The 57671-nt window shown below is 40.9% G+C and carries 56 protein-coding genes and 1 other RNA gene (1 of these 57 only partly in view); 30 read left to right on the plus strand and 27 right to left on the minus strand.

From position 1 onward, the window contains the following. The first annotated feature begins 119 nt into the window (after positions 1-119). On the plus strand, positions 120-542 hold the full coding sequence (locus tag NPE20_RS01625) for a BLUF domain-containing protein (RefSeq protein ID WP_256536847.1): 423 nt from the start codon (positions 120-122) through the stop codon (positions 540-542). 80 nt (positions 543-622) lie between these two features. On the opposite strand, the gene NPE20_RS01630 is transcribed toward NPE20_RS01625, so the two are convergent. From NPE20_RS01630 to NPE20_RS01655, 6 genes are all read right to left on the minus strand, one after another. After that, the gene (locus tag NPE20_RS01630) at positions 623-2002 is read right to left on the minus strand and encodes a sigma-54-dependent transcriptional regulator (RefSeq protein WP_256536848.1); all 1380 of its coding nucleotides are present in this window, start codon (positions 2000-2002) and stop codon (positions 623-625) included. Between the two features lie 129 nt (positions 2003-2131). Then, positions 2132-2512: RNase P RNA component class A (gene rnpB / locus NPE20_RS01635), an RNA gene on the minus strand. Positions 2513-2616: 104 nt separating this feature from the next. Beyond that, positions 2617-3039 (minus strand): c-type cytochrome, encoded by a 423-nt coding sequence (locus NPE20_RS01640; RefSeq protein ID WP_256536849.1) that lies wholly within the window; start codon positions 3037-3039, stop codon positions 2617-2619. Beyond that, positions 3039-3698: an SCO family protein gene (locus NPE20_RS01645; protein ID WP_256536850.1), complete on the minus strand. Its 660-nt coding sequence runs from the start codon at positions 3696-3698 to the stop codon at positions 3039-3041. Before NPE20_RS01645 ends, NPE20_RS01640 begins: the two co-directional genes overlap by 1 nt. Then, positions 3695-4105: a hypothetical protein gene (locus tag NPE20_RS01650; protein ID WP_256536851.1), complete on the minus strand. Its 411-nt coding sequence runs from the start codon at positions 4103-4105 to the stop codon at positions 3695-3697. The genes NPE20_RS01645 and NPE20_RS01650 overlap by 4 nt, the downstream gene beginning before the upstream one ends. 17 nt (positions 4106-4122) lie before the next feature. Beyond that, positions 4123-4587, minus strand: a complete 465-nt coding sequence (locus tag NPE20_RS01655) for a DinB family protein (RefSeq protein ID WP_256536852.1) — start codon at positions 4585-4587, stop codon at positions 4123-4125. A gap of 337 nt (positions 4588-4924) precedes the next feature. Here NPE20_RS01655 and NPE20_RS01660 point away from each other — a divergent pair, with 337 nt between their 5' ends. Beyond that, positions 4925-6280 (plus strand): GH1 family beta-glucosidase, encoded by a 1356-nt coding sequence (locus NPE20_RS01660; protein WP_256536853.1) that lies wholly within the window; start codon positions 4925-4927, stop codon positions 6278-6280. Here the strand turns inward: NPE20_RS01660 and NPE20_RS01665 are convergent. Together NPE20_RS01665 and NPE20_RS01670 are read right to left on the minus strand one after the other, a co-directional pair. Further along, the gene (locus NPE20_RS01665; protein ID WP_256536854.1) at positions 6248-8389 is read right to left on the minus strand and encodes an ATP-binding protein; all 2142 of its coding nucleotides are present in this window, start codon (positions 8387-8389) and stop codon (positions 6248-6250) included. The two genes, NPE20_RS01660 and NPE20_RS01665, sit on opposite strands and share 33 nt — an antisense overlap. A gap of 78 nt (positions 8390-8467) precedes the next feature. After that, positions 8468-9649, minus strand: a complete 1182-nt coding sequence (locus NPE20_RS01670) for an acyl-CoA dehydrogenase family protein (RefSeq protein WP_256536855.1) — start codon at positions 9647-9649, stop codon at positions 8468-8470. Between the two features lie 390 nt (positions 9650-10039). Here NPE20_RS01670 and folB point away from each other — a divergent pair, with 390 nt between their 5' ends. After that, positions 10040-10396, plus strand: coding sequence for a dihydroneopterin aldolase (gene folB, locus NPE20_RS01675; protein WP_256536856.1), 357 nt, complete (start codon positions 10040-10042; stop codon positions 10394-10396). 7 nt (positions 10397-10403) lie between these two features. Continuing rightward, complete coding sequence (locus NPE20_RS01680) at positions 10404-11801, plus strand: FAD-binding oxidoreductase (protein WP_256536857.1); 1398 nt, start codon at positions 10404-10406, stop codon at positions 11799-11801. A gap of 175 nt (positions 11802-11976) precedes the next feature. On the opposite strand, the gene NPE20_RS01685 is transcribed toward NPE20_RS01680, so the two are convergent. Then, positions 11977-12423, minus strand: a complete 447-nt coding sequence (locus tag NPE20_RS01685) for an acyl-CoA thioesterase (protein WP_256536858.1) — start codon at positions 12421-12423, stop codon at positions 11977-11979. 137 nt (positions 12424-12560) lie between these two features. Here NPE20_RS01685 and NPE20_RS01690 point away from each other — a divergent pair, with 137 nt between their 5' ends. Beyond that, positions 12561-12998, plus strand: a complete 438-nt coding sequence (locus tag NPE20_RS01690) for an Hsp20/alpha crystallin family protein (protein ID WP_256536859.1) — start codon at positions 12561-12563, stop codon at positions 12996-12998. 101 nt (positions 12999-13099) lie between these two features. Here the strand turns inward: NPE20_RS01690 and NPE20_RS01695 are convergent, their stop codons facing one another. Then, complete coding sequence (locus NPE20_RS01695) at positions 13100-13546, minus strand: DUF1572 family protein (RefSeq protein ID WP_256536860.1); 447 nt, start codon at positions 13544-13546, stop codon at positions 13100-13102. A 40-nt stretch (positions 13547-13586) separates the two neighbouring features. After that, complete coding sequence (locus tag NPE20_RS01700) at positions 13587-14078, minus strand: YajQ family cyclic di-GMP-binding protein (protein ID WP_256536861.1); 492 nt, start codon at positions 14076-14078, stop codon at positions 13587-13589. 176 nt (positions 14079-14254) lie between these two features. Between NPE20_RS01700 and ppk1 the strand changes: the two genes are divergently transcribed. The 6 genes from ppk1 (at position 14255) to NPE20_RS01730 (ending at position 22039) form a co-directional block, all read left to right on the plus strand. Continuing rightward, positions 14255-16306, plus strand: a complete 2052-nt coding sequence (ppk1, locus tag NPE20_RS01705) for a polyphosphate kinase 1 (protein WP_256536862.1) — start codon at positions 14255-14257, stop codon at positions 16304-16306. Beyond that, a complete protein-coding gene (locus NPE20_RS01710; protein WP_256536863.1) occupies positions 16303-17190 on the plus strand; it encodes a Ppx/GppA phosphatase family protein in 888 nt (295 codons plus the stop codon). The genes ppk1 and NPE20_RS01710 overlap by 4 nt, the downstream gene beginning before the upstream one ends. A gap of 162 nt (positions 17191-17352) precedes the next feature. Next, positions 17353-17919, plus strand: coding sequence for a UbiX family flavin prenyltransferase (locus tag NPE20_RS01715; RefSeq protein WP_256538661.1), 567 nt, complete (start codon positions 17353-17355; stop codon positions 17917-17919). Between the two features lie 637 nt (positions 17920-18556). Then, a complete protein-coding gene (gene mtaB / locus NPE20_RS01720; RefSeq protein ID WP_256536864.1) occupies positions 18557-19876 on the plus strand; it encodes a tRNA (N(6)-L-threonylcarbamoyladenosine(37)-C(2))-methylthiotransferase MtaB in 1320 nt (439 codons plus the stop codon). A 30-nt stretch (positions 19877-19906) separates the two neighbouring features. After that, positions 19907-21076, plus strand: coding sequence for a prolipoprotein diacylglyceryl transferase (locus tag NPE20_RS01725; RefSeq protein WP_256536865.1), 1170 nt, complete (start codon positions 19907-19909; stop codon positions 21074-21076). A gap of 156 nt (positions 21077-21232) precedes the next feature. Continuing rightward, positions 21233-22039 (plus strand): inositol monophosphatase family protein, encoded by an 807-nt coding sequence (locus NPE20_RS01730; RefSeq protein WP_256536866.1) that lies wholly within the window; start codon positions 21233-21235, stop codon positions 22037-22039. A gap of 582 nt (positions 22040-22621) precedes the next feature. Here the strand turns inward: NPE20_RS01730 and NPE20_RS01735 are convergent. Both NPE20_RS01735 and purB read right to left on the minus strand, forming a co-directional pair. Next, the gene (locus NPE20_RS01735) at positions 22622-23173 is read right to left on the minus strand and encodes a NifU family protein (protein WP_256536867.1); all 552 of its coding nucleotides are present in this window, start codon (positions 23171-23173) and stop codon (positions 22622-22624) included. Positions 23174-23369: 196 nt separating this feature from the next. After that, the gene (purB, locus tag NPE20_RS01740) at positions 23370-24716 is read right to left on the minus strand and encodes an adenylosuccinate lyase (protein WP_256536868.1); all 1347 of its coding nucleotides are present in this window, start codon (positions 24714-24716) and stop codon (positions 23370-23372) included. 107 nt (positions 24717-24823) lie between these two features. On the opposite strand from purB, the gene NPE20_RS01745 reads away from it, so the two are divergent. From NPE20_RS01745 to NPE20_RS01760, 4 genes are all read left to right on the plus strand, one after another. Beyond that, positions 24824-25450 (plus strand): TetR/AcrR family transcriptional regulator, encoded by a 627-nt coding sequence (locus tag NPE20_RS01745; protein ID WP_256536869.1) that lies wholly within the window; start codon positions 24824-24826, stop codon positions 25448-25450. 100 nt (positions 25451-25550) lie between these two features. Next, positions 25551-26897 carry a TolC family protein gene (locus NPE20_RS01750; RefSeq protein WP_256536870.1) on the plus strand — a complete coding sequence of 449 codons (1347 nt, stop codon included), beginning with the start codon at positions 25551-25553 and terminating at the stop codon, positions 26895-26897. 31 nt (positions 26898-26928) lie between these two features. Continuing rightward, complete coding sequence (locus NPE20_RS01755; RefSeq protein ID WP_256536871.1) at positions 26929-28020, plus strand: efflux RND transporter periplasmic adaptor subunit; 1092 nt, start codon at positions 26929-26931, stop codon at positions 28018-28020. Positions 28021-28060: 40 nt separating this feature from the next. Beyond that, complete coding sequence (locus tag NPE20_RS01760; protein WP_256536872.1) at positions 28061-31477, plus strand: efflux RND transporter permease subunit; 3417 nt, start codon at positions 28061-28063, stop codon at positions 31475-31477. 87 nt (positions 31478-31564) lie between these two features. On the opposite strand, the gene NPE20_RS01765 is transcribed toward NPE20_RS01760, so the two are convergent. Next, positions 31565-32074, minus strand: a complete 510-nt coding sequence (locus tag NPE20_RS01765; RefSeq protein WP_256536873.1) for a hypothetical protein — start codon at positions 32072-32074, stop codon at positions 31565-31567. 122 nt (positions 32075-32196) lie between these two features. On the opposite strand from NPE20_RS01765, the gene NPE20_RS01770 reads away from it, so the two are divergent. After that, entirely contained in the window at positions 32197-32682 is a 486-nt protein-coding gene (locus tag NPE20_RS01770) for a DUF4126 family protein (RefSeq protein ID WP_256536874.1), read from the plus strand. A 93-nt stretch (positions 32683-32775) separates the two neighbouring features. Beyond that, positions 32776-33393, plus strand: coding sequence for a TetR/AcrR family transcriptional regulator (locus tag NPE20_RS01775; RefSeq protein WP_256536875.1), 618 nt, complete (start codon positions 32776-32778; stop codon positions 33391-33393). 4 nt (positions 33394-33397) lie between these two features. Here NPE20_RS01775 and NPE20_RS01780 read toward each other — a convergent pair whose 3' ends face one another. The 3 genes from NPE20_RS01780 to NPE20_RS01790 form a co-directional block, all read right to left on the minus strand. Then, positions 33398-33811: an OsmC family protein gene (locus tag NPE20_RS01780; protein WP_256536876.1), complete on the minus strand. Its 414-nt coding sequence runs from the start codon at positions 33809-33811 to the stop codon at positions 33398-33400. 24 nt (positions 33812-33835) lie between these two features. Next, the gene (locus NPE20_RS01785; protein ID WP_256536877.1) at positions 33836-34243 is read right to left on the minus strand and encodes a hypothetical protein; all 408 of its coding nucleotides are present in this window, start codon (positions 34241-34243) and stop codon (positions 33836-33838) included. Positions 34244-34399: 156 nt separating this feature from the next. Then, on the minus strand, positions 34400-35638 hold the full coding sequence (locus tag NPE20_RS01790) for a nucleoside recognition domain-containing protein (RefSeq protein ID WP_256536878.1): 1239 nt from the start codon (positions 35636-35638) through the stop codon (positions 34400-34402). A gap of 150 nt (positions 35639-35788) precedes the next feature. Here NPE20_RS01790 and NPE20_RS01795 point away from each other — a divergent pair, with 150 nt between their 5' ends. Both NPE20_RS01795 and NPE20_RS01800 read left to right on the plus strand, forming a co-directional pair. Next, positions 35789-36163, plus strand: a complete 375-nt coding sequence (locus NPE20_RS01795; RefSeq protein WP_256538662.1) for a DinB family protein — start codon at positions 35789-35791, stop codon at positions 36161-36163. Then, the gene (locus NPE20_RS01800) at positions 36160-36579 is read left to right on the plus strand and encodes a DUF3052 family protein (RefSeq protein WP_256536879.1); all 420 of its coding nucleotides are present in this window, start codon (positions 36160-36162) and stop codon (positions 36577-36579) included. The genes NPE20_RS01795 and NPE20_RS01800 overlap by 4 nt, the downstream gene beginning before the upstream one ends. On the opposite strand, the gene NPE20_RS01805 is transcribed toward NPE20_RS01800, so the two are convergent. Continuing rightward, on the minus strand, positions 36576-37052 hold the full coding sequence (locus NPE20_RS01805; protein ID WP_256536880.1) for a hypothetical protein: 477 nt from the start codon (positions 37050-37052) through the stop codon (positions 36576-36578). The two genes, NPE20_RS01800 and NPE20_RS01805, sit on opposite strands and share 4 nt — an antisense overlap. A 111-nt stretch (positions 37053-37163) precedes the next feature. Between NPE20_RS01805 and NPE20_RS01810 the strand changes: the two genes are divergently transcribed. The 3 genes from NPE20_RS01810 (at position 37164) to NPE20_RS01820 (ending at position 40051) form a co-directional block, all read left to right on the plus strand. Beyond that, a complete protein-coding gene (locus NPE20_RS01810; protein ID WP_256536881.1) occupies positions 37164-37592 on the plus strand; it encodes an OsmC family protein in 429 nt (142 codons plus the stop codon). Positions 37593-37607: 15 nt separating this feature from the next. Further along, positions 37608-38444 carry a maleylpyruvate isomerase N-terminal domain-containing protein gene (locus tag NPE20_RS01815; RefSeq protein WP_256536882.1) on the plus strand — a complete coding sequence of 279 codons (837 nt, stop codon included), beginning with the start codon at positions 37608-37610 and terminating at the stop codon, positions 38442-38444. 257 nt (positions 38445-38701) lie between these two features. Then, a complete protein-coding gene (locus NPE20_RS01820; protein ID WP_256536883.1) occupies positions 38702-40051 on the plus strand; it encodes an OmpA family protein in 1350 nt (449 codons plus the stop codon). Positions 40052-40184: 133 nt separating this feature from the next. Here NPE20_RS01820 and NPE20_RS01825 read toward each other — a convergent pair whose 3' ends face one another. Both NPE20_RS01825 and NPE20_RS01830 read right to left on the minus strand, forming a co-directional pair. After that, positions 40185-40568 carry an SRPBCC domain-containing protein gene (locus NPE20_RS01825; protein ID WP_256536884.1) on the minus strand — a complete coding sequence of 128 codons (384 nt, stop codon included), beginning with the start codon at positions 40566-40568 and terminating at the stop codon, positions 40185-40187. Between the two features lie 492 nt (positions 40569-41060). Continuing rightward, positions 41061-41648 carry an acetate uptake transporter gene (locus tag NPE20_RS01830; protein ID WP_256536885.1) on the minus strand — a complete coding sequence of 196 codons (588 nt, stop codon included), beginning with the start codon at positions 41646-41648 and terminating at the stop codon, positions 41061-41063. A gap of 103 nt (positions 41649-41751) precedes the next feature. Between NPE20_RS01830 and gpmA the strand changes: the two genes are divergently transcribed. Further along, positions 41752-42441: a 2,3-diphosphoglycerate-dependent phosphoglycerate mutase gene (gene gpmA / locus NPE20_RS01835; protein WP_256536886.1), complete on the plus strand. Its 690-nt coding sequence runs from the start codon at positions 41752-41754 to the stop codon at positions 42439-42441. 128 nt (positions 42442-42569) lie between these two features. On the opposite strand, the gene NPE20_RS01840 is transcribed toward gpmA, so the two are convergent. The 3 genes from NPE20_RS01840 to lepB all read right to left on the minus strand — a co-directional run bounded on the left by NPE20_RS01840 (position 42570) and on the right by lepB (position 47086). Further along, the gene (locus NPE20_RS01840; RefSeq protein ID WP_256536887.1) at positions 42570-45380 is read right to left on the minus strand and encodes a S9 family peptidase; all 2811 of its coding nucleotides are present in this window, start codon (positions 45378-45380) and stop codon (positions 42570-42572) included. A gap of 97 nt (positions 45381-45477) precedes the next feature. Next, positions 45478-45798: a hypothetical protein gene (locus tag NPE20_RS01845; protein WP_256536888.1), complete on the minus strand. Its 321-nt coding sequence runs from the start codon at positions 45796-45798 to the stop codon at positions 45478-45480. A 187-nt stretch (positions 45799-45985) separates the two neighbouring features. Then, the gene (gene lepB / locus NPE20_RS01850; protein WP_256536889.1) at positions 45986-47086 is read right to left on the minus strand and encodes a signal peptidase I; all 1101 of its coding nucleotides are present in this window, start codon (positions 47084-47086) and stop codon (positions 45986-45988) included. Between the two features lie 246 nt (positions 47087-47332). Between lepB and NPE20_RS01855 the strand changes: the two genes are divergently transcribed. The 7 genes from NPE20_RS01855 to NPE20_RS01885 are packed head-to-tail and all read left to right on the plus strand — an operon-like array spanning position 47333 to position 55880. Next, a complete protein-coding gene (locus NPE20_RS01855) occupies positions 47333-48580 on the plus strand; it encodes an efflux RND transporter periplasmic adaptor subunit (RefSeq protein ID WP_256536890.1) in 1248 nt (415 codons plus the stop codon). Positions 48581-48584: 4 nt separating this feature from the next. Next, positions 48585-50042 carry a TolC family protein gene (locus NPE20_RS01860; RefSeq protein ID WP_256536891.1) on the plus strand — a complete coding sequence of 486 codons (1458 nt, stop codon included), beginning with the start codon at positions 48585-48587 and terminating at the stop codon, positions 50040-50042. Between the two features lie 24 nt (positions 50043-50066). Further along, positions 50067-50732 (plus strand): ABC transporter ATP-binding protein, encoded by a 666-nt coding sequence (locus NPE20_RS01865; protein ID WP_256536892.1) that lies wholly within the window; start codon positions 50067-50069, stop codon positions 50730-50732. A 25-nt stretch (positions 50733-50757) separates the two neighbouring features. Further along, the gene (locus tag NPE20_RS01870) at positions 50758-51999 is read left to right on the plus strand and encodes an ABC transporter permease (RefSeq protein ID WP_256536893.1); all 1242 of its coding nucleotides are present in this window, start codon (positions 50758-50760) and stop codon (positions 51997-51999) included. A 29-nt stretch (positions 52000-52028) separates the two neighbouring features. Continuing rightward, positions 52029-53207 (plus strand): ABC transporter permease, encoded by a 1179-nt coding sequence (locus NPE20_RS01875; protein WP_256536894.1) that lies wholly within the window; start codon positions 52029-52031, stop codon positions 53205-53207. A gap of 17 nt (positions 53208-53224) precedes the next feature. Next, entirely contained in the window at positions 53225-54598 is a 1374-nt protein-coding gene (locus tag NPE20_RS01880; RefSeq protein ID WP_256536895.1) for a sigma-54-dependent transcriptional regulator, read from the plus strand. Further along, positions 54582-55880, plus strand: a complete 1299-nt coding sequence (locus tag NPE20_RS01885; protein WP_256536896.1) for a sensor histidine kinase — start codon at positions 54582-54584, stop codon at positions 55878-55880. Before NPE20_RS01880 ends, NPE20_RS01885 begins: the two co-directional genes overlap by 17 nt. Here the strand turns inward: NPE20_RS01885 and NPE20_RS01890 are convergent. From NPE20_RS01890 to NPE20_RS01905, 4 genes are all read right to left on the minus strand, one after another. Then, positions 55877-56617 carry a heavy-metal-associated domain-containing protein gene (locus tag NPE20_RS01890; RefSeq protein WP_256536897.1) on the minus strand — a complete coding sequence of 247 codons (741 nt, stop codon included), beginning with the start codon at positions 56615-56617 and terminating at the stop codon, positions 55877-55879. The two genes, NPE20_RS01885 and NPE20_RS01890, sit on opposite strands and share 4 nt — an antisense overlap. 78 nt (positions 56618-56695) lie before the next feature. After that, the gene (locus NPE20_RS01895) at positions 56696-57256 is read right to left on the minus strand and encodes a helix-turn-helix domain-containing protein (protein WP_256536898.1); all 561 of its coding nucleotides are present in this window, start codon (positions 57254-57256) and stop codon (positions 56696-56698) included. A 53-nt stretch (positions 57257-57309) separates the two neighbouring features. Further along, positions 57310-57651 carry a TfoX/Sxy family protein gene (locus NPE20_RS01900; RefSeq protein WP_256536899.1) on the minus strand — a complete coding sequence of 114 codons (342 nt, stop codon included), beginning with the start codon at positions 57649-57651 and terminating at the stop codon, positions 57310-57312. Between the two features lie 11 nt (positions 57652-57662). After that, positions 57663-57671, minus strand: partial view of a GH92 family glycosyl hydrolase gene (locus NPE20_RS01905; RefSeq protein WP_256536900.1) — the 3' end only. 3030 nt of this gene lie beyond the right edge of the window; the window shows 9 of its 3039 coding nt (coding positions 3031-3039); its start codon lies off the right edge, out of view — the gene reads right to left on this strand; its stop codon occupies positions 57663-57665.

Genomic DNA, 57671 nt, shown 5'->3' on the forward strand with positions numbered 1-57671 from the left:
AAAAGCCCAGCGAGAACTAAACTGGTAATATTTTTGACTTATAAAATTTTGCTATATAACTTAGTGTCATTGTACTATTATGATATGCAAACAGTACATAGCAACAATCTACCCAATTGATGAAAAATATAGTTTACGTAAGTACCGCTGTTAAGTTAATGCACGAAAATCAGTTGCTTGACATTTTACACAACTCAAGGCTGCATAATGCGGCGCTTAATATTTCGGGCGTTTTACTTTACTCCGATGGGACGTTTATACAGGTTTTAGAAGGCAAAGACACAGTTATTGATGCGCTTTACTCCAGGATAAAAGCCGACCAGCGCCACAAAAATATTATCACAATAATTGATGAACCCATAGTTGAAAAAAGCTTTGGGCAGTGGCTTATGGGCTTTGCTATAACAGATAGTAAAAAAACAGAGAAGCTGCTGGGCTATTTAACATCCATCAGCGAACTGGATTTAAACAACGATAATAGCCCGGCAGTTGCCGCAATTAAAACCTTCATCGAGACCAATAAATTAGATATCAATTATTAATTAAACAGTTTAAATGCAAAAGCCGGATAAGGTTATGACCCGATCCGGCTTTTGTATGATGTGCCTGGTAAACCAGTAATTTATTCCCCTCTCTTCAAACCAAACTTCTCGATCTTGCTGTAAAGGTGACTTCTTTGTATATCAATATCGTCAGCGGTTTTTGATACGTTCCAGTTGTTTTTTTCCAGTTTAAATTTAATGTATTCGCGTTCAGCGTAGTCTTTATACTCTTGGAAGTTAGTGAACTGGTCAAAATCTGTTTGCGGTGTTGCAGCAGCGGCTGCTGTAGCGGTTACCGGTGCCGATGGGTTGGCAAATGCCTTAACATCGTTATCAGTAATTATTTTATCACTCAGGATTATTAAACGCTCCACCATGTTGCGCAATTCGCGGATGTTACCCGTCCACGGCAAGGCTTTAAGGGCATCTATCGCGGCATCAGAGATCTTCTTTACGGGCATACCGTACTCATTGCAGATCTCGTCTAAAAAGCTTTGTGTAAGCAGGCCAATATCATCACGGCGTTCGGTAAGCGGTGGCACGTGTATCAATATAACACTAAGGCGGTGGTATAAGTCCATACGGAAGTTACCGGCCTCAATTTCTTTAAGCAGATCTTTGTTAGTAGCCGCTACAACACGCACGTCTACATCAATTTCTTTTTCGCCGCCTACCCGGGTAATTTTACTTTCCTGTAAGGCACGTAATACTTTAGCTTGTGCCGACTGGCTCATATCACCAATCTCGTCAAGGAAAAGGGTACCCCCGTTGGCAGATTCAAACTTACCTATACGTTGTTTTATAGCCGATGTAAATGAACCCTTTTCATGGCCGAACAACTCACTCTCTATCAACTCTGATGGGATAGCCGCGCAGTTCACCTCAATGATAGGGCCGTTAGACCGGTTTGATTTTTCGTGCAGCCATCGGGCAACAAGTTCTTTACCGCTACCATTGGCACCGGTAACCAGCACGCGGGCATCTGTAGGTCCAACACGTTCTATCGTTTCTTTAATTTTTAAAATAGCTTGCGACTCACCCAAAATAGGGCGCACTTTTGATACTTTACGCTTTAATACCTTGGCTTCAACAACCAAACTTCCGCGGTCGAGCGCATTACGTACAGTAATAAGCAAGCGATTCAGATCGGGTGGTTTGGATATAAAATCGAACGCGCCCTTTTTACTGGCCTCAACAGCGGTTTCAACCGTGCCGTGGCCGGATATCATAATGAAAGGAAGGTCGGGTTTAATAGCAAGTCCCTCGGTAAGTACTTCCATACCATCCATGCGGTTCATTTTAATATCGCACAGTACCAGGTCGTAATCGTTTTTTTGAATAAGCTCCAGGCCGTCTACACCGTTATCTACATCCTCAACAATATAATCTTCATATTCTAATATCTCTCGCAGGGTACTACGGATAGACCGTTCATCATCAATTATTAAAATTTTTGCCATGTGTTTTTTAAACTGAAAAAGGGTAGAATGTTTGAAGCGATAAATATATAAATTGTATAGTATATAACACACTTTTAATTTATTAGAAAAAAAAATAACCCCTTGCTGTAAACAGCAAGGGGTATATTGTACAGCAGCAAATCTGTAAGCCGGGTTTTGTACTCCCCAAGGGGAACTTCTATCATTAATCTGGCCCTGCCATTGCTGACAGATTCAATCAACCTACCCATTCTGACGGCCGACGAATCGACACGGAAGCGAGCAGCTCCGCTTTCAGAACCTATTTGGTTTTTCAACTCCTGAGGTTTACCGCGATCCCAGTCGCCCGGAAAAGCCGTGAGCTCTTACCTCACGTTTTCACCCTTACCTCTAATAAATTAAAGGCGGTATATTCTCTGTGGCACTTGCTGTCGCCCGCTGCGGGCGCCTTCCCGTTAGGAAGCAGGATGCTCTGTGTTGCCCGGACTTTCCTCTGCAGAACAAGCCTGCAGCGATAGAACGTTTTGCAATTACAAAGATAAGGATTTAGTCGGGAAGTTCGTAAAACCGGAGAGTCCGTAAGATAACTAGAGTAAAAAAATAACTTTCGGACTTGCAGATATCATACTTTCAGACTACTTACACTTCTCTAGGTCCGCATTCACTTCATCAACCGTAATAGTCCCCATTTTGTTACCGAATGAATTACCTATGTAGGTGAGCACCTCGGCAATATCAATAGCCGGCATATCAACATTAGCCGGCATAGCGCCTTCATAAGCTTTGCCATTTATGGTAGTAATGGTTTCCTTTATGCCGTATTTTACAAAACAGGCCAGTTGGGCTTTATTTTTCTTGAGATAAGCCGTATCTGTAAGCGGGGGGATAAGGTTAGATAAACCTTCGCCTTTTTCGCCATGGCAGTTTTGGCATTTGGCCTTATATACAAGGGTGCCGCTGCCGTAGTAACGTTTATATTCCTGCTCAGCTTCGCTTTGGCATGATACAATTATCACACAAAGCATTACTGCAATAAAAGCGATTACCTTTAATTTCATTATTGCGCTATTTCGGTGTTAACCTCGGCACGCAGTATTTTGATATCACCAATCATTTTGGCAACTTGCTTTTCATCGGTGCCATCATAATAGCCACGTATGCGTTTCTGCTTATCAACCAACACAAACCATCCCTGGTGAACATAACCGCCGGGTGTACCATCATCTTGTTTAATAGCTACGAGATAGTTTTTTTGACCCAGATCATAAGTTTGTTCTTTATTGCCTTGCAGCAACCACCAACTGTTACCAGTAATACCCAACTTATCGGCATACTTTTTCATTACGGCAACGCTATCGTGTTTAGGATCTATAGTATGCGATATGATCTTAAAATCTGGTACGTTTTTAAACTCGTTATATACCGTAAGCATATTGCGGTGCATTATTGGGCAGATAGAAGGGCAGGTAGTGAAAAAGAAATCGGCTACGTAAATATCACCCTTCAGGCTTTTTTGTGTAATGCTATCGCCGTATTGGTTCACAAACTTAAAATCGGGTATGGTTTGATAAACGGTATCGGTTACCTGTTTGCCATTAACGGTTTTTGTTACAGCATCGCGGTTACCCATGATAGGTAGCCTGGGTTTATCGGCGTCGTTAAATTTACAGGCAGCAAATGCTAATATGATAAGAATTAATCCCGCGAACTTTTTCATTTGGTTTTGTTTTGTTTAATAAACTTGCTTGCATTTGCTACAACAACGTTAAAATTGCTGTCGATGGCATTTATCTGTTTCTTTTGACCGGTAAGGTAGGTCATTATCTCTTCGTGGCTTTTACCTTTGTTTTCGGCATCAAAATTATGCATCCAGTTTTCCATATTGGTATCGGCGCTATCTAAAGCCTTGCTATGCTGCGTAGCTACAGCAATAATTTCGGGCGATCTATTTTCCTTTATTAATGTATCCAGCTGCATTTTGTTGGTCATTATCAGGTCTTCCTTACCCATTACACGGTCGTGCACCTTAATAACTTCATCAAAAAGGTCTTTCTCTTGTTTCTTTTTATCGGTACAGCTAAATAATACGAAGCTTAAAAACAGGGCGGCAATTATTCTTTTCATAGTTATTAATATAAGTGTTACAGGGCTTTGTTTAAGTTTCTGATATAAAGTATGTAATCCAATCCGGGCAGTTCGGCCCCGTTCATTTTCAGGTATTGCCCAATTTGAGCCCGGTGATGTGTGCCATGGTTTACCAAATGGGCGAGGATATCGCTCAGCGTATTTTCGAACTGACCTATTGAGCTTTTGTAGGTAATTTTTCTATCAAAATCTTGCGGCTGCAGGGTTTCCAGGTAGGCTATAATGGCTTTATGATTTTCATCAATAATGCTCATAAAATCCTCGGCAGGCCATTGGGGCCATAGCGGAGTGGTAGGGGCGGGAAGTGCCATACAACGCTTTAACCAGGTTTGTTGTGCTACCAGCAGGTGGGCCATAATATCTAACGGTTTGCCCGACGCCCCGGTTTTTAATATAAGATCGGCCATTTGCCTGTTAGCAAACCGGTCATAATTAAACAGGCTTATAAAGTAGCTTTTCATAGGTTGTAAAAGTAAACATAAGCGCTTAATTCATGAAGAGTTTAAGATGCGATTTGGCCAAAATATGTTTAACCATGTAAAACCATGACACAGAAATGATGTTAACAATTAAATAACCCGGTACTCATTATAAGTACACATAGCTGCCATACATTTGAGTAAACAAAAACTAAGTACCATGAAGATCATCACAAAATTAGCTGCCATTGTAAGCGACTTTCGCGAATGGTTGTTTTTAAAAAGCATGCGCTCGTCATTCATGCACTAAGATTTTTAAAGTAACGCTTTATTTATACAATAATAATGTACATTTTGGGCTTTGGATCAGCTCAAATTAATGGATACAGATAACCTGGATATAGTTCTTTCTAAACAACTTTTTGGCGATGATTTTGCCTGGGGAGTTTCTACGGCTGCCCTGCAAATTGAAGGCTCGTGCGATGCCGATGGTAAAAGCCCATCTATATGGGATACTTTTAGCGCAAGAAAAGGAAAAATACTTAATGGCGATAAACCTGCGACAGCCTGCGATTTTTATAATCGTTACGAACAGGATATTGACCTCGTTAAAGAACTTAATATACCTAATTTTCGTTTTTCTATAGCTTGGAGCCGTATTTTGCCTGATGGTACCGGCCGTGTTAATCAGGCTGGAATTGACCATTATAACCAGGTTATTAATTACTGCCTTAAACAAGGCATTGAACCCTGGATAACCCTTTACCACTGGGACCTGCCACAAGTACTTGAAGACAAAGGCGGCTGGACCAATCGTGAAATTGTTAGCTGGTTTAGCGATTTTGTAACTGTTTGCGCCAAAAACTTTGGCGATAGGGTAAAATACTGGATGGTAATGAACGAGCCTGCTGTATTTACCGGTGCCGGTTATTTCCTGGGGATACATGCCCCGGGCAGGATGGGTTTGCGCAACTTTTTGCCTGCCATACACCATGTTGTTTTAAGCATTGTTGCAGGAGCCAGGATATTACGTGAGCTTGTGCCCGATGCGCAGATAGGCAATACCTTTTCTTGCTCGCATATTGAGCCTTACGCCGATAAACCCAAGCATATTAATGCCGCGAAACGAGCCGATGCATTAATAAACAGGTTATTTATTGAACCCATTTTAGGTTTAGGATACCCAACGGAGGAAGTTACTGCCCTAAAAGGTATCTATAAATATCACCAACCCGGCGATGAGGATAATATCAGTTTCGATTTTGATTTTATAGGTATACAAAATTATACGCGCGAGATTGTTAAATACTCCTTTTTCACACCCTACATTGGCGCCAGCCTGGTGAAGGCCGAAAAACGTAATGTGGAGCTAACCGATATGAAATGGGAGGTATACCCACCGGCAATATACCATATACTGAAAAAGTTTAACGCTTATCCGCAGATAAAGAAATTGATCATTACCGAAAATGGCGCCGCTTTCCCGGATGAAGTGGTAAATAACAAAATTGAAGATACCAAACGGGTTAAATATCTGCAAACACACTTACAGCAAGTATTAAAAGCCAGGCAGGAGGGGTGTAAGGTTGATGGTTACTTTGTGTGGACCCTAACCGATAATTTTGAATGGGCCGAAGGTTATCACCCCCGGTTTGGTTTGGTACACGTTGATTTTGAAACGCAGCAGCGCATTATTAAATCATCAGGCCATTGGTACGCTAACCTGCTGAAGTAGATCGGTTGGTATGTTATGCCTGGCTAGCCGCAAACTAATAAAAAAGGTAGTTCCTATATTAGCATCACTCTCAAACCAGATCTTACCGTTATGCTTTTCCATTATTTGGCTGCAGATAGACAAGCCCAACCCAAAGGATTTTTCTCCGGATGTGCCGGGCCTTTGCGCGCTGGTAAACATGTTAAATACCTGGTCTTTTAACTTGTCGGGTATGCCAATGCCATTATCTTTTACGGCAATAATTATTTTCCCGTTTATCTCGGCAACCTTTACATAAATAGTGCCCGAAGTGGGGCTGAATTTGATGGCATTACTAATTAAATTACTTATAACCCGCCATATCTTTTCCCTGCTAATGTGCAGTTCCTGCTGTTTATCTAAAGTCTCCAGCAGTATGGTCTGTCCCTTTTCGGCAGCTTTAAAACGGAGCAGTTCTACACTGTTGCTCACTAACGAATTGATCTCTACCAGCTCTAAGTTCAACTCAACGGATGTTAGATTTGTGGCCTCTAATATTTCGTTGATCAATTCGAGCGAGTTATAGGAAGTTTCTTTTACGAGGTTAATAAGTTCCTTTTGATCCTCAGTATAGTCATCAGCGGCCATCATAGTGGTTAATGATGCTATACCGCCAATAGGGTTGCGCAGGTCATGGGCAACAGTACGCAAAATGCGATCTTTTTCCTGGCTGCTAACGTTTAGTTCATTTAAAGCCTTTTCTAAAATGCTGTTCTGCTCGTTTATCTGTTGGTTTAATACATGTACGGTTTGTACATCCTTTTTTGATCGTTTCCAGTTACGGTAAACCAGGAAAACGATAATTAAAGCCATAACTGCAAAAAATATGCTTACGTACAAGTAAATAACCTGCAGCTTATTATCGTTACTCAGGGTGTCAATTTCGTGCTGTTTTTCATAATTGGCCAGTTGCTGGTTCACATCGGTTTCCATTAACAGGCTTGCCCTTTGTAAAAGCGAATCTTTTAATACATTATAACGCTGTATATGGGTGATGGCCTTTTTTAGCTCATTCTTTTTTACGTAATAATTGCCAAGCAAGCGGTAATAGTCTGCCTCGGCATCCGGATTTTTAACCGTATCCAGTTGATTGCGAAGGTTGCCCAATAAATTATATAACAGATCATCCTGATGGGTTGCCAGATATAACTGGCCCAATTTTACCTCAGATAATTCTGCATCATGGTTATCATAGCCTTTTTGCAGGTTTATAGCGATGCTTTTCTTTAAAAGAGCAATTGCTTCAGCGTTTAAACCTTTCTGAACATAAGTTTCAGACATATTACCATAAACAACCCCGCGTGCCATATCTAAATGCAGCTTTCTATCAGGAAAGTATCTGGCGTTTTCTTCTATAAATTTTAATGCTTTATCAAAGTATACAATAGCACTATCATTCTCGTTATTGTGCTTATAACTTAACCCGATATTATCCAAAAGTTCCTGCCGGCGATAAAAGTTTACAAAATCGGGTTTTGCATTCAGGTGTTCGGTTTCGTTGTTTTTGTAGCTGTCTTTAAAATAATTGGCGGCGAGCTTATAATGACCTTTTTTATACATGATCATACCCATACGATAGGTATAATCGGCAAGTGCCCTTAAATTCACATAGTTTTTGCCGGTAAGGTACCCCTGATAATAAGATTGATAGGCGTCAGTAAATTGCTTCAATTCAAAATACGAGTCGCCACGGGCAAAGTTAGCCTCGGCAAAATTCATTGAATACTGTTTGGGGGTTACACTGCTTTTAGCCATTGCAAGCATGCTATCGGCATATAAAAGGCCCTTATCAAAATTGAATTTTAGTTTCTGATAATACAGGTAGTTAAAAGCGTAAAAGCGAAAACGATCATTAATGGTAGGGTTGGGCAGGCGGCGAAATGCCGAATCCATAAAATGCAAACTCTCATCAATCTTGTTTTGCGCCCAGATCTTATCTGCCTGCGTTTGCACGGCTAAATACTCATCAGAATATTCTCCTGTATCTTTACGGGTATTTTTTTTATCGCACGAAACTAAAATTATCAGAAAAGCATAAAGCCAAACATGCCTTGTTAATATCTTTACACGATGGGCTTTAATTAGTTTCAAGGTCAGTGAATAAGGTGTTGCAACAAATATAATATTCGCGAACTACTTATATCACTTATAACTGCATTTTGCTATAATTTATTTAAAAGCGTTTTCGCCCGTAACATCCATCCCTGTAATTAAAAGATGAATGTCGTGTGTGCCTTCATACGTAATTACCGACTCAAGGTTCATCATATGGCGCATTATTGGGTATTCACCGGTAATTCCCATCCCACCAAGCATTTGGCGGGCTTCGCGGGCTATAGTTATAGCTACCTCAACACTGTTACGTTTAGCCATTGATATTTGAGCGGCGGTAGCACGCCCTTCGTTTTTTAAAGTAGCCAAACGCCAAACAAGTAGCTGGCCTTTGGTTATTTCGGTTATCATTTCGGCAAGCTTTTTCTGCTGCAGCTGGAAACTCCCGATAGGCCTGCCAAATTGTACACGCTCTTTTGAATAGCGCAGGGCGGTATCGTAACAATCCATAGCAGCACCTAGTGCACCCCATGCAATACCATAACGCGCCTGGTTTAAACAACCGAGCGGGCCTTTTAAGCCAGATACGTTTGGCAATATATTTTCTTTGGGCACTTTAACATTATCAAATACCAATTCGCCGGTGGCCGATGCTCTAAGCGACCATTTATTATGCGTTTCCGGCGTGGTGAATCCCTCCATACCGCGCTCAACAATAAGCCCTCGTATTTTTCCACTTTCGTCTTTAGCCCAAACAATGGCAATATCGGCAAAAGGAGAGTTAGAGATCCACATTTTTGCACCATTTAGAACATAATGATCGCCGGCATCCTTTATATTGGTAACCATGCCACCCGGATCCGAGCCATGGTCTGGTTCGGTAAGGCCAAAACAGCCCATCAATTCGCCCGAAGCTAACTTGGGTAAATATTTAAGTTTCTGTTCTTCGCTGCCATAAGCATATATCGGGTACATTACTAACGACCCCTGTACCGAAGCAGTAGAGCGGATCCCCGAATCGCCACGTTCAATTTCCTGCATAATAATGCCGTAGGCCATATAATCTAATCCTGCACCACCATATTCAACCGGGATGGTTGGGCCAAAAGCACCTATTTCGGCCAGGCCTTTTAATAATTGTTTAGGGAACTCGGCTTTTTGGGCGTAATCCTCAATAATCGGACTCACTTCTTTCTTCACCCAATCGCGTACACTCGCGCGTATTAGTTTGTGCTCTTCAGATAAAAGCTCGTCTAAAAGGTAATAGTCTGGTGCTTCAAAAAGATCGGTCTTAGCCATTGCATTTATAAATTGGTTGCTCAAATATAGGGCATTAAATGGGAGTTAAACAAAGCCTAAATCCTTGTTTTTGAATACCACAAGGCACTTTATGCCAAAAAGTGGGTTTAAACTGTTTAAACATATTTTTTGGAGGAAATCTTTTTTTGAGAATTTCAATCACCCGACAAAGAGGATTAAGAAAGTTTCATTGCCGTTGGCTTTAGCCAACGGATAACGAACGAGCTATTTTCCGGCTTTAGCCAAATAGTTTAGCAGAATTTGGCTAAAGCCACCTAAGCCGCTTGCTATTCCGTCCCTTTCAAGGGACGGCAATGATTTTATAGATAGTTGGGGAGTTAATTAATCATCATTGCTTTTCAAAATCAAATATTCCACTACTTTTGAAACATGATAAAAGTAGCTTTAGAAGGTGCTGAGTTTTATGCTTACCATGGGTTTTATCCCGAGGAACAGGTAATAGGCACCCGCTTTTTGGTAGATGTACAAGTTGGTTTTACGGCCGAAACAGATATAGAAAAAGATAATTTGCACAATACCGTAAATTACGAGATACTATATGCCATTATTGAGGAAGAGATGAAGCATCCCCGTAAAGTATTAGAAACTGTGGCCCAGGCTATACTTAACCGTGTAAAAGCGCAGTTTATATTTATAGATACAGCCGAGGTAACTATTAAAAAACAGAACCCGCCATTTAGCGGCCCTATCAAGCAATCTGTTATTACCATCTGCTATAATAAATAACACCCTCATGACCTACAATAAAATAACAGCCGATATAGTTGCTCAATTAAACGCCATTGTTGGTGCTGATGCGATATTAACTTCAAGTGCAGAAATTGAAAGTTATAGTCACGATGAAACAGAAGACCTGGTATATTATCCGGAAGTTGTTGTAAAGCCGCAAACTGTTGAGCAGGTTTCGCAGCTGATGAAACTTTGTAATGAACATTTAATACCGGTAACCCCACGTGGCGCAGGTACAGGTTTAGCTGGTGGCGCATTGGCTATAAAGGGTGGGTTAATGATATCTATGGAGCGTTTTAACAAGATTCTGGATATTGATGAGCAAAACCTGCAGGCTACCGTTGAACCGGGTGTTATTACCGAGATATTTATCAACGCTGTCGCCGAAAAAGGGCTACTGTACCCTGTTGACCCGGCAAGTAAAGGCAGTTGCTTTATTGGTGGCAATGTAGCCAACTGCAGTGGCGGGCCAAGAGTGGTAAAGTATGGCACCATTCGCGAGTATGTATTGAATTTAGAAGTTGTTTTGCCATCCGGCGATATTATATGGACGGGCGCAAATACCTTAAAATATGCGTCGGGTTATAATTTAACGCAATTGCTAATAGGATCGGAAGGTACATTGGGCATCGTTACCAAAATAGTTACCAAGTTGATCCCCAAACCAACACTCGATGCTTTAATGCTGGCATCGTTTAGTACCAATGAGGATGCCTGCGCGGCGGTATCTGCCATATTTAGGGCAGGTGTGGTGCCTTCTGCGCTGGAGTTTATGGAGCGTAGGGGTATTGAATGGGTGATAGAACATGATGGCATTGCCTTCGACCTGAAGGATGGGATAGGGGCTTTCCTGTTGATTGAGGCCGATGGCACCAATCAGGATGTGATATTTGCCGACTGCGAAAAGATAAACGAGGTTTTAGAACAACATAATTGCCAGGATGTATTGTTTGCAGATTCATCGGCACAAAAGGAAGAACTTTGGCGCATCAGGCGCACCATGGCGGTATCGGTAAAATCAAACTCTGTTTATAAAGAGGAAGATACCGTAGTACCCCGTGCCGCTTTACCCCAACTAATAAAAGGCATTAAAGATATTGGCGCTAAATATGGTTTTGAATCTGTTTGCTACGGCCACGCCGGCGATGGTAACTTGCACGTGAACATAGTAAAAGCAGGCATGAGCGATGCCGACTGGAACAGTAAGCTAAAAGACGGTATTACCGAAGTGTTTGAATTAACCATTGCCTTAGGTGGAACCCTATCAGGCGAGCATGGTATTGGCTTAGTGCAAAAAAAATATATGCCGCTTAAGTATACTCCCATGCATTTTGCGATCTGGAAAGGAATTAAAGGTATTTTTGATCCTAACGGGATATTGAATCCGGGAAAGATATTTTAGGGAAGTTAGTTCCTGCGTCATTGCTTCGTACCTCAATGACGGGTAGGAATGGATATCCACTCACCCTGTCATGCTGAACGATAGTGAAGCATCTAATCGCCGACATGTAATTTCGATAGGCAAAGTTCGCTAGTAGCCCCTTCGCTATCGCTCAGGGTGACAAAGAAGTTGAGCTTTAATTCGTATTCAATATTAACCTTGGTTCATCATACTCAATCATTTTATTGCGGCCTTCTTTGGGGATAGAGATAGATTTATTTGTGGCGTAATCATAACTAATGCATACCGTTTTGCAGGTGGTGCATATTTCCTGGCCCTTATCTGTAGTTTTAGTAAGCACGTGCATTACATCAAAGCTACTGTTACCAATGCGGGTAACGCGTACATAACAAACCAAGGTATCATCAATGGTAACGGGCTTTAAATAGTGTATTTCCGACCGCCCAATTACTATCCCAATTTCTTTTAAATTCCAGTGGGCAACATCACGCCAGTAATTAAAACGGGCAACTTCAAAATAAGTAAGATACACTGCATTGTTTACATGCCCTCTTGCATCAATATCCGAAAAACGAATAGCTATATCAGTTTTGAATTTATAATCAGTTAGTTTTTCAGCCATGCTATGACGTTTTGTCTGTTAGAAATAAATTAATAAGACATAATGTCTTGTTTGTGTATCAAAATGTGCGTTGGTACAACAGTTGAATATAAGTTTACGAAGTTAATAAAAACAAAAACTTAAGGAGATATAAAACCATGACACTAGTAAAATTTAACAACGGACTAAAAAACAACGCTCATCCATTCTTTAACGATGTGTTTGATTCTTTATTGAATGATTCATTTATCGGAGGCAAATTAGTAAGCCGCGTACCTGCAGTTAACATTGCCGAAAACGATAACGAATTCCACATTGAGTTAGCTGTACCTGGCTTAAAGAAAGAAGACTTCAAGATCAACCTGGATAAAAACATCCTAACCGTATCTGCCGAAAAGAAAACAGAAAACACCGCCGAAACTAAGAAATACAGCAAACGCGAATACAGCTACAGTTCGTTCGTAAGGTCATTCACCTTACCAGATTCTGTAGATCATTCAAAAATTGAAGCTGATTATACCGACGGTATATTGAAACTAACCGTTGCAAAAAGAGAAGAAGCTAAATTTCAATCAAGAGAAATAGCTGTAAAGTAATTAATAAGTGTTTTCATAAGTTGGTTTAGTTAAAGGCCGCTTCCTTAACAGGGGCGGTCTTTTTTATACTAAAATATCGGGAATGATTTTTCTTTCCGCGATTAATTATCCAGCAACCGCCGATGATAGTTTACCTGCCCCAAATGATAGCTTAGGTGCATAGCCAGGTGGACAAAAAAGTATTCGTTAGATACATCTTTCAAGGAGTGCTCAACCCGGGAAATTTTGTTTAGCTGCTCTTCCGAGATCATATCAAAGGTTTTCCCGATCATGATTATCGTTTTTTCTATTTTATCTACCAACTCCGTACGCGGTATATTTTTTAATGCAAATTCATCCGGGCGGTTCCTCACATAACCGGTTTCGCCAAATTCTGCACCAAAATAGGTATTTAGGTTGCCAACCAAATGTAAGCAAAGGTTGCCAGCCGAATTCAATATCCCCTTTTCGATATACCAAAGCTTTTCCTCGTTTTGGTAAGCCTGTATCTCCCGCTTTAACGTTTCAAGGTCGCGGATGATGAGGTTTTTCAATGTGTCTTTTATCATATGTTTTGATATTGCTGTTGCTAAATATGGTGCAGGGATATTAGTTGCGCATATTTATATACTGCAATGGCTGGCCAAAATCTTCGGTACGGCAAAGGCTGATAACCGCTTGCAAGTCGTCTATTTTTTTAGCGGTAACACGCACCTGGTCGTCCATAATAGATGCCTGTACTTTAAGGCTGCTATCTTTTATCTTCTTCACTATCTTTTTAGCGGCTTCTTTATCAATACCCTCTTTAATTTCTATCTCTTTACGTATCATATTGCCAGATGCGTATTCGTCCTTACCAAAATCAAGCGCCTTTGGGTCGAGGCCTTGCTTAACCATGCGGCTTATTATCGAATCTTGAATGGCTTTAAGGCGCATATCATTTTCGGTAACAACAGTAACCTCGTTGGTTTTCTTATCCAGCTCAATGGTGCTTTTTGAGCCATTAAAATCGTAACGGTTCAGTATTTCCTTTTTTGCAACGTTGATAGCGTTATCCAGTGTTTGTCCGTCTATCTTACTTACTATATCAAATGAAGGCATAATATTGGTTTTTGTAATTGGTACAAAGCTACTGTAAGATTTGCATAAGCCGTAAATAATTAATGGGGATATTTGGCTTTACATTCAAAACACATTAATATACCAATAAGTTAATATAAACTTAACAAATAAATAAGCAGTTTTGTAACTGTAGCTGTAAATTACGGCACATTTCTATGGATACTAAAAACATTCCTTTAATAAACAGGGAGATTAGCTGGTTATATTTTAACGACAGGGTGCTGCAGGAAGCTGCCGACCCAACCGTGCCCCTTATTGAAAGAATAAAGTTTCTGGCTATATTTTCATCCAATCTAGATGAATTTTACCGTGTAAGGGTAGCCACGCTTAGCCGCCTGAGCAACCTGAACGAAAAGGCTAAAGAAATATTAGGCTACAACCCCAAAAAGATATTAGGCCAGATAAAAACCACAGTTGTAAAGCAGGAGAGGAAGTTTCATAACCTTTACGAAAACATAATTGTAAAACAGCTTGCCGAAGAGAAGATCTTTATTCTGAATGATAAACAGCTGAATGTAACTCGTGGCGAGTTCGTAAAAAGCTTTTTCAGGGATAAGCTGCTATCTACACTGGTACCTATTATGCTGGATGATAACCTGCCGCTGCCCGAACTGCGCGACAGGGCCATCTATTTCTTTGTAAGGCTTACCAAAAATAAAAAATCGCGTTACGCGCTTATCGAGTTCCCAGATAACTTATCAAGGTTTTTGGTATTGCCGGAAACACATAACCTGAAGTTCATTATCCTGCTGGATGATATTATCAGATATAATCTGGAGGACATCTTCTTCATTTTCGACCATGATTCTATTGAAGCTTACTCCTTGCAGCTTACCCGCGATGCCGAACTTGACCTGGATAAAGAAGTTAGCGTGAAATTTGTTGACGCGCTAAGCAAAAGCCTTCAAAAACGACGCAAAGGTAAACCCATGCGTTTACTATATGATAGTGAAATGCCGCCGGATATGGTTGGTTATCTAATGAAGAAGATGAAGCTGGAAAAAGGTAGCCTTATCCCGGGCAACCGTTATCATAACTTCAAAAACTTTATCTCGTTCCCTAATGTGGGGCGGCCAGATCTGGAGTACAAAAGAAATACCCCTTTGCCGGTTGAGGGCCTATCGTTTGGTAAGAGTTTAATGGAGCTGATAGCTAAGAAAGATTTTCTAATCAGCACGCCATACCAATCGTTTGATTATGTGATCCACTTTTTACGCGAGGCCGCTATCGATCCAAAAGTAAAAGAGATAAGCATTACGGTTTATCGCCTGGCCGAGAACTCCAAGATCATTCACGCGCTGATAAATGCCGCTAAAAATGGTAAAAAAGTGAATTGCCTTGTTGAGCTGCGCGCCCGTTTTGATGAGCAGAACAATATATTTTGGAGCAACAGGCTTGAAGAAGAAGGGGTGAACGTTCTTTACGGTATCGATGGTTATAAGGTACACTCTAAAATATGCCTGGTTACCCGTATGGAAAAAGGCAAACCGGCCCATTATGCCTGCTTATCTACCGGGAATTTTAACGAAAAAACAGCTGCGATATATGCCGATCATACCATACTTACGGCAAATAAAAAAATAACAGTTGACCTGGTGGCCATTTTTAAGGCATTAAACAGGAACGTTTTGCCAAAGGGCTTAAAAACGCTTATTGTATCGCCAATTGATTCGCGCCCTGCTATTTATAAGCTGATAGATAACGAGATAAAATTTGCAAAGGCCGGTAAAAAGGCCTACATGATATTTAAGATGAACAGCCTTGCCGATGAACAGCTGATAAACAAGCTTTATCAGGCCAGCAATGCCGGGGTGAAGATAAACCTCATAGTACGTGGTATGTGCTGTTTAATAGCAGGACAGAAAGGTTTTAGCGAGAATATTGAAGTAATTAGCATAGTAGATAAGTACCTGGAGCATGCACGTGTGCACATTTATGGCAATGGCGGCAAGGAGTTACTTTACTTAACATCGGCCGATTTTATGACCCGCAATATTGATAACCGGGTAGAAGTTGGTTTCCCGGTGCTGGATGATGACCTGCGCCACGAAGTGCGTGATATTATAAATATACAGTTAGCCGATAATACCAAAGCAAGAGATATTACCGGTAACAGTATTAACAGGTACCACAAAAACAGCTCAGAACTGTTAACCAGGGCCCAAATAGATATTTACACCTACCTTAAAAATAAAAACACAAATTGAGATACGCCGCCATTGATGTAGGATCTAACGCAGTAAGGCTATTGATAGCCGAGATCATTGAGAATAACGGATCAATATCGTTCAAGAAAAACACGTTGATACGTGTACCGGTGAGGCTTGGCGACGACGCGTTCCTGCAAAAGAACATTTCAGAGAAAAAAACTACCGACCTTATTAAATCTATGCAGGCCTTTCGTAACCTGATGGATGTTTACAAGGTTACCGATTATATGGCCTGCGCCACATCGGCCATGCGTGAAGCTTTGAACGGGCAGGAAGTGGCCGACAAAATAATGACCGAAGCCGGCATAAACCTGCAGATAGTGCATGGCGAAACGGAAGCGAAAATAATTTATGCCAGCCATGCCGAGGTTAACATAGACAAAAGCAAAAACTACCTGTATATTGATGTGGGTGGCGGCAGTACCGAACTTTCGTTGTTCAGCAATGGCGAGTTGCTGGCATCGCAATCGTTCAACCTGGGTACTATCCGTATTTTGGACAACCAGGATAAGGACGAAACCTGGAACGAGATGAAAGATTTTATCCGCGAACATACCAAAGGATTGAAAAATATTTTTGGGATAGGTACCGGTGGTAACATTAATAAATTGTTCAAATTGTCGCAGGAAAAAGATGGTACCGCTTTAAGTTATATTAAGCTAAGGGCGTTGTACAACTACCTCGATTCGTTCTCGCTAAAAGACCGTATTAACGTACTTGGATTAAACCAGGACAGGGCCGATGTTATTATTCCTGCCTGCGAAATTTATTTAACCGTATTAAAATGCGCGAATATCAAGAGTATTTATGTGCCAACGGTAGGTATGGTTGACGGAATTATACAAACTTTAATTGAAAAGAACTACACCACAGTACGTTAAATTTATTTTAATAAATTGTTTAATAATTAAGAAACTGTTATTATATTTGTGATGCCCGCTCAAAGGGCATGTTTTTCATAGGTAGATGTAGGGTCGGGTACGAGTTATTCGACCCTTTTTTGTGCCCCTGATTTTTATTCCTTTACTTTGTTGGTACAGATGATGATAAAGAGAAAGATCGTAATAGCCGTTACCGGGGCAAGCGGCGCCATATATGCCAAATTGCTGCTTGATAAATTGCAGGCATTGCAAAGCCAGATTGCCGAGGTGGCTGTTGTAATGAGCGATAACGCCAAACAGGTTTGGGAATTTGAATTAGACGATACCAGCCACGGTAATTATCCCTTTAAATTTTACGCGAAAAATGATTTTATGGCGCCATTCGCGTCGGGTTCTGCACGGTTCGATACCATGGTTATCGTTCCATGTTCAATGGGGACATTGGGGCGCATAGCATCGGGAGTATCCGATGACCTGATAAGCCGCGCTGCAGACGTAATATTAAAGGAACGCCGCAAGTTAATACTAGTTGCCAGGGACACCCCTTTAAACCTTATCCATATCCGTAATATGCAAACCGTTACCGAAGCCGGTGGTATCATTTGCCCTGCCATACCATCATACTACAGCAAACCAAAAACTATTGAAGAATTGGCCATGACGGTGGTAAACCGTGTGATAGATCTTATTGGGCTGGAGAATGAAAGCTACAGGTGGGAAGGAATGTAAGCCATTAGTGATTTAGTGATGAATTGCTTTCTTGTTAGATTGTTTGATGTATTTTAGTGTAAAGTAAACTGTCATAGTGAGCCTGTCGAACCATTAGTAAAGCGTATAAGTCTTCGACAAGCTCAGACTGACAGGTTCTCCGCCATGTAGTCGGTGCACTTGTCGGTAGGTTACAAGTATGGTTCTTGTTGGCGACAACACCAACAAGGGCGAAAGATATCAGAAGGTGTCATGGTGAGCTTGTCGAACCATCTGCCAGGCGTATAAGTCTTCGACAAGCTCAGACTGACAGGTTCTCCGCCATGTAGTTGGTGCACTTGTCGATAGGTTACAAGCATGGTTCTTGTTGGTGACAACACCAACAAGAACGAAAAAAGAGTATAACCCACCCTGTCATTTCGAACGAGGTACGAGGAGAAATCTTTTACCACAGACATGATGGCTTTGCATGTCCGGATGCACAGTGTAAAAGATTTCTCCCCATTCCATTTCACAACCCATCCCCCTGTTCGTTCGAAATGACAGTTGCTTTTCTACGCCTTCGTGCTACCTAAAACCAATTTTACACTTCAATAACAAGCAATCAAAAAATCAATAATTCAATAATTCACTAAATGATTATCTTTGCGCCTTGCAAATGAATAAAAAAGTCGCTTTTTACACACTTGGCTGCAAGCTAAATTACTCGGAGACCTCGTCTATTGGTCGCCTGTTTAGCAACGCCGGGTTTGATACGGTAGATTTTACCGATACGCCCAACGTATATGTAATAAACACCTGCTCGGTAACTGATAATGCCGATAAGAAGTGCAAAAAAATAGTTAAAGAAGCGCTGAAGATCTCTCCAAACGCTTTCATCACCATTGTAGGTTGTTATGCGCAGCTAAAACCAAAAGAGATTGCCGAAATACCCGGCGTTGATATGGTTTTAGGTGCTGCAGAGAAGTTTCAGCTGGTAGATTATATTACCGACCTGACCAAGAACCCTAAAGCGGTTGTATACAATCAGCCCGTATCCCAGGCTAACGAGTTTGTACCATCATACTCTTTTGGCGACCGTACCCGCACCTTCCTTAAGGTTCAGGATGGATGCGATTATTCTTGCACCTTTTGCACCATCCCGCTTGCCCGTGGCAATAGCAGGAGCGATACTATAGAGAACGTTATCGCGCAAGCAAAAGAGATAGCAGCATCGGGCGTAAAAGAAATTGTATTAACAGGGGTAAACCTGGGCGATTTCGGGATCCGCGAGGGGAAACGCGAAGATCGCTTTTTTGACCTTGTAAAGGCGCTGGACGAAGTGGAAGGCATTGAACGCATTCGTATCTCATCTATTGAGCCAAACCTGCTTAACGATGAGATTATAGCCTTTGTGGCCACATCAAAACGTTTTGTGCCGCATTTCCATATCCCGCTGCAATCAGGTTCTGATAAAATATTAGGATTGATGCGCCGGAGGTATAAAAGGGAACTGTATTTAAATCGCGTAACAAAAATAAAACAGCTTATGCCCGATTGCTGTATTGGGGTTGACGTGATAGTTGGTTTCCCGGGCGAAACCCGCGAGGATTTTATCGACACTTATAATTTCCTTAATGAACTGAATGTTTCTTACCTGCACGTATTTACCTACTCTGAAAGGGAAAATACGCCTGCAGCAAGCATGAGCGCTACTGTACCGGGCTCTACCCGCGCCGAGCGGAGCAAAATGCTTCATATACTATCTGATAAAAAACGCCGTTCGTTTTACGAAACCCAAATAGGTAAAACCGACGAGGTATTATTTGAGGGGGATGTAAAAGATGGATATATGCATGGTTTTACCCGTAACTACGTTAAAGTAAAAGCCAAGTACGACCCCATATTGGTTAACGAAATAAAGAGCGTTCATTTAACAGCAATTTCACCCGATGGTGACGTTGAAATAACAGAAAGCGAAGAAATATTAGTGCATTAACTATTATATTCGCAGCACAAATACCTAAATATGTTTCCAACTCTTTCCTCACTGATAGAATATCTAACCGGTGTTAACATTCCGCTACCTATACAAACATTTGGTTTTTTTGTGGCATTAGCCTTTATGGCAGCCTATTGGGCATTTAGCCAGGAATTTAAGCGAAAGGAAAAGTTAGGTTATATCCATCCGTTTGAAAAAACTGTTACCGTTGGCGCGCCTATTACTACATCTGAATTGGCAGGTAATGCCATATTTGGCTTTGTGCTGGGCTTTAAAGTGGTTGATGCCGCCTTACATTACAGCGCGTTAATTAACGACCCGCAAGATTTTCTTTTATCGCTAAAAGGTAACTGGGCCGGCGGAATAATTGTAGCCGGGCTGATGGCTTACTGGGCATATTACGAAAACAAAAAACAAATTTTACCAAAACCCGAGCAACGCCGTGTAACGGTACACACGCACGAGTTAATGGGAAGCATATTATTATGGGCGGCTATTTTTGGCTTTGCGGGTGCAAAACTATTTAACGCTTTAGAAAACTGGAGCGAGTTTATGCGCGACCCGGTAGGTATGCTGATTGGCTTTAGCGGTTTAACCTTTTATGGCGGTTTAATATGTGGTGGCGCAGCTGTATTATACATAGCAAATAAACACAATGTTAAACCATTGACCATGCTGGATATTGGTGGGCCGGGTGTAATGCTAGCCTACGGCGTTGGCCGTATAGGTTGCCAAATGAGCGGCGATGGTGATTGGGGGATACCAAACCTTAACCCTAAACCAGGATTGCTAAGCTGGGCGCCCGATTGGATGTGGAGTTTTAAATTTCCGCATAATGTAGATATGTCTGACCGGGATAATCACATTCCCGATTGCATAGGTAAGTTTTGTTACGAATTAAAACTTCCGGTATATCCCACATCGTTTTATGAGTCAGTTATTTGTATAATATTATTCTTTGTGCTTTGGCAATTACGCCACAAGTTTAAAGCGCCCGGTGTATTGTTTGGGATATATATGATAATGGCAGGTGTTGAGCGTTTCCTTATCGAGCTGATCCGCGTTAATACTCGTTACGTTGTTGCCGGCATCTCGTTTACTCAGGCCGAAATGATATCGGTAATTATGGTTCTGGGTGGTTCGGCGTTAATATATATTGGCACCAGTCGTTATAAAAAAACAGGGGCTACCAACTGATAGTTTATCATCAATTTTTAAGTATTAGTATGGCCTCACCTAAACGGCGAAGCCCTCATGAAATAATCCTCTCCAAAGGAGAGGACTTTAACTTCGCTTTTTTTGAACCCTCTCCTTTGGAGAGGCCAGGGTGAGGCGAAACAATTTTAAAGTATTATGCAATTAAACCAGATCATTGGGCAGGTAATTGATGTATCTAAAGAAGCCGGTCAGTTTATTAGACAGGAGCGCAAAACATTTGATGCCGATAAAATAGAATACAAAGGGCTTAACGACCTGGTATCGTACGTTGATAAAACCGCCGAGCAAAAGATAGTAAAAGGACTGGAACTGATACTTCCGGAAGCCGGCTTTATTACCGAAGAAAAAACAAGCACCAAAATAGGAGAGCGCTACAACTGGATCATTGACCCGCTGGATGGTACTACTAACTTTATACACGGCTTACCTACTTATTCAGTTAGTATTGCCTTGCAGGATAACGACGAGCTGGTTTTAGGCGTAGTATACGAAGTAAACCAGGACGAATGCTTTTATGCCCATAAAGATGCACCTGCATACTTAAACGATGCAGAGATAAAGGTGAGCAATAAACCAACCATTGCCGATAGTCTTATAGCCACAGGTTTCCCATATTATGATTTTAGCTACCAGGAAGCCTATATAAAACTATTTACCGAACTGATGCGCAATTGCCACGGCTTACGCCGCATTGGCTCTGCCGCTGTTGATCTGGCTTATACTGCCGCAGGGCGTTTTGAGGCATTTTATGAATATAATTTAAACCCCTGGGATATTGCAGCCGGGATTGTAATTGTACAACAGGCAGGTGGCGAAGTAGTAAACTTTAAAGGCGGTAGCGAAGTGCTTAAAACACGTGAGTTGCTGGCCACCAATGGTAAAATAACAGGAGAGATGCTGGAGTATATTGAAAAGTACTTTACTGCGAACGTTAAAAAGTAGAACTGTATACTAACGACGAATTACAATACTCCGTCATGCCGAATTTATTTCGGCATCTCTCAGGATAGTCAACTCATAGGTGTTCCATTCCCGTTCCATTTGGTAACAAATGGAACAGGCCTAAAAATTCAAATAGCTGCAAATCAGTTTTTTAATGCAAAGCTATATTTAGGCTTAGGCGAGTTTTCTACGTCCTAAATTAGGCGAAATAAGGGCTAAATAAAGCCTTTTTACGATGCTTATTTTGTTGCCTTTTTGGAGTCTCCGGGTTTCACATGGTAGCCCCTGCGATGCCTGCTTTATATGGGTACTCTACTGTGTTCCATCTGTTCCATTTTCAAAAAAGTGGAACAGGCTTTAGTTTTTCATAAATATATGTTATTCAAATATTTATATATGAAATAAACAAGTAATACTTTAAGTAAAGTAAAAAATATTATTTCTTAAGATATTGATTAACAATGTGTTCCACTTGTTCCATTTCCAAAATGGAACAGGCAGTTAAAACGGCATAATACAAACAAAAACACCGGCCTGGATCTCTCCAAACCGGTGTTAAAATATTTATATGGGTAATCCTGATTATAACGCTTCAGAAACAACTTCGGTTACTTCAGGAACCATACGTTTAAGCAGGTTTTCGATACCTGATTTCAGGGTTACAGTAGATGACGGGCAACCACTACATGAACCACGAAGCTCAACAGTAACCACACCTGCATCAAACGAGCGGTAGCTAATAGCGCCGCCATCCTGCTCAACAGCCGGGCGAACGTAATCATTCAGTATCTGCTGTATTTTTATTTCGGTTTCGGTACCTTCAAATTCAACATCGGTAGCCTGTTCAACTTCCTGAACTTTCAGTTCAGATTCAACGGCACCTTTAACAAATTCTTTCAATATCGGCTGGATATCATCCCAGTCGCTGCCTTCGGTTTTAGTAACCGTTACAAAGTTACTGGCAAAAAACACACCGTTTACAAACGAGAATTTATATAATTCCTTTGCAAAAGGCGATTTTTCTGCACTTTCCCTTGTGGCATAGTCCACGCTTCCGTTAATAAGCAACTTGTTTACAATAAACTTCATTGTTGCCGGGTTAGGGGTGGCTTCGGTATATACGCTGATATTCATGGGTGTCAAAATTTAATAGTAAAACAAATGTACTCAGGTTTTTGATTAAAGCATCCTCATAAAGTTGTTTTGACCTGTTAATGACTATGACAATTCCGTCACCGTCATTGCGAGATACGAAGCAATATCCAGATACGCTTAGCGGCTATGCAAAGTTCGGAGATTGCTTCGTACCTGGCAATGACGATTTTATTATTTATATCCCCGTATAATTCTGCGGCGTTATCACTTTAATCTCATTTTTAACACTATCGCTTACCTGTAAGCTATCTACAAACTCGGCAATGGTTTGCGCATTAACCTGCGTGTTGGTACGTGTAAGCTCTTTTAGTGCCTCATACGGGTTTGGATAGCCCTCGCGGCGCAAAATTGTTTGGATAGCCTCTGCTACAACGGCCCAGTTAGCTTCCAGGCTGGCGTTAATGGCAACTTCGTTCAGCAATAACTTATTTAAACCCTTAACAGTTGACTTTATTGCGATAAGCGTGTGTGCCACCGGTACGCCGATGTTACGCAATACAGTAGAGTCGGTTAAATCGCGCTGTAAGCGGGAGATCGGTAGTTTGGCAGCCAAATGCTCAAACAAAGCGTTGGCTATACCCAGGTTACCTTCGCTATTCTCAAAATCTATTGGGTTAACCTTATGCGGCATTGCTGATGAACCAACTTCGCCGGCTTTTATCTTTTGTTTAAAAAAGTTCATAGATATGTAGGTCCACATATCGCGGTCAAGGTCTATCAGGATATTATTAATGCGTTTTAAGGCATCGCATTGCGCGGCAAAGTTATCATAATGCTCTATCTGCGTAGTAAACTGCGAACGGTGTAAACCTAAAGTATCGTTAACGAAATGGTTGCCAAATGCCTTCCAGTCAATTTCCGGGTAGGCCACATGGTGTGCATTAAAATTACCTGTAGCGCCGCCAAATTTAGCAGAGTAAGGCACTGCTTTTAATAAAGTCAGTTGGTTTTCCAGGCGTTCAACAAATACATTTATCTCTTTACCCAGGCGCGTTGGCGATGCCGGTTGCCCATGGGTATGTGCCAGCATAGGGATCGCATCCCAATCGGCAGCATATTTTTTTAGCAGGTTAAGCAACTCATCAAAAGCATCGTAATAAATCTCATCAAGTGCAAGCTTAAAAGAGTAAGGTATAGCGGTATTGTTAATATCTTGCGAGGTTAATCCAAAGTGAATGAACTCTTTATACTCTTCCAATCCGCCTAAATTATCAAACTGTTTTTTGATAAAATATTCAACCGCTTTAACATCATGATTGGTTGTTTTCTCGATCTCTTTTATCGCGGCGGCATCCTGTTCAGTAAAATTTCTGTAAATATCCCGTAACTTTTCTGTTTTATTTTCATCAAAACCTTGCAGCTGTTTTAAAGGATGCTCGCAAAGGGCGATAAAATATTCCACCTCAATGAATACCCTGTACTTGATAAGGGCGTATTCTGAAAAGTAGGCAGCCAAAGCTGATGTGGTGTTACGGTAACGACCGTCGATAGGGGATATAGCAGAAAGGGAATTCAATTCCATGTAAATCAATTTTTGCAAAGATAACATAAACTGTAAAATGGTCAATGTAAAGTAATTTGGTATGGAAACTTTGAAATCTAAAAATGTTTCCTTAGTTTTGACCCATAATGTCAAACGGTCAAATAGAAAGGATAATTCAGGGTGGCGAGGACTTGTTTTTACAAGCAGGTATCAAAAGCGTAACCATGGATGATATAGCCAAACACTTGGGTATGTCAAAAAAAACCATTTATCATTTTTTTAATGATAAAAACGATTTGGTAATGGCACTGGTGAAGAAAAAACTAATTGATGACGAATGTCAGATAAACAGTATCATTCAGAGCTCGGCCAACGTAATTGAGGAGATGATCAACATGATGAAATGTTCTGAAGAGATTTTTGGAAGGATCAATCCCATAGTAGTACACGACCTACAAAAGTATCATCCCGAAGCATGGGCTGAATTCCAAAAATTCAAGGCCGATGTCCTGGTAAAAACTTTGGAGGAATTATTGACTAAAGGTATAAAGCAGGGGTTCATTAGGCCCGACATTGATGTAAGGATCTTGGCTAAGATGCGCGTTAACCAGGTAGAGATGGGCTTTAGCACGTCCATATTCCCGATATCGCAGTTTAGTACCTGGCGGGTGCAATACCAGTTACTGGAGCATTTTAACTATGGCATTTGTACTATTAAAGGACATGAGCTATTAGATCAGTATAAAAATGTACACGTTAGACAATTAAATTAATAAACATATGTACTGCTGACATACGGTTGTCAATCAAACAGATTGTTTTGTAACAGATTATAATAAAAGAAAACATACATAACCTATCATACATTAATAAATGAAACGAATATTCACCCTACTAATATGCATAACGGTAGCCTTGCAAGGTTATTCGCAAACCCAGCCTGCACCTCAAACTTATAATTTTTCGATACAGGAAGCTATTGATTATGCCTTAACGCATAAAGACTCTGTTATAAATTCCGGTTTGGATGTTAAAAATGCTGATTACTATGTTAAAGAACTCATAGGGCAGGGGTTTCCTCAGATAGATGGTACCGCCTCTTTCCAGGATTATTTAAAAATACCTACTACGTTGCTACCCGGCGAATTTTTTGGTGCGCCGGCAGGTACTTTTATCCCCGTAAAATTTGGTGTTAAATACCAATCGAACCTGGGAGTAAATGTTAGCCAGCTTTTATTTGACCCAAGCTACATTATTGGTTTACAGGGGCGCAAAACATACAAAGAACTATACAACCGCGGTTACACCAGCACTAAAATTGATGTTACAACCAAGGTTACCAAGGCTTACTACCAGGTTTTGGTAAGCAACGAGCAAATAAAATTACTGGATGCCAACATTGCGCAGTTAAAGCAACAGGTAGATCAAACAACTGCCCAAAATAAACAAGGATTTGTTGAAAAAATTGACGTTGACCGTATTGCTGTACAATACAATAACCTGGTTACCAGCCGTGAGAATACGCTGCGTTTACTGGCACTTAACTATCAGTTGCTGAAATTTCAGATAGGTATGCCAATTGAAAATAGCTTAACTCTTAAAGATGGTTTAAATGATGTTAAACTTGATGAAAATATTGTTGAAACGGTTGCCGATACTGCTTCTTATAAAAATAGGATCGAGTACAAGATTTTTGAAACCAGCCTTAAGCTAAGTGAATTTGATCTAAAACGTATGAAAGCCCAGTTTTTGCCGACATTAAAAGCCAACGTAGCTTACACGGCCTCTTATCAAAACAACAGTTTTAAAGATCTGTATAGCACTAGTTTCCCATCAAGTTATGTTGGGCTTACTTTAAACGTACCTATTTTTAGCGGTGGCCAACGTACAAACCAGGTAAGGCAATCAGAGATCACCGTTCTAAAAAATAAAAATAACTTATTAGGGATGCGTAATGGTTTAAACCTACAAGCTGCACAGGCAAAAATAATTTACATGAACAGCCTGCAATCATTAAATAACCAAAAACGTAACCAGGAACTAGCCCGCGAAGTTTTAAGAGTATCTAAGATCAAATATCAACAGGGAGTTGGATCGAGCATTGAAGTTACACAAGCACAAACCGCGCTTGAAAGTGCCGATAATACATATGTACAAAGTTTGTACGACGCCCTTGTAAGCAGGGTAGATCTTGACAGGGCATACGGAAGAATTCAATAACAATAATCTAAACCATATATACTAAATACAAATGAAAAAATTATTATACATACCGGTTATACTGTTACTGGCAGCTTGCTCAAGTAAACCAAAAGATAAAAAAACAGAGCTGGCTGATCTGCAAAAGCAACAAGCGGAATTAAATACAAAAATCACTAAGTTACAAGCCGAAGTTGGTACTACCGATTCGACAAAAGCAATTGAAGTAGGTGTTGTAGAAGTTAAAACCGGTTCATTTACCAACTATGTACAAATACAAGGTAAAATTGATGCGCAGGATAACGTTACAGCTTATCCGCAATCGCCGGGTACAATTACCGCCATTTATGTAAAACCAGGCCAACATGTTAGCAAAGGCCAGGTACTTGTGCAGTTAGATAATAGCACCCAAAGGCAAACCATCGCTCAAAACGAAGCAACTGTTGAGCTGAACCAGACCTTATACAATCGCCAAAAAAATCTTTGGGATCAGAAAATAGGGACAGAGGTACAGTTTTTACAGGCGAAAACAACATTAGAAGCAAGTAAAAAAGCATTATCGGCTTTACGCGAGCAGGCGGCCATGTATCGTATTACTTCGCCAATAAATGGTACTGTTGACCAAATGGACCTTAAACTGGGCCAGGTTGCACAGCCGGGTACTACAGGCATACGCATTGTAAATGCCGATGTATTAAAGGTTAAGGCCGATGTACCAGAGAGTTATGCAGGTAGGGTAGGCACAGGTAACGAAGTTTTGATCTTAGTACCTGATGCTAAAGATTCCTTAAAAACTAAAGTAACTTTCGCTGCTAAAGCTATTGATCCTACATCACGCAGTTTCGCGGTAGAAATTAAACTACCTGAACGCAAAACCCTTCGCCCTAACATGACAGCTATTATTAAAATAGCCGATTATTCAAAAAATAATGCTGTTGTGATACCTGTAAAAGCTATTCAAAAATCAGAAGAGGGCGATTACGTGTTTGTGGATGAAAGTGGAATTGCTAAGCGTAAACCTGTTAAAGTTGGTGTAACTTACGGTGGCCGCTCAGAAATATTATCAGGCTTAAAGGCCGGCGAACAGTTAGTTACCGAAGGTGCTGCCGATATTGAAGACGGCGATAAAGTAAAAGTTTTATAGTTTGCTAATTAATTTTTCACACTCCTGATCTATTACAGATATGAAAGATCTTAAGAAAGAGTTTGGTCCCTCAAGTTGGGCCATAGATAATAAAACCGCCATTTATGTGCTCATATTTATGATCACTGTATTGGGATTGGTAAGCTATAATAATTTGCCAAAAGAGAATTTCCCGGACATTGAGATACCCAAAATATTTGTCACCACTACATTTTTGGGCCAATCGCCGCAAAACGTAGAGAATTTGGTTACCCGCCAACTGGAAAAAAAATTAAAATCTCTTAAGGGCCTTAAAAAAGTAACGTCCAATTCTGTACAGAATGTATCAATTATTACGGCTGAATTCCAGACCGACGTAGAAATAAAGGATGCAAAAATAGACGTACAGGATGCGGTTGACAAAGCCAAACAGGATTTGCCGCAAAACGACGATAATTTTAAGGAGCCAATTGTATCAGACGTTAATATTGCCGATCTGCCTATACTTTATGTTAACATTTCTGGTGATTATGATCTGAAGCGTTTAAAAGAGTATGCAGATCTCTTAAAAGACGAGATAGAAAGCTACAAAGAGATATCAAGAGTGGATGAAGTTGGTGCCTTAACGCCTGAAATACAGATAAATGTCGACATGAATAAGATGGCAGCAGCCCAGATAAGTTTCAGTGACATTATACAGGCAGTTGGTAACGAAAACATTTTATCATCTGCCGGTACTATTAAAACCGATGGTGTCCGTCGTAGTATTGATATAAAACAAGATTTTAAGAATGCTGACGAGGTAGCTGCAATGGCTATAAGAAACCCTAAAGGGCAGGCTGTATACTTACGTGACATTGCTGAAATTAAAGACTCATTTTTGGAGCAGGAAAGCTATGCTCGTTTAAAAACTCCTGATAACCCTAAGTTTAAAAATGTAATTACCCTCAACGTAAGTAAAAGGGCTGGTGAGAACCTGATACAGGCATCGGATAAAATAAACGAACTGATAAAACTGAAACAAAAAACAGTATTTCCTAAGGGCCTGGATATTGTGGTAACCGGTGACCAGTCTGAGAAAACCCGTACAACGCTTAATGATTTGATTAATACCATTGTTATTGGTTTTATATTGGTAACTGTTATCCTTATGTTTTTTATGGGTACAACCAATGCCATATTTGTGGCCTTATCGGTACCGTTATCCTGCTTTATCGCATTTATGGTAATGCCTTGGATAGGGTTTACTTTAAACATGATCGTGCTGTTCTCTTTCTTGCTTGCCTTAGGTATTGTGGTGGATGATGCTATTGTGGTTATTGAAAACACACACCGTATTTTCGCTAACGGAAAAGTGCCTATTAAAGAAGCGGCTAAAATGGCAGCAGGTGAGGTGTTTTTACCGGTATTCTCTGGTACCATGACAACCCTTGCACCATTTATCCCATTAGCGTTTTGGAATAGTATTATTGGTGAGTTCATGTTCTTCCTTCCAATAACACTGATCATCACTCTACTGGCATCGTTAGTTGTAGCTTATATAATGAACCCCGTTTTCGCGGTTGATTTTATGGAGCCACACCATCCGGGCGAGCATGATAAGCCAAAGTTCGATAAAAAAACAAGTCGTGCTACGATTTATATGGCAGTAGCAGCAGCTATCGGTTATTGGATAAATGTTGGAGTAGGTAACCTGGTAGTTTTGATAATGGTGTTATACCTTATTAATCATTTCTTCCTGTTAAAAGTGATAGACAGGTTTCAGAATAATGCATGGCCAAAGTTTCAAAACTGGTATGCTAAATGGCTGGAAAAAGCTGTTCAAAGGCCAGTTACTATGTTAGTGGGCACATTTGGCTTATTTATTCTGTCGATTGTATTATTAATGACAATAGGAAAAACCCCCGAGTTTTTCCCATCTGGCGACCCTAACTTTGCTTATGTATATATAACTATGCCAATTGGTACCGATCAGGCTACTACCGATAATGTAACCAAACAAATTGAGCAACGTGTGGCTAAAGTGGTTGAACCGGATAAAGATGTGGTATCATCCATCATATCTAACGTAACTAAAGGTGTGACCGACCCACAAGATGAAGACCAGGGCGATTATCAAAACAAAGGTAAAGTAACCGTTGCTTTTGTTGAGTTTGGTAAAAGGAATGGTAAAGATACCAAAGCAGTTTTGGCTAAAATACGTAATGCAGTACAAGGGTTACCAGGTGTTAAAATCGCGGTTGCACAAGAAGCGAGCGGCCCGCCGGTACAAAAAGATATCAGTATAGAAATAATTGGTGACGATTTGGATTCACTGGTAAAAACAGGTAGCCGCTTAAAAACTTACCTAAATAAGCAAAACATTGCCGGTATTGAAAATTTGGTTGCCGACGTGCAAAGCGATAAACCGGACATTGTATTTGACATTGACCGTGAGCGCGCAAACCGTGAAGGTATAAGCACTTCGCAGATAAATCAAAACTTAGGTACCGCTATATTTGGTGCAAAAGCAGCCGATTTCAGGAATACGAAAGAGGATGACTATCAGATAAAAGTTAGGGCTATGGAAGAGCAGCGCGGTAATATTGATGAGTTACGTAACTTAAAGATAACTTACCGCGACTTGGCCACTGGTGGCGCTATACGCCAAGTACCAATATCTGCCTTTACCGATATCAGATACACTAATACCTTTAGTAACATAAAGCGTAAACAACAACGTAGGGTATTAACATTAGGATCGAGTGTTATAAAACCATATAACCCTAATGACGTAAATGCCAATATTTTGAGGGCTATTAAAAACTTTAAGAAAGATGATAGTATTGTAATACGCCAGGGCGGTGGTCAGGAAGATCAAATGGAAGCTGTTAATTTCCTGGGTGGAGCAATGGCAACATCATTTGGTTTGATCTTGATCATTCTGATGCTACAGTTTAACTCTATCGGTAAAACGTTTATCATCATCAGCGAGATCTTCTTAAGTATTATTGGTGTATTCCTTGGCGTAAGCATCTTTGGGATGACGATGTCTATTGTAATGACAGGTATCGGTATCATAGCGCTTGCGGGGGTTGTGGTACGTAACGGTATATTACTGGTAGAGTTTACAGATATGTTGATAGCGCAGGGCGTGAGTCTGCATGATGCGGTTGTAGAAGCCGGCCATACCCGTATGACCCCGGTACTTTTAACCGCTACAGCAGCCATATTGGGTTTAATACCACTGGCTGTAGGTTTCAATATCGACTTCGTAGGTTTGTTCACCCACTTTGAACCACATATTCACTTTGGTGGCGATAACGTAGCTTTCTGGGGCCCGTTAGCATGGACAATGATATTTGGCCTTGGTTTCGCAACCATTATTACCCTAATATTAGTACCGTGTATGTACATCATCCGTGTAAACATGAAAAACTATTTCTTTGGTAAAAAGGAAAAGATCAAAGAGCCAGAATACGAAGCAGTTGAAGCGTAAGCCAAATATTTATTAAAAAAGAGCCGCATAGTGTAAACTGTGCGGCTCTTTTTTATGTTGCTTACTTATATTTTTTGATCAGGCCTTTTAGCATGCCAGCAATTTTTTCAGCTTTCTTTCGTTTTTACTGCCTGCATCAAGGGCATCATAAACCAAGCCTGCAGTTATTGCGTAAACACCGTGGTGTAATACATCAATGGCTATATCTTTTGATTCCTGTTCGTTAATTGGTTTGGCGGCATCATGCTTAGGCAGCATAATTAGGGCCGTGCCCCAAACAGCGCCAAAATGCAGTAGGGTAGCAGGTAAACCTTTTAATCCGGTAAGTCCAATTAATCCGCGGGCAACGCCCCAGGCTGTTCCGTAGCTCCAATGCAATTCTTGTGATAACCGCGTTTTATCTTCTTGAGTAGCCGGTTTTACACCTGCCGTATCTTCGGCAACTTTAACAGGTGCATCACTGGCCTGGCGTTTAGTTATTTTCATTTCTATCATTTGCGATAACGTCATAACGGCTGTTGCGGCAATTCCTGCCAGCAATCCCTTACCTATAGCACAACCCAGGGCGCCAAGTGTATTATCTTCATGCAGTTTCATATTGTCTTTTTTGTTATCTATATAACAATGTAAATTACCTATTGATTTGTATTTTTTAACTGAAACTATAAATAAGCGTTGATTTAGGAATGGTTATTGCATCTAAAACAGAAACATAGGTTATGGAAGCTAAATTAACATATGCCTTTAAACAAGCTGCCGGGCTTGGTATTATTGCCGGTATGCGTTCCTTTTCGGCACCTGCAGTAATTAGCCATGTATATAGTCGCCATCCATCAAAAAACCTGGGGTATACGCCATTGCAGTTTATTCAAAGTATAACTACATCTAAAGTATTTAAAGTTTTAGCTGCGGCCGAACTGGTTGGAGATAAGCTTCCCTATGCGCCTAACCGAACCAGCCCGGGTGGGCTAGCCGGGCGGTTTTTATCTGGTGCATTATGCGGTGCTACTGTGTACAAAGCCAGTAATAGAAATCTTTTTATAGGTGGCTTAATAGGAGGGACAAGTGCTATTGCATCTGCTTTTGGTTGTATGTTGTTGCGTACTGGTCTTGGCAAACGTACCGGAATACCCGACCCGGTTATTGGCGTAATTGAAGATATCATAGTTATTACTGCAGGTACCGCGCTTGCTAAAGACCTGTAGTTTTTACATTTTAAAATCATCTTTTAGACCGATTATAAATAATTGCTTGGAAATTTGATAGTTTTGTTAAAAAAGTCAGGACTATTTAATAGGATGAACACATCAAACGACCAGCAAGACATTAAACGCGAAAAAATTTTAGAAGCATCGTATCAACGCTTTCTTCATTATGGTTATTCGAAAACCACAATGAACGAAATTGCCGGAGATCTTTCTATGTCAAAAGCCTTGCTTTACTATTATTTCCCGGATAAGAGCGAATTATACATGGCTGTTATGCGTAAACTGGCCAACGATTATTTAAAACAGTTAGAGGATAAATTAGGCCATTTTACCGATCTGCGCGAGGCATTCCTTTTTCAGGTGAATACCCATCATGATTTTATTGTAAGCAATTATAACTTTTTTGATTTTTTCCGTCTGAACGAACAAAACCTGCCCGATACAATTTGGGAAACTGTTAGTCAGATACGCGGCGCCGAAATTAAATTATTGGCCGATGCTATACAGGCCGAAGTTGAAAAGAATAATATACAACCAGTTGCTAATCCTATTGAAATTGTTGAAGTATTTTTAGATGCCTTACATGGTATAAAGGTAGGTGGCTCGCTTCCGCACAAAAAATTAAACTTCCCACATAAAGAACACCTGGACGAAATACATAACAAGCGCCTGTTGCTTATTGATATTTTTGTTAAGGGGCTAAAATAGCTGCTTAAACCCCTTCTATACCTGTATTAATAACAATATTACCCGCTAATATTTTGTGGATAGGGCATACATTTGCGATGGTTATTAACCTTTTTCTTTGCTCATCGGTTATTTCCCCTTTAAAAGCAAGTTTGCTTTCAATCAACACTCCATTCCGGTTTTTATAAAGATCAAGTTTAATAGCTATTTCATCAACGGTCCACATTTTGCGGTTGATATACATACGTAAGGTAATAACCGTGCAGCTTGCTAAACTGGCCAATAGCAAATTATAGGGCGACATGCCCTTATCTGTACCCCCAAGTCCTGCAGGTTCATCGGCTATTATGGTGTGATTGTCACTGGTTACAATAGTTTGATATTGTGTGTGGGTTATGTGTGCTTCTGCACTAACTAAAAGCTCGTTCTCGGTTTCCATGCAAGTTAATTATGCGGATAAAGGTCAGTTATCCTGGTCTAAATTAAGCATGGCCCAGTTAGAAGTTTCCGCACCAGCCCCACCGTTATATTTTAATGTAATAGTAAAGTTTGTTTTGGAACTTTCGCCATCCTTATCTGTTGTGGTGTAGAATGATTTAATAACATAAACCGAATCTGATTTCCTGGCAAATTTATATTCCGAATCTGAGAAAGAAATATTGGTTGAAAGCACCGTAGGCTGGATAAAGGTCTTTGCCACGTTATAAGCTGCATCACTATCGGGCAAGCCACTAAAAGTATTAGAAGTGTTGGATAAGGCATATTTCCCTAACAATAAAGCAAATATGGCTGCAAAACTTGCAATTAACCAACCCGCTTTTGACGCTGATTTTTTCTTAATAGTTTTATCTCTAAGGTAAGCTTTCGCCATGCAGCAATATTTCGCGTGAAAGTAAATAAAAATCAATAAAAGTCATAACACCTGCTTACGCCAAAAAACTTGTGATCGCCTTGGAATTGTGAAGGCAAAGTAGCTTCATAACCATTATTGCTAACCCTAAAACGCAGTTTCTCGCCGACTTCTTTATTAACCAAAAAACAAGTAAGAAATTAGTATCGCCGCTATTACCCCGGCAAAATCTGCAATCAGGCCAGCGGGGATCGCATATCTGGATTTTTTTATCCCTACCGATCCAAAATATAGTGCAACTATATAAAATGTAGTATCGGCAGAACCATTGAACACCGAACCAAGCCGGCCTGCAAAACTATCCGGCCCATAAGTTTGCATTACGTTTATCATCATTGCTTTTGAACCCGATCCGCTTAAAGGCTTCATATAGGCAACCGGCATAGCATCAACAAAACGGGTATCCATGTTTAAATTTGTCGCTGCCCATCTTACACCGTTATTCAGATAATCCAGCGCGCCGCTATTACGAAAAACGCTTATAGCAACCAACATGGCTACCAAATAGGGAATTATCTTCACAGATACCTCAAAGCCACTTTTGGCGCCATCAATAAAACTCTCAAACACGTTTACCTTTTTGCGTAAGGCGCCTAAAATAAATACAGTAGGTATGGCAAACAGCAACAAGTTACTAGCTACTTTAGATACGGTTGTTATTTGTTCCTTATCAAGGTAATTGGTAAAATAGTAAACCAACAGGGCTATAAAAGCTGTCATTCCGCCCAACCAGCTTACAATAACCCTATCAAAAAGATTTATTTTTTGTTTAATGGCTACCGCTATCATCCCTACAACTGTTGCTACATAAGTAGCTATTATGCAGGGAATTAAAACATCTGCAGGATCTTTGGCGTGTAATATGAAACGTTGTGCTATAATGGTTACCGGCAGTAATTGCAACCCCGATGTATGCAGCACCAAAAACATGATCTGCGCGTTAGATGCGGTTTCCTTATTAGGGTTAAGCTCCTGCAGGCTGCTCATTGCTTTTAATCCCAGTGGGGTGGCAGCATTATCTAAACCCAACAGGTTGGCCGAAAAGTTCATCATCATTTGCCCTGTGGCGGGATGCTTCTTCGGTACTTCAGGGAACAAACGGCTTAAGAATGGCCCAACAATGCGCGATAGGAAATTCATGGCGCCGGCCCGTTCACCAATGTTAAGTATACCTAACCACAACACCATATTACCAGCCAATGGCAGCGCGATATCCATTACCGATGATTTGGAGCTGTCAAACATGCCATCAACCAACAGCTTAAAGGCATCTACATCACCAAAAAACACCAGTTTGCAAAATGCTATCACAAAGGCAATGAGGAAGAATGCTATCCAGATGTAGTTTAAGGCCATAGTAATGATTCAGGCCATGAAGATAATTTTTTTTGAATAATTTATCAGGATTAAGCATATTTAAATCAATTTATTTGCTTCGTGATGAAATAAACAGCCCATAATTTAAATATCGCTCTCGACGATTTCTTACATAATACCGCATTAGGCATAAATTGGGAAAACGAAGCAGCACCAGGCAAATGGACCAACAAAGAGATAATAGGCCATTTAATTGATAGCGCCCACATTAACCTGCAACGTTTTGTGCGCTGTACTTATGAAGAGGGGTTTAAACTGATCTACTTTCAGGAAGAGTGGGTACAGGCACAGCATTACCGGAATGCAGATCTCACCGGCCTTTTAAAGCTGTGGGAACTTGTTAACCGGCAAATAGTGCGTGTGCTGCAAAACTATCCTGCTGATCGCACGCAAATAAAATGCGACAATGGCGGTGATGGGCCATCATTTAATACGGTTGAGTTTTTAGCTAATGATTATATTGTACATATGCAGCATCATCTAAATCAGTTAATACTATCATGACCGCATCAGGCTATTCGGGTACGCAATTGGCAAAAAAACTTGGAATAAAGCCAGGGTTTAAAGTTAAGCTTATTAGTGAGCCCGAATACTATTTAACGCTGTTTACAGACCTACCCATGGATGTTTACTTTGTTGCAAATGAAGAAGCCCCGGTGAACCTTATTCATTTTTTTACAAAAACTAATGCCGATTTGTTATTTCAACTTCCGGAACTAAAGCAACAAATTACGCAAGATGGCATAATATGGGTTTCCTGGCCTAAAAAAGCCTCAAAAGTAATTACAGATATTACCGAAGATAAAATAAGAAATTATGCACTTCGGATAGGGCTGGTGGACATTAAGGTTTGTGCTGTAGACGAAATATGGTCGGGTTTAAAACTGGTTATCCCGGTTAAAGATCGTATTTATATTTAATTGTAAGCCGTAATGCTTTTGTCTGATACAATGCGGATACTATATTCACGCCGGGTAGGGTTGTAGGGTACGGCATCGTTCACCATAACATATATCTCGCCAAGATCTTTTACTCTAAAATACTGAACATCTGCCGTGCTGTTCTCTTTATTTACATATTGCGCTATCGAGTTATATAGCATATTATACTGGGCCAATTCGTTTGTTTCCATTTCGATAAACATGCGCTTGCCATCGCTTCGCAAACTGGTTGTTACATACGTACCGCCTGGAATTTTAAGATCATACTTTCTGATATTCTTTTTCTCGTCCTTTTTAGTAAGCGTATAACCTTTGGCTACAAAAAAAGTATCGGCTTTATTAATGTTGTTATGTAGTACATAGCTCAGATCGTCATACGATATCAGGTTACTTTGTGCAGAACATGTTGTTGCGAAAAAGAAAAAGAGGGTAGACAATAGCAGTTGTTTCATGATGTTTTTGACCGCGAATGGCCATCTGTTTATTTAGCGTCAATATATCGAATTGATATTTTATTATTATCTCAAAAGCATAACTTAGCATAATTATTACATTACTATACTATGCCTACAATAAAACTATCACGCGTTAGCGGTGAATATGGCTTTGAAGCCACCGACGAATATGGCCACACCGTACGTATGGACAGCAGCCCCGAAAGTGGCGGCCAAAATTTTGGTGTACGCCCTATGCAAATGCTTTTAATGGGTTTGGGCGGATGTTCGGCCATTGATGTTATTGCCATATTAAAAAAGCAACGACAGGATGTAGTTGATTATAAAATGGTTATAGCTGGCGAACGTGAAGCAGGCAAAGAACCATCTTTATGGCAAAACATTACTTTAGAGTTTCATTTATATGGTGATGTTGATGAAGATAAGGCTAATAAAGCTGTTGAATTATCGCTTAATAAATATTGCTCTGTAGCCGCTACGCTTTACAAAGCCGATGCTGACATTAAATGGAAGGTAATTATCCACCCCGCCGAATAAAATAGCGATTGCCGTATGCAGCAGGTTATACCTATACCAACCTTACATTTATTCCCGGTGCTGGATGAGTTGTTGATCGGGCTGCTTAAATCGTTATCTGCTGATGACTGGAATAAACCTACTGTAGCCCGTTTATGGACGGTGAAAGATATTGCCGCGCACTTGCTTGATACAAATGTGCGTACCATATCTTACGCACAGGGTTATGAGGTGGCAATTGCCAAACAAATAAACGGTTATCAGGATCTTGTAACATATTTAAATGAGTTAAACGCGACCTGGGTTAACGCTATGAAAAGGGTTAGCCCGCAATTGCTTATTGAGCAGTTAGAAGGCACCGGTAAACAATATATCAAACACCTGCATACCCTTCAACCATTCGGGCAAGCTAAATATCCCGTTTCATGGGCAGGAGAGGAGACCTCATTAAACTGGTTTGATATTGCGCGCGAATACACTGAAAAATGGCATCATCAGCAGCAGATACGTGATGCCGTTGGTATGCCCGGTTTAATGACTAAGGAGTTGTTTTATCCCTGCATAGATACATTTATGTATGCCTTGCCGCATACTTATCGCAATATTAATGCTGTAGAAGGCACAGTAATTAAAATAACCATAAGCAGCGACATAGGTGGCGACTGGTATTTGCAAAAAGCTGCCGATAATTGGCAATTATTGAAACAACAACCACCAGGTACTACACACGCAGAGGTTATCATTGACCCAGACACTGCCTGGAAATTCTTCACAAAGGCTATTACGCCGCAAGCTGCTATGGAAAGATCTACCCTTAAAGGCAATTCGCAATTAGGAAATACTGTATTCAGCACAATAGCCGTTATGGCATAAATACCACATTATTGTATATTTTTATGTGCATATTTAAACCTGTTTTTGACTTTAACGTCTCAAAAGTTAATTCAACTAATTAGGTAGAGTACCCTTCGTCTTAATCTATTATAGCATAGCGCTTTACTACAGGTTTATAAAGCCTTGTTATCTCTTAAATAAACGCGTAAATACCTAAAATAGCTTACTGGCATTAATGTTGCCTTGTGGGTGTAGTCTGGCTATACTGTTTAGCAGATAATCAAAAATAACACAACATGAAAACAAATTTAAAAAAAGCTTCAATACTGCTTACCGGTTTATTGGTGAGCGGTTCACTATTTGCCCAAACCGATTCATTAGACACTAAAAATTACGTTAAACCATTTTCTGGCGGCCCTTTTCGTACCTGGTCAATAGGTGTTCATGGTGGTCTTTTAACGCCATACACTATTTTTGGTGCCAATGGCAGGCAAGATTTTAGGAAACCTCAATCTGAAATTGGTTATGGTGGTTACATTAAAAAGCAATTTTTACCCGGTTTTGCTTTACAAGCCGATTTCCTTCGTGGTGAAGTAAGCGGTACTAACGGCCAGGTAGGAGTTGGTACTCCTAATAGCTTTAATACCAAATTAAATTGGTCTGGTGCATTAAGCGCAAACATTACACTGGCAAACATTAACTGGTTTAGCAAAAAAAGCTCTATACAGCCATACTTAACTGCTGGTGCCGGTTACATGGGTTATAAAACTACCACAACCGATGCTGCAGGTGCTACTACTACCTATGGTGATGGTAGTATCAAAGAATGGTTTGTGCCGGTTGGTTTAGGTTTTAAAGTTAATTTAGGTTCAAGTGTAAATTTAGACTTAGGTTACCAGGTTAACTTTGTACAATCAGACAACTTTGATGGTTACAATGTAGGATCTGGCAACGATAGGTTCTCTTATGCCCACATTGGTTTAGAGTTTGCTTTGGGTAGTTCTAACAAACCACAGTTAGCTACTTACAACCCGGTTAATTCAATGCGTACCGAGTATGTATGGGAAAGTCAACAAACTAAAACTATGCTGCAGGCACAAATTGATGCCGAAAAAGCTAAGAATGATCAGTTAAGAACAGATCTTAACACTACCAACGCAAATTTGGCTAAACTATCAGTTGACAGCGATGGTGACGGTGTATTAGACGTTAATGATAAATGCCCTAACACACCTGCCGGTACTAAGGTAGATGGTTCTGGCTGTCCATTGGCTAAACCGGTTGTTTACGTTACTGAAGAAGACAAACGTGTTGTTAAGGATGCGATAAATAACCTTGAATTTGACTTAGGTAAAGCAACTATTCGCCCTAAATCATTCCCAAGCTTAGACAGGGTAGCTAACTTATTAACTGAGAAGAACTTCAGTTTAAAATTAGCTGGCCACACAGATAATACAGGTTCTGATGCTTTAAACTTAAGGCTATCAAAAGACCGTGCAGAATCTATAAAATCATACCTGGTTAGCAAAGGCGCAAATGCTTCACGTATAGAAGCTACGGGTTACGGTGAAAGCCAGCCAATAGCTACTAACAAAACAGCAGCAGGCCGTCAGCAAAACCGTCGTGTAGAGTTTACTTTATACTAAGGGAGGAAGCGATTCAAGACTATTAAAGTCAGGAATCAAGATTCTAAACAAAAGAGCCGCTCCAAATTGGGGCGGCTCTTTTGTTATGCAATGTTTTTTTGTTCTTTGCGTTTGCTGTCTTGATTCTCTTTCCTTATCCTACCGCGAAGAAATCTGCGAGGTTGCCAAAATAGCTGTCATTCCAGCCTTCGGCGATATCTGTAAAATCATCATCAGGAATATTTACGTGCCTTAACTCTACAGATGAGCCATTCGGGTCAGGATGTATTTTAATGGTAACGATAGATTCGTCGCTCTGCCCGTCAAAATACCATTGTTGTACAATTTTCTTCCCTTCTTCAAACTCCAGGTTCTTACCTACAATGCTGCCTTCCCACAGGGAAAACTCAGAACCGGGTTCGGTAGACATTTCGGCTTTTTCGCCTGTCCATAACTCTAAAGTTAGGGGATTGGTAAGCGCCGTGTACACCTCTTCAGGAGTGGCGGGCAACATATAATATTTTTTAAGATCTTTCACAGGCGCAATTTAGCAGAAATATTTGAGAGCCTCATAACGCAAACGCGTCAAATCTTTAGGTTTTTGACCTTTTACCCATTGACTAAACAGCATTGTTCCATCTGTTCCATTTTGAAAACGGAACAAAACGGAACAGATTGAACACTTTGATAATCAGTTTATTAATACTTACAAAATTTTGACAGTAGTTAAATAAAAACTTTATGGTAAATTTATTAACACTCTTGTTTACAATGATTTATGAAAAATAAGGATTTGTTCCACTTTTTGTAGAATGGAACAAGAAATCGTCTGGCAAAATGCGACTTTTTTTAGTCTTTTTTCGGCCTTAGTTCGCCCTTTTAGGGTACATAATTCAGCCATGAACAACCGCAGTTGCTTTTTTTTATAAATAATTGATTTGCAAATAGTTGATAATTTAAGGCCTGTTCCATTTTGTTCCATGGTGAACACCGTTTTTTGGGTTGACATAAACGGCGAACCCCGCATAGGCTACTTCACCGTTCCAATCGGCAAAACTGTTCTGCCATAAACTTCATTAAGCACACCTGCTATACCCGTGTATATTGCTGATAAGCCACATATAATGCCTTCGTAACCCGCCAGGTGTTTAATGCTTTCGTCACCGGTGGCATCGCCCCAAACTAATAAAGCGAATAATATGGTTAAAGAACCGAATACAAATTGTAATGCGCGGTTAAGTTTTAGGGTACCAAAGAACAGGCAAAAAGTAAAGAAGCCCCATATACCTAAGTAAGCGCACATAGCACCTTCAGTAGGTTTTGTACCCCAACCCAGTTTTGGCATTACTATTAACGCAACCAACGATAGCCAGAAGAAGCCGTAAGAAGTAAATGCGGTAAGCCCAAATGTGTTATTCTTTTTGGCTTCGATAATGCCGGCAATAACCTGCGCCAGGCCGCCATAAAAAATCCCCATTGCCAATATCATGGCATTCAGCTCAAAAAAGCCCGCGTTATGTATGTTCAATAAAACGGTGGTCATACCGAAGGCACACAGACCTAATGGGGCGGGGTTGGCAATGCCATCCTTAACAACTACTGGAGTGGTAGGTATCATAATAAAGTTTAAATTTGGTTTATAAAACGCAATCTAATTGAAATAAAACGAATTAGCAATAGTTTTTTAAACTGAACACTTCATTAAACGTTACCTATTGATTATGCAGAAATTAGTATTGATACGCCACGGTGAAAGCGTTTGGAACCAGGAAAACCGCTTTACCGGGTGGACAGATGTAGACCTGTCTGAAGAAGGCCTGCAACAAGCTATACGCGCCGGCGAACTGCTTGCAAAACACGGTTATACATTTGATATCGGTTTTACCTCGGTATTAAAACGGAGCATAAAAACCATGCATTTTGTGCTGGAACAAGTAGACCACCTGTGGATCCCGGTGCATAAATCATGGCGTTTAAATGAACGTTTCTACGGCGCCCTGCAAGGCCTTAACAAGGCAGAAACCATAGAAAAGTATGGCGAAGAGCAGGTGCAAAAATGGCGCCGCGATCCGCATGAGCACCCACCTGCTATTACGGAGCAGGATGACCGTTTCCCCGGGCATTACCTGCGTTATAATGATCTAACGTACCGTGAACTGCCCTTAACCGAAAACCTAAGCGAAACCATAGACAGGGCATTACCATTTTGGCATGAAAGTATAGTGCCGGCCATTCGCGAAAACAAGAAGGTAATTATATGCGCCCATGGTAACAGCCTGCGCGCCCTTATACAATATATCGAAAACCTAAGCGACGAAGCTGTAGCCAAGCTGGATATCCCCACTGCAACACCCTGGGTATATGAATTAGACGAAAGACTGAACTCTATAAGGCATTATTATTTGGAGTAATTATAACCAACCGTCATTGCGAGGTACGAAGCAATCTCTTTAGGACAATTATACACCTTGCATGAAGGATTTACTCAAAGAGATTGCTTCGTACCTCGCAATGACGCGTGGAGGGGACCGCCAACTGTTTATCGCCCACCAAACCCAAAGCCCCAATCTTTACCTTTATCAACCGCGGGCACACCTTTATCCAGCCATACCGGCATTGGCGCGCCTTTCAGGAAATGGTCAAAAAATTGCGCTTCGCGGATAGTGATATCTTTACGGTTCTGGCGTTTTACCAGGTTGTGGGCCTCGTCGTTATATTGCAGCAGCCAAACCGGTTTGCCTAATCTGCGCAGGGCGGTAAACATTTCTATACCCTGGTACCACGGCACAGCGCCATCAGCATCGTTAGACATGATCACCACCGGCGTTTTTACTTTGGGTAACTGAAACAGGGGAGAGTTTTCGATATACAAACTTGGTTTATCCCACAAGGTAGCACCAATTCGGCTTTGTGTCCGTTCGTACTGCGATTGCCTGTTGATGCCGCTTTCCCACCGGATGCCACCATAAGCCGAGGTCATGTTGGCAACCGGCGCGCCGGCCCATGCCGCGGCATACATATTGGTTTGGGTAATAAGATAAGCCACCTGATAACCGCCCCAACTTTGACCTTGTATACCTATATGGTTCCCATCAACCCATGGGTTTTTCTTTAATGCTTCTACGCCCGAGTTAACAAACTCTACAGCCGAAGCACCAGGGTGACCAGTTTCGTAACTAATATCCGGCGCAAAAACTAAATAACCGTTGCTCACAAACCAGGAAATAGGTAAGCGCGACGGCGTAGGTGAAGGCGGAAGATAATTATACAAACCATCTGATAGCTTTTCATAAAAATAAGCGATCATGGGGTACTTTTTAGCCGGATCAAAATCCTCCGGTTTATATAAAATACCTTTTGAATGATAGCCTTTTGGCGTTGTCCACGTCACCAGCTCAGCAGTGCCCCAATTGTATTGGTTTTGCTGCGGATTGATAGCACTTAGCCTGGTTTCCTTTATCAGATCTGTGGATACATACAGATCAGGCGATTGTATATAACTGTATTTAGTATAGATAAATATGGATGCATCTTTAGATTTTTGCAAGCTGCTGTAACCCATTGGTGCCATTACTACCTTTTTAGGGGCATAATCACTGGCTAATTCCTTTTTATAATAGCCCCATTGTTTGTTTTCATCGTTTTGTGCTAATAGCCACAATGTTTTTTTAGTGGGGATGAATTTTTCTTCGGGATCGGTAGGGTTATATCTAAACACTATCTTATACCTGCGGCCCATGCCATTGGTAAAGTTGGTGGCTTTGCCGGTAGCCGGGTCTACAGCCCAAATATCATAACGATCATATATCAACACACGTTTATCGTTTTCTTCCCAGGCAGATACCCCATAAGCAGATGGATCATCGGGCACATCATTATCTTCTTCGCCCATTTTAACGTGGGTACCTGCTGTTATATTCAGTTTTTTACCGGTAGCAACGTTGTAACTATGCCAGTTTTGATCTTTAGAATCAAACCAAACCACATAATTACCGCCGGGCGAAATACTGTACCGGGCCTTAAGACGGTCGTTAATTCGCATACGCTCGCCGGTGCGGGTATTAATAAGGTAAGCCGCCTGTTGTGTGCCGCCTTCCCATTGGGCCTGCACGCGGGCGCCTGTATCGGTTAGCCCTAAAACAAAGGTTGCATCGTTGTTGTCTGATACCATTACCTCACGGATACCTTTATCACCTAATTGTATCAGCTTTTTAACTCCATCTGTCGGTCGGATAACTGCCTGATAACTGCGTTTAAGCTCGCGCTGCAGGTTCTTTAATTGCTGTGGCTGCAGGTAATCATCCTTATAATTCCAGATATCTACACGGGCATTTTCAAACTCAACCAATGTTGTATCGGCTGGTTTTGGAATAGGGGCAGTACCAAAGAACAGGTTATTGCCACTTTTACTAAAGAAAACCTTGCCATCGCCGCTTACAGCCCAATTAGCAGGCATACCTGCAGAGCCTAACTCTGAAATAATTATGGCGCTATCTTTTGAAGCCGTGTAGTAATAAAGTTTAAAGGGCTTTACTAAAGCCTTTTCCGGATTTTTTTCGGCGGTAAAGGCAAGTTGTTTACCGGCATCGTCAAATGTTAAATTTTTGTAGTTACCGCGGCCGGTGCTTACTGTTTTCAGCGTTTCCTTTTCAATATCATACACAAACAAACCCGATTTAACCGTTTTGCTTTTCTTTGGCGCAGTAATCGAGAACGCCAACCATTTTCCGTTTTTGCTTAACTGATATTCAGTTACATAATTAAAATTACGGGTTTTTCCATTTAGCAGTTGCTTTACAAAAAGCTCGGCACCTTCCCGGGTTGGCGGGGCAATAGTGGTGGCAATAGCTTTCTTTGAGGTGTCAGCTGCTTCGGGTTTCTTCACTGTATCAGCAGGGGACAGGTAAGCTACAACAGGCGCTTTTTCTGCAATTTTGAAGGAGCGTATTGCCGGTATCTTTTCTACCGTGTTTTTGCCAAGTGTTATGATCCCCAGGGTATCTTTTGGGAATTCAGATTGTTTCTTCTTTTTGATTTTTGCCTGGCGGATGTCTTTATAAAATGGTCGTATCAAAAAAACCGCGTATTTAGAATCGGGGGTGAAACGCACCGTATCTGCGCGCGGGATAGTAAGCCGGCTCCTGTTTTTTGAGTCTGTTATTACCAGGTTGGCATCACCTTCCTGTGGTTTTATAACATATACTATCCGTTTACCATCATTACTAATATGCTCGTTAGTTATGCTCTGCCAGCCATCATAAACCGATTGATCAAGCGGCTTTTTGGATGCTTTTTGGGCGTCCGCGCACAAACTGAACAACAGGAGAGCAGGAAGTAAAAGTTTTTTCATATGGATAGGAATGTATTAACTCCTAATATCATAAATTTTACGCCGATGCTGCTAATGAAATGAAAAAGTTACAAGTGTATTAGATTGCTAATTTAAATTAGTTTGTTGGTAACAGGTACGTAGTATTAAAGCTGTTAAACAAACGGTTAAAAAATGCTTTGATCTTATCTGTTGTGGATTGATGGGATACAACGGGTTGCTGAAGCATATCCTGCAAATCATTGTTATCGGCAGGGTTTTCCATGTTTTCCATTTCCTCTAAAACAAACTGGCGTACCGATGGGTCGCGGTTCACAATCTCATCCATTTCGGTAAGGTCCCTTAATGTAGCCTGGCCGTTTTTCCTTTTTTTCCAAAGGATCTCAAAGCGTTCCTGTGAGAAGGTCCGCCTGATAATGAACCGGTTATCTTTACTCATAACATTGATCTTGGATTTATATCCAACAAATCAAATGCCATGCTTGTATATTATTGACTTACAATATATTATATGAGTATTAATAATATATAACGGGCGGTTTCATTACAATAAGTGTTCGGATACGTGCAATTAAGAGATAAGATTTGACAGCTTCTAAAACCGTCAAATCTTATTAATCTGATAATTAATTTATCGCCCTTAAGATCCTATCCCAACGTATTTGGTTTAGCGGGGTTTGGGTGCTATCAATGCTCATCCAGGTTATTTTTGCCTTACCTACAATATGGTCCTCGGGTACAAAACCCCAAAAACGCGAATCTTCAGAGTTATGACGGTTATCGCCCATCATCCAGTAATAGTTCATTTTAAAAGTGTAGGTATCTGCTTTTTTGCCGTTTATCAACACAGTGTTGCCATCGCGGGAAACTTTATTGTGCTCGTAAACCTCGATGGAGCGGCCATATATAGCCATGGTAGAATCATTCAGCTGAATGGTTGTCCCTCTTTTTGGTACAAGCAGCGGGCCGAAATTATCTTCGTTCCATTTAATTTTCTCGTTATGCGGGAATATCTGCGGACTATATTCGCCTTTTGGCTCAATAACCGGCTCTATAGCTTTGATATTTGAATAGCTTTTAAATTGCTTATAACTATCCGGTGGGATGATCATTTCATATTGCGTTGGGCTGTACTGCAACCTTACATCAATTTTAAGGTTGTGTATCATTTCGGGGTTGAGGTTATCGGGAGTGGTAGTTACCATGTATGATGTTTGACTTTTTGGCGCGTTCGCAACCAGTTTACCATCGGCATAAACCTGGCCATCTACAATAGTAATTACATCGCCTGGGGTGCCCACGCAGCGTTTAATAAAGTGTGTACGCATATCAACCGGGCGGGCTACGCTTTCGGCCGGGTAGTTAAATACAACAGCATCACCTTTTTTAACCTCACCTAATCCCGGTAAACGGAAATAGGGTAGTTGTATGCCATCCCAATAGGTTTTTATCTTACCACCCATTACAGTTGATTCTAAAAAAGGGATGGAAACAGGTGTCATTGGCATACGCGCACCGTAGGCAAATTTACTCACAAACAAATAATCGCCGGTTAACAGGCTGCCTTCCATTGATGCAGAAGGGATGGCATATGCCGAGAATAGCAAGCCACGGATAATTGTAGATGCAATTACTGCAAATAATATGGCATCCAGCCATTCGCGTACCTTACCTTTTTTAGGCTTGTTATCTTCTTGTTTCTTGCGTGATAAAAACTTCCAATTCATATTTATTTGCGATTTATGTTTAACGATGGGTTGATATTTGACTGCCGTTAACGCCATTTGTTACAAATGTTTTTTCAGCCAAATTTTTCTCTCATTACACGCGAAATAACCGTTTGCCCGTAATTGGAAATGTTTGTTCGATATCGGACAAATATTAGTCGGTAATATTATATAAACACCTCAATATCAATATTTTAACTTTGGTATAGCTCTTGCAAACCTCCTTTCAAATATTATCATAATAAAATGGATACGGTAATTGAACAAGAAGTAACTGCACGTAAAAAAAAGAGTGCCATTATTATAGTAACAGTTGTAATTGCTGTACTTGCTATAGCCGTATGGTTGTTGCGTACATCGTTAAAATCAACCATCAAAAAAACAGAGATAACCACAGCGGTGGTAGATAAAGGCAGCGTAGAAAATACCCTTAACGCTACAGGTGAAGTACTGCCCGAGTTTGAAGAAATATTAACCAGCCCTATTAATGCTTCTATAAAAAAGGTGTTGATGGATGCAGGAAATAAAGTTAAGGCAGGGCAATCTATACTTACGCTTGATAAATCAACCACGCAAACGGAGTTTGAACGATTAAACTTTAAGCTGCAAAGCAAGCGGAACGAGATAAGCAAGCTTAAACTCGACCTTAACAAAAGTTTTTTTGATATCCGATCAAATAATGATATCAAGCAACTGCGCATCAGCAACCTGGCCGATGCAGTTGAGAACGCCAAGCGCCTTTTTAAAGCGGGTGGTGGCACACGTGAAGGCATTGAACAAGCCGAACTAAACTTGAAGGTTGCCCAGCTGGAAAAGAAGCAGTTAGAAAACGAGATAAAAAGCAAGCAGCAAACCATGCAGATAGAAATAAAAGAAGCAGAGATTGCCCTTGCCATACAAGAAAATGAACTGCACGAATTGCAGCGCAAGCTTAACCTGGCCAACATTATTGCTACCCGCACGGGTGTTGTTACCTGGATAAATAAAAATATTGGTGCAACCGTAAGGGAGGGCGAATCGCTGGCCCGCATTGCAGATCTGGGCAGTTTTAAGGTTAACGGCAGCATATCTGATAATTATATGGATCAGCTACATAATGGCATGCCGGTTATTATCCGCGTAAATGATGCACAGATGAAAGGGCATGTAGCTAATGTGTATCCGTCTATACAAAACAGCATTGTAACATTTGATGTGCAGCTGGATGAACGCAATAACAAGCTGTTACGCCCAAACATGAAGGTTGACGTGTTCCTGGTGACAGACCTGCAAAACAACACCATGCGTGTAGCTAATGGCCCGGCATTTAAAGGGGCATCTGCGCAGGATGTGTTTGTGATAAACGGAAATAAAGCCGAGAAAAGAACTGTACACATTGGCCTTACCAATTTTGATTTTGTAGAGATAAAAGACGGCTTAAAACCGGGCGATGTAATAATAACATCAGATATGAGCGAATACAAAAATTCAAGCGAGCTCACTATTAAAAACTAATACAATGAAATACGTATACCTAATCATATTATTATTTACCGGTACCACTGCTTACTGCAACAGTGGTGCCGATACCCTCCGGCTGAGTCTGCAGCAGGTGGTAGAAATGGCTAAACAGAATTCGATAGCTGCCAAACAGGCTATTACCGTACGCGAAACCAAATACTGGCAGTGGCGTACCTTTAAATCTAACTATCAGCCACAGCTATCATTAACTGGCATTTTGCCGGGGTATAGCAAAACCTACACACAGGTATTACAGCCAAATGGTACCATATTATTCCAGCCGATACATAATGATAACTCATCGTTACAAATGGATTTTAGCCAAACCATTACGGCAACCGGCGGTACCGTTTATGGTACTACCCAAATGCAGCGTTTTTATGATTTCGATAGAAATAATGTGCTGTATAATGGTGTACCTTATGCAATTGGGTATAGCCAGCCACTATTTCAGTACAATTCTTTAAGGTGGGATAAAAGGATAGAGCCGCTAAAGTTTAACGAAAGCAAACAGGTGTATATCGAATCGCAGGAGCAGATAGCTTATACGGTAAGTGGTTACTTCTTCGACTTGCTGCTGGCGCAGGTTAATCTGCAAATAGCCGAGACAAATTATATTAACACAAAAAAGATACTGAAGATAGCTAATGTGAAATTTGATCTGGGTAAGGTATCAAAAAACGAGATATTACAACTACAACTGGAACAATTGAACGCGCAAAAAGCTGTAGGTACCGCTAAACGTGATATGGAAATTGCCACTTTAACCCTGCGCAGTTATACAGGGGTAGAAGGCGATGATAAGATATCGCTGGAGTTGCCGGGTTCATCCATTAACATGAATGTATCTGCGGATAAAGTATTGGCAGAAGCATTCGAAAACCGGTCTGACGCTATCGCTTTTATACGCCGGATAGCCGAGGCCAAAAGGGATGTGGCTAAAGCAAAGGGACAAAGCGGATTGGTAGCAACCCTTACCGCCAACCTGGGTTTCTCTAATAGCTCGCCTAAAATTTTAGACGTTTATAAATCGCCGCAAAACCAGCAATTACTGCAATTGCAGTTCTCGATACCGGTATTGGATTGGGGGCGTTCAAAATCGCGCGTAAAAACAGCGCAGGCAAACCAGCAATTTACCGAATATGCGGTTGAACAGGATAAACAAACCTTTAGGCAGCAAATTGTAACCCAGGTAACACTTTTTAATATGATGAAAGACCAACTGGTGTTTACCGCGCAGGCTGATAGTATTGCATCAGAAAAGTACCAGATAGCCCGTGAAAGATACGTGTTAGGGGACCTGAGCATTACCGACCTGAGTATTGCTTTTGAGGAGAATGACCGGGCCAAGCGCGATTACGTTGCCGCCCTGCGCGACTTTTGGGGTGCCTACTATCAGTTACGCTACTTATCACTTTACGACTTTGAAAAAAATCAAAAAATCACATATAAATAGAATCATAATTATAACTTAACTCACATGATAAAGCTACAAAACATTCAAAAGGTATATCGTACAGATACTATTGAAACACTGGCCCTTAATGGCATTAATCTTGATATTGCCAAAGGCGAATTTTTATCTATAATGGGCCCATCTGGCTGTGGCAAAAGTACTTTGCTGAATATTATGGGCCTGCTTGATATGCCCTCAAAAGGAAGTATCAACATATCCGATCAAACAACCAACAACCTTAACGATAAGCAGCTGGCCAAATTTCGCAATCATAAGCTGGGCTTTATATTCCAGAGCTATCATCTTATAGGCGATCTGCAGGTTTTAGATAATGTTGAGCTGCCTTTGTTGTATCGTGATACCACTGCCAAAGAACGCAAAAGATTGGCTACCGAAGCATTAGAAAAAGTAGGCCTAAGCAATCGTTTAAAGCACTTCCCCAAGCAATTATCGGGTGGGCAGCGCCAGCGTGTGGCCATTGCCCGCGCTATTGTGGGTAACCCCGAAATTATACTGGCCGATGAGCCAACCGGTAACCTTGACAGCGCAATGGGTAACGAGATAATGGATATTTTGCTACAGCTTAACCGCAATGAAGGCACCACCATTGTAATGGTTACCCACGACGAAAGCATGGCGCAAAAAACCCATCGTTTGGTTAGGTTATTTGACGGATCGCAGGTTCAGTAATTCATTAACCTAAAAAACAAAGATCATGTTAAAAAATTATTTCAAAATAGCCATAGCGGTGCTTAAACGCAGAAAGTTCTTTACTTTCATCAGCTTGTTTGGCATCAGCTTTACCCTTACCGTGTTAATGATTTTAACCGCTTTTATTGATAAGGTGGGTAATTCAAACTACCCGGATAAAAAGCGCGACCGCTGCCTGTACATCCTGAACATGGAAATGACCGGTTCTAAAAATGGCGCCATGACCAAAGGCCCGCACTCTTTTTACTTTCTGGATCATTATACTAAAAGCTTAAAAACGCCCGAAAAGGTAGCAATTTCGTCCATGTTCGACTTTTCAAGCGCTTACGTGAACAACAAAAAAGTACCAATCAATTTAAAGTTTACCAATGCTGATTATTGGGATGTTTTGGATTACGATTTCCTGGAAGGCAAGCCATTTAGCAAACAACAAGTAGATAATGCAGAGAAGGTTGCCGTGATATCTGAGGATACCAAAAAGGCTTACTTCGGTGATGCACCATCGGTAGTGGGTAAGTATATCGAGGCTGATAATATTAAATACCGGGTAAGTGGGGTAGTTAAAAACGTACCCATTACGCAAATGATGATGTACGGCGATATGTACCTGCCTTATACCGTATCAAAAAACGATTACAAAAAAGACAAGGGCTTTAATGGGAATTTCTCGGGCATACTGCTGGCAAAATCTGTAGATGACCTGCCCAAAATGCAAAAAGAGTATTCGGATATGATACCGCGTATTAAAATTACCGAAAAAGAGTTTGACCACCTTTATAGTTTTGCCGATACTTATTTTGTTAGCCTTATAAGAGTGATACTTGGCGATGGCCCTAACTCGGGTATTTCAAAACTGGTAATTGGCTTAAGCATATTTGTATTCTTGTTTATGTTGTTGCCAACTATTAACCTGGTTAATATCAATATCACCCGCATTATGGAGCGTTCGTCAGAGATTGGCGTGCGCAAAGCCTTTGGGGCATCGTCACAAACATTGGTTTACCAGTTTATTGTCGAGAACATTATCCTAACCCTTTTAGGTGGATTAATTGGTGTGGTGCTATCAGTAATTGTTATGCAGCTAATTAACAACTCGGGCCTGATAGCCAACCTTAACCTCAGCTTAAACTATGTGGTATTGTTTTGCAGTTTGCTGGCTTGTTTGGTATTTGGGTTACTATCGGGCGTTTACCCGGCGTGGCGCATGTCCAGGTTAAACGTAGTTAATGCTTTAAAAGCACAATAACATCAATCAACATTTAAAATAAAAATATTATGATTAAGCATTTATTTAAGCTGATCTGGAATAAAAAGAAGCAAAACTTTTTACTCATAACAGAGATATTCGTATCCTTTATGGTAATATTTGCTGTGTTCACTTTAGTAGTGAATTACTACCAGAATTTTAAGCAACCTATGGGCTTTGAGTACGATCGTGTTTGGGTTATAAACTACCAGAGTGACGTAAAAATTAAGGACAAAGATTCCCTAGATACATATTACAAAACCATGTTAGGTAATATAAAGGCCATGCCACCAGTACAAGAGGTGAGCTTTGCCAGCTCTAACGTTCCGTTCTCTGCCAATACGCATATGAACAACGCAGATTATAAAAAGGTGCACGTTAACCGTGTTAACTACTATACTGTCGGCGATACTTATGATAAGGTTTTGGATATGAAACTAACCGAAGGCCGCTGGTTTGGCAAACAGGATGATGCCGCTACGGTAAAACCGACGATCATCAATCAGTCGTTAAGGCAACAGTTATTTGGCAGCGGAAAAGCCATTGGCGAAAAAATTGGTGCTGAGGGCAGCAAAAGATCCGTGGTTGGCGTGGTACAGGATGTAAAAGCGAAAGGCGATTACCAGGAAGCCGGCCTTGCTATGTATGAGCGCATAGATACCTCAGCCAACGACGGCAGGGGCAGGATACTGGTGAAGATAAACGATAAAGCGGATGCCGCGTTTGAAAGTCGTTTGTATAAGCTTATGGCGGGCAACTCAAATAACTCGGGTATTGAGATTGAGCACCTTACCGATAAACGTAAAAGCGCTAATAACCTAACCCTTGTCCCTATGATCATATTATTGGTGGTAGCATCCTTCCTTATTATAAACGTGGCTTTAGGTCTGTTTGGCGTATTATGGTACAACATCAATAAACGTAAAGGCGAAATAGGCTTGCGCAGGGCCATAGGTGCCAGTGGTAATTCAGTATCAGGACAATTGGTTACCGAATCTATGATACTGGCTACGCTGGCCTTAATGATCGGGACCTTCTTTGCCATACAGTTCCCTTTGTTAAACGTATTTGGCTTGGCTGCAAGTGTTTATCTTGTCGCGATAGCTTTATCAATAATATTTATTTACTTGTTGGTTTTGGTTTGTTCGTTATATCCCGGCAAACAGGCGGCGGCAATTTTACCGGCAGTTGCTTTACATGAAGAATAATAATTTAGATTTACTGTATGATACTGGTTATTGATGATGATATTGCTGTACGTACCTCATTACTTTTACTGCTAAAGGGCCAAAAGTATGAGGTAACAGGTGTGGAAACACCTGCTGAGGCTTTAAGAATAATTAAGGATAACGCACCAGACCTGATCATCCTTGATCTTAATTTTTCTATCAGTACATCAGGCGAGGAGGGTATGGCTTTGCTGGCGCAGATAAAAAAAATTGAGCCAACAGTACCTGTTATTTTAATTACCGGTTGGGGCAGCATTGCACTGGCCGTACAGGGCATGAAGATGGGCGCTAATGATTTCATTAACAAGCCCTGGGATAACGGGCACCTGCTGCAATCGGTAAAAACCTTGCTTGATCTGCAAGAACAAACTGTTGTAAACCGCACCCGCAAGCAACTGGATAAGGAATACAACTTTCAGCATATTATTGGCGAAGACCCGCAGATGCTGCAAATACTGGAAACCATTGGCCGTGTTGCCGGTACCGATGCATCTATACTGATAATGGGCGAAAGCGGCACAGGTAAAGAACTGATCGCTGAAGCTGTACATCAAAACAGCCTTCGGGCAAACAAACCCTTCATTAAAGTAAACCTGGGTGGTATATCAACCTCATTGTTTGAAAGTGAAATGTTTGGCCATATCCGTGGGGCATTTACCGATGCACGGTTTGACAGGGCCGGGCGCTTTGAACTGGCAAACAAGGGTACTATATTTTTGGATGAAATAGGCGATCTGGACGCCAGTAGTCAGGTTAAGTTACTGCGTGTGCTACAGGACCGGACCTATGAAGTATTAGGTAGCAGCCGCACCAAAACAGTTGATGTGCGTGTGGTTTGCGCTACCAATAAAAACCTTGGTCAAATGGTAAACAGTGGTTCATTCAGGGAAGATCTGTTGTATCGCATTAACCTGATTACCATTACGCTGCCATCGTTACGTGACAGGCCGGGGGATATCCCGTTGTTGGTGAATTTCTTTATCAATAACCTTAAACAGATCTACAACCGGCCCGAACTTACCGTATCAAAAAGTGCTATGAAGTGGCTGCAGCAATTGCCGCTGCCCGGAAACATCCGCCAGTTAAAAAACCTGGTTGAGCGTTCTATATTGGTTAGCAAAACCAATGAGTTAGGAATTGATGATTTTAAATCGCAGTTGGAGCAGGCGCCCGCTAAAAAGGGAGATACCCGCGTGCCGGCGGTTGGGACTATAACACTGGAGGAAATGGAAATTGAAATGATAAAAAAGGCGATGCTTTACCATAAAAACAAAGTATCAAAAGCCGCAACAGCATTGGGATTAACCCGTAGCGCATTGTACCGCAGGCTAGATAAGTTTGAGATCCCTTACGATGAAGCTGAGGACTAAATACATCCTGTTTGTAACCATATTGCACCTGTTAACACTTGGGTTAACCTTTTTCATTTTTAATGAGAACCGGATCTTCTTTATCATATCCGAAACATTTATAATTATATCATTAGTAATTGCCATTAATTTATACGGCCAGCTCATACGCCCTATAAAAATGCTTTTACAAGGTATTGAAGCACTTAAGGACCGCGATTTTAATGTTAAGTTTTTACCTACCGGCAAGCACGAGGTAGACCAACTAATAAACGTGTATAACAAAATGATAGACGAGTTGAGAACGGAGCGTACGCAGCAGGAAGAACAGCATTTCTTTCTGGAGAAGCTTATTTATACCTCGCCAACAGGGATCATCATTCTTGATTATAACGATTGTATACAGCAGCTAAACCCAAAGGCATTATTGATATTGGGCCTCGACGAAAAAGAACTGACAGGTAATAACATAAACGAATTACAGCACCCGCTTTTTAAACAAACCAAACTTTTAAAAGCAGGCGATACCATAACGGTTAAACTCAGCGGAATTACTACGTATAAACTGCAGAAATCACACTTCATTGACCGTGGATTCCACCGTAATTTTATTATGATAGAGGAACTGACCGCGGAGATATTGGCGGCAGAGAAAAATACGTATGGCAAAGTAATACGCATGATGGCGCATGAAGTAAACAACACCATAGGCCCGGTAAATTCTATTATTCAATCGGCATTAAAAAGCGGCGAATTGTGGCAGCACCAGGCGGACAATCAACTGAATAATGCCCTGCAGGTAGCGTTTGACCGTAACCAAAACCTTAATCACTTTATGCGCAACTTTGCCGACCTGGTAAAACTGCCCGAAGCCAACAAAAAACAGATCGACCTTAACAATCTGCTTAGTTCGGTAATTGAGCTGATGCAGATAAAGGCGCAGGAAGGGCATATTCAATTGATTTTTGAACCATTTGCACAACCGTTTTACATTATGGCCGATGTACAGCAAATGGAGCAGGCGCTGATAAACATCGTAAAAAACGCCATTGAATCTATCGGAAGCAATGGCGTTATAGAGTTTGTAGTTGACACCCACGATCGTAAACTAATGATAATTGACAACGGTAAGGGCATCAGCAACGAACAAAGCATGCAGCTTTTCACACCGTTTTACAGCACCAAAAAAGATGGGCAGGGTATAGGGCTTACTTTGGTCCGCGAAATAATGCTTAATCATAGCTTCGAATTTTCCCTCAAAACCATAGCCGAAAGGCAAACCGCTTTTACCATCAGCTTTTAAAGCATTGTTATCAGCATAACCACGCTCATGGCTATCATTAAGGCATCTTCAATAATGGTAACTGTACTCATGGGCAGGTTAAATACTGCTCCAAGGCAGGCACATTTTATTTTGCGTTTATTTAATACGCTTTGCAATACGCCGATAATGCTGATACTCATTATCACAAAGGTGACAATATTGGTGACAACCGGGTTAAAGTTAATGGCGTAGGCTAAGCCTAAAGCCAGCTCTACGAAAACGTAAATATATCCCCAGGCTTTTATTTTTTTAGCTACAATATCATACATCGAATAACTATCGGCAAAACCGTTAATATCAAGCATTTTAAAGAATGAGAACACAAGAAAAAAGCCGCTCATAAATATGCGCATGCCTGCCATCCAGTCAAACCCGGCTACTGCCGAAACTAATACTGAAACCAGCAATACATAACCAAATATCAGTAGCACCGGCTTGTAGGTTTCAAAGAAGGGGCGTTTTGCATCTTCATCAAAATCAAAAGTTTGAATGGGTGCATGATGCTGATGCGCTTCTGTAAGGTTATATTTTGGATAATCGGCTAATGCGGCTTGCAGGGTTGGGGTATCGACATGCCGGCTCATGGTAATATCAGCCTGCGCGTTTTGTAAGTCGATATCTACGCCGGTAATACCCGGTACTTTTAAAAGAAGGGACTGCACTTTTGCCTGGCAGCCGGTACAGGTCATGCCTGTAATTTTATACGTGTGTGTCATGGTTTTTAATTTTATAACACAAAGGTATTGCCGCCGAAAAGGATAATGTTACGTAATTACGTGATTGAGTTATAACATTTACAGGTCTTCGATATTACGGCGCTTATTCTCCTTAAGCGACCGGTAAAAGGTAGGAGTAAGGCCGGTTTGCTTTTTAAACTGCGATGATAGGTAGGCAACACTACTGTAACCAAGCTGGTTGGCAATTTGCGATAAGGTTAACTCATCGTACATCATCAGTTCTTTTACTTTTTCTATTTTTTGCGCTATAAAGTACTTTTCGATGGTGCTGCCTTCAACTTCAGAGAATAGTTTGCTGAGGTACCCATAATCGTAATTTAAATGCTGTGACAGATATTCGGACAGGTTAAGGTTTGGTGCTTCTTGGCTGTGATGGATAAGCGCAACCACCGCATTTTTTATTTGCTCGATGATACGGCTTTTACGGTCGTCTATTATCTCGAAGCCCAGCAGTTTAAGGTTATCATTTAATTGCTGTATGGTGTTTTTATCCAGCTCATCGTTCACCTCAACTTCACCCAATTCTACCGATTCAGGGTGCAGGCCAACTTTTTCAAGCTCGCTTTTTACCACCATTTTGCAACGGCTGCATACCATGTTTTTGATGTAGAATTTCACGTGGCTAATTTAAGCAATCAAGGAATATGTTATCTGTTGCCCATGTAAAGTTTCTACTTCTTTTTGGATGATTTCGCGATCTTGTTATAAGCCAGTGAGGTATTGATCCAATAATCAAACTCAGATTTTTTAGTGAGGGCAGTTTCATCTACATATACATAACCCTTCATGGCCCTGCCACCGTGTATCATAGGTCGGGTACCGGGTTTTTCTACTGCCTTCTCAAATTCATCCGGCCCAATCCGGCACATAATTTCTGTTCCGCGGGTGCAGCAGATACACATTTTATCATCTACCATAAAACACAGGCCGCCAAACATAGGTTTTTCCTCCACATTGGGCACATCAACCAATGCTTCACGGATTCGGTTTGCCAACTTTTCGCTGTATTTCATTTAATAAATTGTTATTCCAC

The sequence above is a fragment of the Mucilaginibacter aquariorum genome (assembly GCF_024498135.1).
Classification (GTDB): Bacteria; Bacteroidota; Bacteroidia; order Sphingobacteriales; family Sphingobacteriaceae; genus Mucilaginibacter; species Mucilaginibacter aquariorum.

Excerpts from the sequence above, each read along its gene's own strand:
- NPE20_RS01760 (WP_256536872.1), top strand. The coding sequence starts at position 28,061 with ATGAAAGATCTTAAGAAAGAGTTTGGTCCCTCAAGTTGGGCCATAGAT.
- NPE20_RS01885 (WP_256536896.1), top strand. The coding sequence starts at position 54,582 with ATGAAGCTGAGGACTAAATACATCCTGTTTGTAACCATATTGCACCTG.
- NPE20_RS01840 (WP_256536887.1), bottom strand. The coding sequence starts at position 45,380 with ATGAAAAAACTTTTACTTCCTGCTCTCCTGTTGTTCAGTTTGTGCGCG.
- purB (WP_256536868.1), bottom strand. The coding sequence starts at position 24,716 with ATGGAATTGAATTCCCTTTCTGCTATATCCCCTATCGACGGTCGTTAC.
- NPE20_RS01785 (WP_256536877.1), bottom strand. The coding sequence starts at position 34,243 with ATGGCGAAAGCTTACCTTAGAGATAAAACTATTAAGAAAAAATCAGCG.
- NPE20_RS01770 (WP_256536874.1), top strand. The coding sequence starts at position 32,197 with ATGGAAGCTAAATTAACATATGCCTTTAAACAAGCTGCCGGGCTTGGT.
- NPE20_RS01680 (WP_256536857.1), top strand. The coding sequence starts at position 10,404 with ATGACCTACAATAAAATAACAGCCGATATAGTTGCTCAATTAAACGCC.
- ppk1 (WP_256536862.1), top strand. The coding sequence starts at position 14,255 with ATGGATACTAAAAACATTCCTTTAATAAACAGGGAGATTAGCTGGTTA.
- NPE20_RS01805 (WP_256536880.1), bottom strand. The coding sequence starts at position 37,052 with ATGAAACAACTGCTATTGTCTACCCTCTTTTTCTTTTTCGCAACAACA.
- NPE20_RS01730 (WP_256536866.1), top strand. The coding sequence starts at position 21,233 with ATGCAATTAAACCAGATCATTGGGCAGGTAATTGATGTATCTAAAGAA.
- NPE20_RS01670 (WP_256536855.1), bottom strand. The coding sequence starts at position 9,649 with ATGGCTAAGACCGATCTTTTTGAAGCACCAGACTATTACCTTTTAGAC.
- NPE20_RS01800 (WP_256536879.1), top strand. The coding sequence starts at position 36,160 with ATGACCGCATCAGGCTATTCGGGTACGCAATTGGCAAAAAAACTTGGA.
- NPE20_RS01890 (WP_256536897.1), bottom strand. The coding sequence starts at position 56,617 with ATGACACACACGTATAAAATTACAGGCATGACCTGTACCGGCTGCCAG.
- NPE20_RS01780 (WP_256536876.1), bottom strand. The coding sequence starts at position 33,811 with ATGGAAACCGAGAACGAGCTTTTAGTTAGTGCAGAAGCACACATAACC.
- NPE20_RS01820 (WP_256536883.1), top strand. The coding sequence starts at position 38,702 with ATGAAAACAAATTTAAAAAAAGCTTCAATACTGCTTACCGGTTTATTG.
- NPE20_RS01660 (WP_256536853.1), top strand. The coding sequence starts at position 4,925 with ATGGATACAGATAACCTGGATATAGTTCTTTCTAAACAACTTTTTGGC.
- lepB (WP_256536889.1), bottom strand. The coding sequence starts at position 47,086 with ATGAATTGGAAGTTTTTATCACGCAAGAAACAAGAAGATAACAAGCCT.
- NPE20_RS01815 (WP_256536882.1), top strand. The coding sequence starts at position 37,608 with ATGCAGCAGGTTATACCTATACCAACCTTACATTTATTCCCGGTGCTG.
- NPE20_RS01630 (WP_256536848.1), bottom strand. The coding sequence starts at position 2,002 with ATGGCAAAAATTTTAATAATTGATGATGAACGGTCTATCCGTAGTACC.
- NPE20_RS01690 (WP_256536859.1), top strand. The coding sequence starts at position 12,561 with ATGACACTAGTAAAATTTAACAACGGACTAAAAAACAACGCTCATCCA.
- NPE20_RS01830 (WP_256536885.1), bottom strand. The coding sequence starts at position 41,648 with ATGATACCTACCACTCCAGTAGTTGTTAAGGATGGCATTGCCAACCCC.
- NPE20_RS01775 (WP_256536875.1), top strand. The coding sequence starts at position 32,776 with ATGAACACATCAAACGACCAGCAAGACATTAAACGCGAAAAAATTTTA.
- NPE20_RS01655 (WP_256536852.1), bottom strand. The coding sequence starts at position 4,587 with ATGAAAAGCTACTTTATAAGCCTGTTTAATTATGACCGGTTTGCTAAC.
- NPE20_RS01695 (WP_256536860.1), bottom strand. The coding sequence starts at position 13,546 with ATGATAAAAGACACATTGAAAAACCTCATCATCCGCGACCTTGAAACG.
- NPE20_RS01870 (WP_256536893.1), top strand. The coding sequence starts at position 50,758 with ATGTTAAAAAATTATTTCAAAATAGCCATAGCGGTGCTTAAACGCAGA.
- NPE20_RS01640 (WP_256536849.1), bottom strand. The coding sequence starts at position 3,039 with ATGAAATTAAAGGTAATCGCTTTTATTGCAGTAATGCTTTGTGTGATA.
- folB (WP_256536856.1), top strand. The coding sequence starts at position 10,040 with ATGATAAAAGTAGCTTTAGAAGGTGCTGAGTTTTATGCTTACCATGGG.
- gpmA (WP_256536886.1), top strand. The coding sequence starts at position 41,752 with ATGCAGAAATTAGTATTGATACGCCACGGTGAAAGCGTTTGGAACCAG.
- NPE20_RS01865 (WP_256536892.1), top strand. The coding sequence starts at position 50,067 with ATGATAAAGCTACAAAACATTCAAAAGGTATATCGTACAGATACTATT.
- NPE20_RS01715 (WP_256538661.1), top strand. The coding sequence starts at position 17,353 with ATGATAAAGAGAAAGATCGTAATAGCCGTTACCGGGGCAAGCGGCGCC.
- NPE20_RS01700 (WP_256536861.1), bottom strand. The coding sequence starts at position 14,078 with ATGCCTTCATTTGATATAGTAAGTAAGATAGACGGACAAACACTGGAT.
- NPE20_RS01735 (WP_256536867.1), bottom strand. The coding sequence starts at position 23,173 with ATGAATATCAGCGTATATACCGAAGCCACCCCTAACCCGGCAACAATG.
- NPE20_RS01755 (WP_256536871.1), top strand. The coding sequence starts at position 26,929 with ATGAAAAAATTATTATACATACCGGTTATACTGTTACTGGCAGCTTGC.
- NPE20_RS01880 (WP_256536895.1), top strand. The coding sequence starts at position 53,225 with ATGATACTGGTTATTGATGATGATATTGCTGTACGTACCTCATTACTT.
- NPE20_RS01900 (WP_256536899.1), bottom strand. The coding sequence starts at position 57,651 with ATGAAATACAGCGAAAAGTTGGCAAACCGAATCCGTGAAGCATTGGTT.
- NPE20_RS01845 (WP_256536888.1), bottom strand. The coding sequence starts at position 45,798 with ATGAGTAAAGATAACCGGTTCATTATCAGGCGGACCTTCTCACAGGAA.
- NPE20_RS01650 (WP_256536851.1), bottom strand. The coding sequence starts at position 4,105 with ATGAAAAGAATAATTGCCGCCCTGTTTTTAAGCTTCGTATTATTTAGC.
- NPE20_RS01725 (WP_256536865.1), top strand. The coding sequence starts at position 19,907 with ATGTTTCCAACTCTTTCCTCACTGATAGAATATCTAACCGGTGTTAAC.
- NPE20_RS01810 (WP_256536881.1), top strand. The coding sequence starts at position 37,164 with ATGCCTACAATAAAACTATCACGCGTTAGCGGTGAATATGGCTTTGAA.
- NPE20_RS01625 (WP_256536847.1), top strand. The coding sequence starts at position 120 with ATGAAAAATATAGTTTACGTAAGTACCGCTGTTAAGTTAATGCACGAA.
- NPE20_RS01745 (WP_256536869.1), top strand. The coding sequence starts at position 24,824 with ATGTCAAACGGTCAAATAGAAAGGATAATTCAGGGTGGCGAGGACTTG.
- NPE20_RS01860 (WP_256536891.1), top strand. The coding sequence starts at position 48,585 with ATGAAATACGTATACCTAATCATATTATTATTTACCGGTACCACTGCT.
- NPE20_RS01685 (WP_256536858.1), bottom strand. The coding sequence starts at position 12,423 with ATGGCTGAAAAACTAACTGATTATAAATTCAAAACTGATATAGCTATT.
- mtaB (WP_256536864.1), top strand. The coding sequence starts at position 18,557 with ATGAATAAAAAAGTCGCTTTTTACACACTTGGCTGCAAGCTAAATTAC.
- NPE20_RS01855 (WP_256536890.1), top strand. The coding sequence starts at position 47,333 with ATGGATACGGTAATTGAACAAGAAGTAACTGCACGTAAAAAAAAGAGT.
- NPE20_RS01790 (WP_256536878.1), bottom strand. The coding sequence starts at position 35,638 with ATGGCCTTAAACTACATCTGGATAGCATTCTTCCTCATTGCCTTTGTG.
- NPE20_RS01765 (WP_256536873.1), bottom strand. The coding sequence starts at position 32,074 with ATGAAACTGCATGAAGATAATACACTTGGCGCCCTGGGTTGTGCTATA.
- NPE20_RS01645 (WP_256536850.1), bottom strand. The coding sequence starts at position 3,698 with ATGAAAAAGTTCGCGGGATTAATTCTTATCATATTAGCATTTGCTGCC.
- NPE20_RS01750 (WP_256536870.1), top strand. The coding sequence starts at position 25,551 with ATGAAACGAATATTCACCCTACTAATATGCATAACGGTAGCCTTGCAA.
- NPE20_RS01875 (WP_256536894.1), top strand. The coding sequence starts at position 52,029 with ATGATTAAGCATTTATTTAAGCTGATCTGGAATAAAAAGAAGCAAAAC.